Here is a 55,315-nt window from a genome sequence, read left to right as displayed (position 1 = left end):
CGGGCCCCGGCATGGTACGAACCGGGCGGCCTCGGAGCGGGCACACCGTGCGGCCGGCGGGCGCGATGCCGGCGGATACAGTGCCTGCATGGCCCCCTCCCCGCGTGACCCCGACCCCGCGCCGCCCTCCGCGCTGCCGGACCCGGACCCCCGCAGCCGCCCTCTGGCGGCGGCCGGCCTGGGCCTGGAGGCGCTGCTGCTGGCGGCCGTGGCGACCCTCTGCCTGGTCTGGACCGCCGGCGGGCAGCTCGACGCCCGCATCGGGGCGGGCCTGGGGATCTTCCTGCTGCTGTTCGCGGCCGGCGCGGGACTGGCGGCGCGCTCGGTGGTGGCCCGGGGCCGCTTCGGCCTCGGCTACGGCATCACCTGGCAGATGTTCCAGGCGCTGGTCGGGGCGAGTCTGCTGCGCGGGGGGCTGCTCTGGCAGGGCGGTCTCGCGATCCTCCTCGCCGTCGCCGTGTTCGTGCTGCTCACCCGCCTGGTGCGCTCCACCCCGCTCCCGGACGGGGAGCGGGATAGACGCTGATCAGCCGGGGGATCACTCCCCGCTCCTCACTCCCCGCCGGCCAGCGCCGCGGCGGGTGCGGTGCGAGCGGCGGCCCGGCCGGGGATCACCGAGGCCAGCGCCCCGGCGAGGATCGCGGTCCCGAGCACGATGCCGAGCCGTCCCCAGGGCAGGGAGATCGTCACCGGGAAGTCCGCGCCGAGGATCGCGGTGATCCCGAGCATCCCGTAGACGGCGCCGAGCACGATGCCGAGCACGGCGCCGACCAGCGCCAGCAGCACGCCCTCCCAGCCGAGCATGGCCCGCATCTGGCGCCGGGTGGTGCCGAGCGCCCGCAGCAGGGCGTTCTCCCGGGTGCGCTCGACGACGCTCAGGCTGAGGGTGTTGGCCACCCCGACCAGGGCGACGAGCACGGCCACGGCCAGCAGCCCGAGGGTGATGCCCAGCAGCACGTCGAGGATCTGCCCGTAGGCCTCCCGCTCCATGCCGCCGGCCTGGATGGTCGGCTCCTCCCAGCCCTCCTGGGCGGTGACGGCGGAGACGTCGAGGTACAGGGCGCCGGCGTCGATGCCCTCGCGGGCGGCGGTGCCGGGGTCGGCGTGGTCGGCGAGCACCACCGGTGCGGTGTCGTCGCCGGCCAGGTCCTCCAGGGTGGCGGGGGTGACCAGGAACATCTGCAGGTTCGCATCGATCACGACCTCGAGCTGCACGGGGGTGCCGTCGGCGCCGTCCACGGTGATGGTCTCGCCGCCGGTCAGGCCGAATATCCCGGCGCGCTCGGCGCCGATCAGCACCACGCCGTCCGCGAGCTGGTCGGCGGCCTCGGGCCGGTGGGAGATCTCGCGCATCGTCTCGGGGGTGACGGCGTAGGTGGTCATGGTGTCCCGCGCGCCCACCTCCACCTCGGCCCGCTCGGTGGGCAGGGCGGCGGCGACGCCGGGCACGGCGGCGACCTGCTCGGAGGCGTCGGCGGGCATGGCCTCGGCGGAGATGACCAGGTCGATGGGGCGGCGGGAGTCCAGCTCGGAGGTCAGGGAGACCTCGGCGGTGCGGGCCCCGACGGCCATCATCGTCATCAGCGTGGTGCCGATCAGCAGGGCCCCGATGGTGGCGGCGCTGCGGCGGGGGTTGCGGCCCACGTTGGTGCGGGCCACCCGGGCGGGCAGTCCACCGAGCCGGCCGAGCAGCGATCCGATGCCGCGGACCAGGGGAGCGGTGAGCAGGCGCAGGCCCAGCAGCAGGCCGCTGAAGCTCAGCACCCCGCCGGCCATGCCGGTGAGGATCCCCACGGCCCCCTGTCCGGCCAGGGACAGGGCCGTGCCGCCGACGAGCAGGGCCACGCCGAGCGCGAAGAGCACGATGCCGATCACGCCGCGGGCGCCGGGTCCGCGGCCCCGCACGGCGGCCTCGGCGGGGCGCAGCGTCTCCAGCGGCGCCACCCGGGTGGCGGCCCGCATCGGGGCGAGGCTCGCCAGCAGGGTGATGAGCACCCCGGCGAGGATCGGCAGCAGCACGGAGAGCAGGCTGATCGGGACCATTGCGAGCCCCTCGAGCCAGCCGATCCCCGCCGCGGCGGCCAGCACCGCCTGCACCAGCAGGTGCCCGGCGAGCACGCCGATCCCGGCGCCGAGCAGGCCCACCAGCATCGACTCCCGCAGCACGACGCGGCGCACCTGGGCACGGGTGGCGCCGAGGGTGCGCAGCAGGGCGAGGGAGCGGGTGCGCTGGGCGACGGTCACGGCGAAGGTGTTGGCGATGACGACGGCGCTGGTGAACAGGGCGATCACCACGAACACGCCGAGCACCATCAGCAGCACGATCGAGCTGCCGGTCAGCTCCTGCACCTCCTCGTCGATGACCTCCTCGCTGGTCCGCACGGTGAGGTCGTCCCGGGCGGCGGCCGCGGCGACGGCGGCGGGGTCCTCGCCCGCGGCGACGTCCGCGAACCAGGTGCCGGAGTCGGTGCCCTCGAAGGGCCCGAGCAGGGAGGCGGCGTTCTCGGGGGAGATCATCACGCGGGCGGTGGCGCCGAAGACGGAGCCCTCGGCGCCGGGGGCGATGCCCACCACCTCGTACTCGGTGCGCTCCCCGGCCATCGAGAGGTCGGCGCCGACGGTGACGGTGTCGCCCACGGCGGCGTCGAGCTGCTCGGCGGCGGTGGCGTCGAGCACCACCTCGTCGGCGGAGCTGGGCAGGGTCCCCTCGACGAGGGTGGGGTCCTCGGCCAGGGCGACGGCGTCCAGGAACAGCTCCCGGTCCCCGTCCGGACCGCTCATCGCCACGAAGCCCTGGATCTGCGGGCGGACGTCGGTGGCGCCGGCGACCTCGGGGGCGGGCAGCGGCTGACCGGCGGCGAGGTCCTCCTCGTCGATCCCGGTGGTGATCACGAGGTCCGTGCCCGCGTAGGTCTGGGTGGCCTGGGAGCTGAGGGCCTGGGTCAGCAGGGTCCCGGCCACCACCATCACGGCGACGAAGGCGCAGGACAGGGCGATGGTGATGACGGCGGCGAGGTGCCGCCGCAGCGGGGTGAGACGGATCGGCGTGGTGCGGGCCATCAGCGCTCGCCCCGCAGGGTCTCGTCGCGCGCGATGCGACCGTCGGCGAGGGTGATGATGCGGTCGGCGCGCTCGGCGGCGTCCCGCTCGTGGGTGACCATGACGACGGTCTGACCGAACTCGTCGACGCTCAGGCGGAGGAAGTCCAGCACCTCCTCGGTGGTGCGGGAGTCGAGGTTGCCGGTGGGCTCGTCGGCGAAGACCACGGCCGGGGAGGTGACCAGGGCGCGGGCGATGGCGACGCGCTGGATCTGGCCGCCGGAGAGCTGCGAGGGCAGGTGGTCCAGGCGCTCGGTGAGGCCGAAGGCGCCGGTGATGGTGTCCAGCCAGGCACGGTCCACGCGGGCCCCGGCGAGCTCGAGGGGAAGCAGGATGTTCTGCTCGGCGGTGAGCATCGAAAACAGGTTGAAGGACTGGAAGACGAAGCCGACCCGCTCACGGCGGAGCTTCGTCAGCGCGTCATCGCCGAGGGTGGTGATCTCGGTGTCCTCGATGCGGATGGAGCCGGAGGTGACGATGTCGAGCCCGGCCAGGGTGTGCAGCAGGGTGGACTTGCCGGAGCCGGAGGGGCCCATGATCGCGGTGAAGGCGCCGCGGGCCACGTCGAGGTCCACCCCGTCCAGGGCGGTGACGGTGCCGGCGCCGGTGCCGTAGGTGCGCACCAGCTCCCGGGCGACGATGGCGGGGGCGTGCCCGGCGGCCGGGGCGGGGTCGGGGGCGAGGTCGGTGGTGGACATGCGGCTCCTTGCACAGGGGTGTCAGCGCGGATCGGGATGTCCCGATCCTCCCGGCAGGGCGCTGGCCTGCGCGTCCGCCCCCGGGCCGATCCGGCCCCGCCCTGGGGAGGGGATCGGCGGCGCCGGGTCATACCCCGGTCGGAGTCGCCACCCGGTGCCGGCGGCGGGCGAGGTCCGCTCAGGTGCCCGCGGAGTCCTGCCCGGGGGTGACCAGCCCGGTCTCGAAGGCGATGATCACGGCCTGCACCCGGTCGCGGGCGCCGAGCTTGCTGAGCACCCGGCCGACGTGGGTCTTCACGGTGGCCTCGGCGACGAACAGCTCGGCGCCGATCTCCTGGTTGGAGCGGCCCAGGCCCATCAGGGTCAGCACCTCCCGCTCCCGCTCGGTGAGGTCCCGCAGCGGAGAGGTGTCCGGGGCGGCGGCCTCGGGGGCGGTGACCACGCGCTCCAGCAGGCGCCTGGTGGCGGAGGGAGCGATCACGGCGTCGCCGCGGTGCACGGTGCGGATCGCGGCCAGCAGCTCCTCGGGCTGGGCGTCCTTGAGCAGGAAGCCGCTGGCGCCGGCACGGATCGCGGCGAGCACGTACTCGTCCAGGTCGAAGGTGGTCAGCACGATCACCCGGGGCTCCCGGCCGGCGGGGGCCTGGGCGAGGACGCGGGTGGTGGCCTCGATGCCGTCCAGGCGGGGCATCCGCACGTCCATCAGCACGACGTCGGCGCGGTGGGCGCGCAGCAGCTCGACGGCCTCGAGGCCGTCGGCGGCCTGGCCCACCACCTGCAGGTCACTCTGGGAGTCGATGACCATCGAGAAGCCGGCGCGGACCAGGGGCTGGTCGTCCACCAGCACGATGCGCAGGGGCGCGGCGGGGACGGGGTCGGGGCTGGTCATCAGGCTGTCCTCGAGTCGGTGGCAGTGGCAGTGGCAGTGGCAGTGGCGGTGGCGTCGGCGGGCTCGGCGACCGGCAGGGTCGCGAGCACGCGGAAGCCGTGCCCGGCCAGGGGGCCGGCGCGGAGGGTGCCGCCGTGCACGGCCATCCGCTCGCGCATCCCGGTGAGCCCGTGCCCCTGACCGTCGGAGCCGGGGTCGCTGCCGCGACCGTCGTCGAGCACCTCGATCTCGAGCATCCGGGTGTGGCGGCGCAGGGTGACGGCGGCGCTCGCGTGGGGTCCTGCGTGCTTGAGCACGTTGGTCAGGGACTCCTGCACCAGGCGGAAGACGGCCATGCCCCGGGCGGGGGAGAGGTCGTCGACGTCGGCGTCCTGCTGCAGGGTGACGCGCAGTCCGGCGGCGCGGACGCGGGCGGCGAGGTCCTCGAGCTGGCCCGGGCCGGGCTGGGGGCCGTAGCTGGTCTCCTCGTCCTGGCGCAGCACGCCGAGCAGGGAGCGCATGTCCGCCAGCGCCGCGCGGCCGGTGTCGGAGATGGTGGTGAGCACCTGGGCGGCCTGCTCGGGCTGCTGGGCGGCCACGAAGCGTCCGCCGTCGGCCTGGGCGATGATCACCGACAGGGAGTGGGCGACGACGTCGTGCATCTCGCGGGCGATGCGGGCGCGCTCCTCGGCGACGGCCAGGGAGGTGCGCTGCTCGCGCTCGCGCAGGGCCTGCTCGGCCCGCTCGGCGATCAGGTGCAGTTGGCGCTGCCGGGCTTGCTGCAGGCTGGCCAGGGCCCACACCGCGACCAGGGCGATGGTTCCCGTGACCAGCAGACCCACGAAGGCGGCGAGCCCGGCCAGCGGGCCGCCGTACGGGTCCAGGTACGCCTGCAGGCCCCAGTACACGGACTGGATGAGCATGCCCAGCACCCCGGCGCCGATGCCCGACCACCGCACCCCGGGGGACCCGTAGGCGATCGCGCAGAACATCGCGTAGAAGGTGACGGTGTCCCCGCCGATCACGGGCATCCCCGCGATCATGTGCAGCACGGCGAGGGAGCCGATGAGGGCCACCCCGAGGCCCGGCCGGACGCGGCACACGGCCGCCGACAGCAGCATCGCCAGCGTGAACGGCAGCCACCAGCCGCCGCTGCCGGGGACCACGCCGAGCAGCAGCACCAGCACCGCGATCCCGCCGAAGACGATGAGGTCGACGGTGCCGGGATGGGTGATCACCCAGCCGAAGGGGTCGCGGCGCCGGCGGGGCGGGCGCGGGGTCTCGGCGTGGGTCATGGTCGCCAGGCTAGGCCGCGCACACCCGCGGCCGCGTCCCCCCGTGGGCGGACCCGGGGTGGCCGGCTCCCCGCGGCGTCCGCCGAGCTCACAGCAGCGTCTGGGCCGGCTCGATCAGCTCGGGCCCGTCGTTGCCGACCTTTCCCACCGTCGGGCCGACCTCGCGCACCTCGAGGCGGGCGTCGTCCAGCAGGTGTGCATCGTCCCGCACCCAGGCCCAGGCCTCGTCCTTGGTGTCCATGCCGGTGTCCAACCAGTCGTCCGCCTGCTCCCGGGGGAGCATCACCGGGGTGCGGTCGTGGATGTCGGCGAGGTCGCCGGTGGCCTCCCGGGTGATGATCGTGGCGCTGAGCAGGAAGGCGCCGTCCTCGCTCGCGGCCGGGCCCTCGTGGCCGCCGGGTCCCTTCCACCAGGAGACCAGGGCCGCCATGTACAGCGGGGAGCCGTCGGCCGGGGTGATGTAGTACGGCTGTGTGCGGGAGCGGCCGTCCCGCCCCCACTCGTAGTAGCCGTCCATCGGCACGATCGCCCGGTGCCGGGCGAGGGAGCCGCGGAAGCTGGGCTTCTCCCCGAGGGTCTCGCGGCGGGCGTTGAAGGTGCGCGAGGAGAAGGCCGCGTCCTTCGCGAAGGGCGGCAGCAGGCCCCAGCGGGCGACGCGCAGGGCACGGAGCACCTCGCCCGAGTCCCGGTCCGCGGACTCGGTGACGACGTGGATGGGCGCCGTCGGCGGGATGTTCCAGCGCTGCCGCAGCCGCGGGTCGGCGAGGTCCACCGCGGCGAGGTCGTCGACCAGCGGCTCGATCTCCTGGAAGAAGGCGAAGCGCCCGCACATCTCAGTGGTCCCGGTTCTGCGGGTTGTCCATGTCGCGGGCGGTCGTCCCGTCCTCGCCGTCGGGCTCCGTGGGGTCACCGCCGACCTGCTTCGGGGTCAGGCGGTACATCTCGGAGGTGTAGGTGTCCGAGTCCCGGTGCAGGTTCCGCAGCCGGATGTCGCGCCCCTCGTCGACCAGCGCCTCGCGCTTGGCCTCGGCCTTCTCGGCGGCCTTGGTCTCGCGCAGCGGCAGGTCCAGGTCGCCCTCGGCGGGCTTGCCGGCCTCGAGCTCCCGGGCGCGCTCGAACTCGGCGTCCACCTCGGCGCCGATGAGGATCACGATGTTCATGATCCACAGGGCGAACAGCACGGCCATGATGCCGCCGATGGCGCCGTAGCTGGAGTAGCTGGCGACGGTGGTCATGTAGATCGACACGGCGACGGCGGCCACGCCGATGCCGAGGATCGCGACGACGCCACCGGGGGAGATCAGCCGGAAGGGCTTCTTGATGTTCGGGGCGCCCCAGTACAGCAGCGAGATCAGGGCGAAGGCAGCCAGCAGGATCACGGGCCACTTCAGCCAGGTCCAGAACGGCAGGAACGACTCGGTGAGGAAGTCCAGCACGCCGGTGGCGCCGATGGTGGAGGCGATCGGGCCCAGCACGCTCTCCACGATGGACTCGCTGAGCAGCAGGGACACCAGGATCACCAGGGTGCCCACGATGATCAGGGCGGTCAGCCCCAGCATCGACAGGGTGAGCCGCAGGAAGCCGCGCCCCTCGGGCACGTCGTAGATCTGGTTGGCGACGCGGCCGTAGGCCTTCACGTACGCGGAGGCGGACCACAGGGCGGTGCCGATACCGATGATCAGACCGATGGTGCCGCCGGTGGCGGAGCCGAGCAGCGAGTTCAGCGTGGAATCCACGGCGTCGGAGACCCCGGTGCCGCTGCCGGACATGGTCCGCTGCACGGCGTTCGTGAGGAGCTCCGCGATCTCGTCCTGGAAGCCCTGCAGGAACAGGGTGGCCAGGGAGAACACGGCCAGCAGGGTCGGGGCGAGCGACAGCACGAGGAAATAGGTCAGCTTCGCGGCCTGGTCGGTGCCGCCGTCACGGGTGAACTCGGCCAGCACGCGCTTGACCATGTACATGAACGTGGGGCGGCTCAGACGCGCGGCGTCGTCATCGGGGGAGGCGGCCATGGGGAGCTCCTGGGGGATCGGACGGGGGGAAGGGTGCCGCACAGGGCGGTCACCTGCACGGCAATCCTGCCACGGGCGGGCACCGCGGCAGTTGTCCACATTCGCGGGGAGTGTCGAGCGGGGGCGGGCGGCCCGTTCCTACAGTGGCCAGCACACCGTGGACGGGGCTCGACCGAGGGGTCGGGGCAGGCTGCAGGCCGCCTCCCCGGAGCGTACTGCGAGGGGAGCGGGATGGATGTCGCGACGATCATCGAGGCCGAGGCGCGGGAGCTGATCCGCCGCCGCGGCCTGGACGCCCGCGCCGACCAGCTGGAGCCGCTGATCCAGGAGGTCGTGGCCGACTACGACCGCCGCGCGGCCACCGGCGCGGTGCCCGTGATCCGGGTGGCGGAGACCGTGGTCGCCGAGGTCGCCGCCCGCATCGGCGGCTTCGGGCCCCTGCAGGAGATGCTCGAGGACCCCTCCATCGAGGAGATCTGGCTGAACTCGCCCAGCCAGGTGTTCTGCGCCCGCAACGGCCGCAGCGAGCTCACCACCATCGTGCTCAGCGACGACGACGTGCGCGGCATCGTGGAGCGGATGCTGGTCAGCTCCGGCCGTCGCCTGGACATGTCCACCCCCTTCGTCGACGCCCTGCTGCCGGACGGCTCCCGCCTGCACGTGGTGATCCCCAGCGTCACCCGCCGCCACTGGGCCGTGAACATCCGCAAGTTCGTCGCCCCCGTGCACGACCTCTCGGGCATGGTCACCCTCGGCTCCCTCACCCCGCAGGCCGCCTCCTTCCTCGACGCCGCCGTCGCCGCCGGTCTGAACGTGATCTGCTCCGGGGCGACCGGCTCCGGGAAGACCACCTTCCTGCGCTGCCTCGCCCAGTCGGTCGGCTCCCGCGACCGGGTGGTCACCATCGAGGAGGTCTTCGAGCTGGACCTGCCGCTGCGGGACGTGGTCTCCATGCAGACCCGTCAGGCGAACCTCGAGGGCACCGGCGAGATCTCCATGCGGCGCCTGGTCAAGGAGGCCCTGCGGATGCGGCCCAGCCGGATCATCGTCGGGGAGGTCCGCGAGGCCGAAGCCCTGGACATGCTGATCGCCCTGAACAGCGGCCTGCCGGGCCTGGCCACCATCCACGCCAACTCCGCCCGCGACGCCGTGGTGAAGCTGTGCACCCTCCCGCTGCTGGCCGGGGAGAACGTCTCCAGCAAGTTCGTGGTGCCCACCGTCGCCAGCGCCGTGGACCTCGTGGTCCACCTCGACATCCTGGCCGACGGCCGCCGCCGGGTGCGGGAGATCGTCGGGCTCACCGGCCGGGTGGAGGACGAGGTCATCGAGGTCTCCGAACTGTTCTCCCTCGAGGGCGACCGGCTGGTCCGCGGGGACGGCCACCCGCCGCACCCGGAGCGCTTCGCCCGCGGGGGCCACGACCTCACCGCCCTGCTCGATGGGGCGGCGGCATGATCGACGGCGCCTTCCTCGGTCTGGTCCTCGGTCTCGGTCTGCTGGCCGTCTGGTGGTCCGCCTGGGAGACCGACGAGACCGTCGCGCGCCGCGGCCGCATCGGCGCGATGCTCGACAGCCTCCGCGACGACCTCGTCACCGTCGGCCTCGGCTCCGTGCCCGCGGCCGCCGTGCCCGCCCTCTGCGCCGGTCTCGGCCTGGTGGTCGCGACCGCCCTGTGGGCGATGTCCGGGGCCGTGGTCCCCGCCGTCACCATCGGCCTGGTCTCCGCGGTGCTGCCCGTGCTGCTGCTGCGCTCGGCCGCGCGGCGCCGCGCCACCGCCCTGCGCGAGGTGTGGCCCGAGGCCGTGGACCACATCAACTCCGCGATCCGCGCCGGGCTCTCCCTGCCCGAGGCGCTCGTGCAGCTCGGCCGGAAGGGCCCCGAGGTGCTGCGGCCCGCCTTCGTCGACTTCTCCCGCGACTATCAGGCCAGCGGGGACTTCGCCGCCAGCCTGGACCGGCTGAAGGTGCGCCTGGCCGACCCGGTGGGGGACCGCATCGTCGAGGCCCTGCGCATCACCCGCGACGTGGGCGGCACCGACCTGGGGGCGCTGCTGCGCACCCTCGCCGCCTTCCTGCGCGAGGACGCCCGCACCCGCGCCGAGCTCGAGGCCCGACAGTCCTGGACGGTCAACGCCGCCCGGATGGCGCTCGCGGCGCCCTGGCTGGTGCTGGCCCTGATGTCCACCCGCCCGCAGGCCGCGCAGGCCTACGACACCCCCGCCGGCTTCGTGATGATCCTGGTCGGGGCGGTGGTCTCCCTGATCGCCTACCGGGTGATGCTGCTGATCGCCCGGCTTCCGCAGGACGAGCGGGTGCTGCGATGACTGGCCCGGGCACCGTGATCGCGGGCGCACTGCTGGGCCTGATGCTCGGGGCGGGCCTGGTGCTCGCCCTCGGGGCCCTGCCCTGGCTGCGGCAGCGCGACCTGGCGGTGCGCATCGACCCCTACCTGCGGCGCGCCCGCGGCAGCGCCCTGTTCGACGCCCCGGCCGCCGCCAGCCGTGCCCGGGTGATGACCGAGACCCTGCTGGGTCCTGTCGCCGAGCGCGGCCTGGGCCTGCTGGAGCGCCTGACCGGCGGCGCCGAGCAGCTGGAGCGCCGTCTCCGGCTGGCCGGACGCCGCACCTCGGTGGACTCCTTCCGCATCGAGCAGGTGGTCTCCGGCGTGCTGGGCGCCCTGATCGGCGTGGCCTTCGCGCTCGGCGCGATCACCCTGCGCGGTGCCAGCCCGCTGATGGGCCTGTTCATCGTGCTGCTCGGCGCCGTGCTCGGGGTGCTGCTGCGCGACCACCTGCTGACCCGCGAGATCACCCGCCGCGCCTCCCGGATGGCCCGCGAGTTCCCCACCGTCGCCGACCTGCTCGCGCTCGCCGTGGCGGCGGGGGAGAGCCCCATCGCGGCGATGGAGCGGGTGGCCCGCACCTCCACCGGCGCCCTGCCCGAGGAGTTCGCCGCCACCGTCGCCGACATCCGCGCCGGCGCCGGCATCGCCCAGGCACTCACGGCGCTCGGCTCCCGCACCCCGCTGCACGCCCTGTCCCGCTTCGGCGACGGCGTCTCCATCGCCATCGAGCGCGGCACCCCGCTCGCGGAGGTGCTGCGCGCCCAGGCGCAGGACGCCCGCGAGGCCTCCAAGCGGGACCTCATGGAGACCGCCGGTCGCCGCGAGGTGATCATGCTCGTCCCCGTGGTGTTCCTGGTGCTGCCCCTGGTCATCGTCTTCGCGATCTTCCCCGGCCTCGCGGTGCTGGAGATCTCCCTCTAGACCCACGGCTAGAACCACGGCACAGCCCGGCAGCTCTCCCGCATCCCCCGTCCTATTTCCCACCGCCTTCCGTCCCGAACCCCCAGGAGGACCCCATGACCATCCACCGCACCCACCACCTGCACCGCCCCCGCAGTCTCCACGCCGGTCACCGGCGCCCCGCGGCCCCCGTCGCGGCCCTGATCCCCCGCGGCCGGGAGCGGCTGCGCCGGCTCGGATGGGCCCTGCACGCGCGGCTCGCGGCCGACCGGGGCGACGTGCCCGGCTGGGTGCTGATCACCCTGATGACCGCCGGGATCGTGGTCGCGCTGTGGGCCGTGGCCTCCGAGCAGATCGTGCAGATCTTCACCAACGCGATGGCGCCGTTCCTCAACGGCTCCCTCTGACCGAGGCGCCGGAGCACGCCATGCCGATCAGGCGCCGCGCCGGAGCCCGGCTGCGGGAGGAGCACGGCTCCGCCGTGGCCGAGTTCCCCCTGGTCGCGGTGCTGGTCATCATGATCGCCCTGGCCGTGATCCAGGCGGCGCTGATCCTGCACACCCGCAACACCCTCACCGACGCCGCCGTGCAGGGCGCCCACCACGCCGCCCTGGTCGGCTCGCTGCCCGAGGACGGCGCCGAGCGCGCCGAGCGGCTCATCGACCGGCAGCTCGGCGGCGCCATCGAGGCCTCGGCCACCGCCACCGAGGCTGCCGACGGCACCATCACCGTCGAGGTCACCGCCACCCTGCCGCTGGTCGGCCTGTTCGGACCCTCCCAGGGGCTCCGGGTCGACGGCCGGGCCGTGGACGAGGAGGTCTGGTGATCCGCCGGCTGCGGGCCCGCCTCGCCGCCCGGGACGGCAACGCGCTGATCGAGTTCGTGGTGCTGTCCGTCGCCCTGCTGATCCCCTCGCTCTACCTCGTGCTGACCCTCGGATCCGTGCAGTCCGCGGTGTTCGCCGCCGACGTCATCGCCCGCGACGCCGCCCGCATCCACGCCACCCAGGAGGACCCGGGCACCGCCGCGACCCAGGAGACCCGCCACACCGCCCTCGTGCTGGAGGACTTCGGCCTCGAGGCCGGGGACGTCGTCAAGGTCTCCTGCAGCGCGAGCCCCTGCTCCACGGCCGGAGGCACCGTCACCGCGACCGTGCGGATCCCGGTGCCGGTCCCGGGCCTCGGTCCGGTGCTCGGCCAGGACGGTCCGGTCGTCGTCAGCTCCACCCACGCCGTCGCGGTGGACCAGTACCGGGCGCCGAACGCATGAGGGCCTGGCTGCGAGCCCGCCTCGCCGCGGTCGAGGGCTCGATGACCATCCTCACCACCGGGGTGCTGGTGGTGATCCTGCTGGTCGCGGCCCTCGGCGCGGCGATCACCGGGGTGCACCTGGAGCGCAACGAACTGCAGCACGCCGCGGACGCCACCGCGCTCGCCGCCTCCCAGGGCCTCGACCCCGCCGAGCTGTACATCCCGGGGGACGAGACCCCGGTGACGCCGTCCTCGGCCCGCGAGGCCGCCGAGGCGCACCTGGCCGCCTACCCCTTCGACCCCTCCCGTACCACCGGCATCACCCTCGCATCGGTCGAGGTGGACCCCGACGGCTCGGTGCGGGTGGTCCTCACCGCGCGCACGGACCCGCCCCTGGCAGGATGGTTCACCCGGGGGACCGGCACCTCGATCCCCTTGGCCGTCGACGGAGAGGCCCGCGCCCGATGACCCCACCCCCCGGGCCGCACGTCCTGCTGGCCCCGGACAAGTTCAAGGGCACGCTCACCGCGGCCGAGGTGGCCGCGGCGCTGTCCCGCGGCATCGCCGCCACCGCCCCCGCAGCCGTGCTCACCGCCTGCCCCATCGCGGACGGCGGCGAGGGCACCGTGGACGCGGCCCTCGCCGCGGGCGGCACCCCGCGCAGCACCGGGATCACCGGCCCCACGGAGGAGGCCCGCACCGCCCACTGGGCCCTGGGCGAGGACGGCACGGCCGTCCTCGAGCTGGCCCAGGCCGTCGGCCTGCAGGCCCTGCCCCGGAACGAGCTCGCCCCGTGGACGGCCGGCACCCGCGGCCTCGGCGAACTGATCGCCGCCGCGGTCCCGGCCGGGGCCCGCACCGTCGTCGTCGGCCTCGGCGGCAGCGCCTCCACCGATGCCGGGGCCGGCCTGCTGCAGGGCCTCGGCGCCCACCTGCGCGACGCGGAGGGCGCGGAGATCGGCCCCGGCCCCGCGGGCCTCGCAGCTCTCGCCGCCGCGGACCTCTCCCCGGCCCGCGCCGCCCTGGACGGCGTCACCCTGATCTGCGCCAGCGACGTCACCAGCCCGCTGCTCGGCCCCGAGGGCGCCACCGCCGTCTTCGGCCCCCAGAAGGGCCTCGCCGACGCCGAGCTGCCGGAGGTCGAGGCCGTGCTCGCCCGCGCCGCCGCGATCCTCGACCCAGGGTCCCACCACGCGGAGACGCCCGGCGCGGGCGCCGCCGGGGGCACCGGCTTCGCCCTGATGCTGCTCGGTGCCGAGGCCGCCTCCGGCGCCGACGTGGTACTGGACCTGGCCGGCTTCGACACCCGACTCGCCGCGGCGGACGTCGTGATCACGGGGGAGGGGAAGCTGGACCGGCAGACCCTGCAGGGCAAGGGGCCCGCCGAGGTCGCCCGCCGCGCGGTCGCCGCGGGGCTGCCCGTGATCGCCGTCGCCGGGACGAACCAGCTCGACGACGCCGCACTGGCCGGCGCCGGGATCACCGCGGCCCATGAGCTGCTCGCCGTCGCCGCGGACCTCGAGGACGCCCTGGCCCGTCCCGCGGAGCTGCTGGAGGGGATCGGCCGTGAGATCGGACGCTCCCTGCCCACCGCGGGAGACGCCGCACCCGCCGAGCCCGCGCCCCTGCCGTAGAATCTCCGCTCGTGGCTTCCATCGACTTCTCCACCGAGATCCCCCAGCTGCGCTCGACGCTGTCCTCGATCGAGCAGGTGATGGACATCGAGGCGCTCGACCGCAAGATCGCGGACCTCGAGCAGCAGGCCTCCGCGCCCGACCTCTGGGACGACGTCGAGAACGCACAGAAGGTCTCCGCCGCCCTCTCCCACGCGCAGGCCGACCGCCGCCGCATCACCGAGCTGTCCCAGCGCATCGAGGACCTCGAGGTGATGGTGGAGCTCGCCGCCGAGGAGGACGACGCCGACACCCTCGCCGAGGCCGAGCGCGACTTCGCGGGCATCCGCAAGACCATCGACGAGCTGGAGGTTCGCACCCTGCTCTCCGGCGAGTACGACGAGCGCAGCGCCGTGGTCACCATCCGTGCCGGCGCCGGCGGCGTGGACGCCGCGGACTTCGCCGAGATGCTGCTGCGCATGTACACCCGCTGGGCCGAGCGCCACCAGTACACGGTGAAGGTCATGGACACCTCCTACGCCGAGGAGGCCGGACTGAAGTCGGTGACCTTCGAGGTCACGGCGCCCTTCGCCTACGGCACCCTCTCCGTCGAGGGTGGCACCCACCGCCTCGTGCGCATCAGCCCCTTCGACAACCAGGGCCGCCGCCAGACCTCCTTCGCTGCCGTCGAGGTGATCCCGCTGATCGAGTCGACCGACTCCATCGAGGTCCCCGAGAGCGAGCTCAAGGTCGACGTGTTCCGCTCTTCCGGCCCCGGCGGGCAGTCGGTCAACACCACCGACTCCGCGGTGCGCATGACCCACATCCCCACCGGCATCGTCGTCTCCATGCAGGACGAGAAGTCGCAGATCCAGAACCGCGCCGCCGCGCTGCGGGTCATGCAGTCCCGCCTGCTGCTGCTGAAGAAGGCCGAGGAGGCCGCCGAGCGCAAGGAGCTCGCGGGCGACGTCAAGGCCTCCTGGGGCGACCAGATGCGCTCCTACGTGTTGAACCCGTACCAGATGGTCAAGGACCTGCGCACCGAGTACCAGGAGGGCAACCCCTCCTCGGTGTTCGACGGTGAGATCGACGAGTTCATCGACGCCGGCATCCGCTGGCGCGCCGGGCAGGCCCGCGCCGAGGACTGATCGCCCCTCGCGTGACGTGACCGCCCGTTCCGTCCGCTGTGTCCGCTTCGCGCTGCCGTCCCCGGCAGGCTTGACCCAACCTTGACCTCGGTCGTGAGGGTGGCTACGGCGCGGCGTCGTGATGCGCCCCTAGCCTGGGACGGCACGCCCGACCCCGATGTGACAGGCCCCCGTTGATCCGCTTCGACAACGTCACCAAGACGTACCTGCGAGGACAGTCCCCCGCGGTGGAGAACCTCGACATCGAGTTCACCCGCGGCGAGTTCGTGTTCCTCGTGGGCGCCTCCGGCTCCGGCAAGTCCACCCTGATGCGGATGGTGCTCAAGGAGACCAGCCCCAGCCGCGGCACCGTCTACGTGGCCGGCAAGGACCTCTCCCGGATCCCCTCCTGGCGGGTGCCGACATTGCGCCGCGACATCGGCATGGTGTTCCAGGACTTCCGCCTGCTGCCCTCGAAGACGGCCTACCAGAACATCGAGTTCGCCCTCGCGGTGATCGGCACCCCCCGCAAGGTGGTGCGACGCCTGGTCCCCGAGATGCTGGAGATGGTGGGCCTGGCCGACAAGGGCAAGCGGATGCCCCATGAGCTCTCCGGCGGCGAGCAGCAGCGCGTGGCCATCGCCCGCGCCTACGTGAACCGTCCCTCGATCCTGCTGGCCGATGAGCCCACCGGCAACCTCGACCCCGCCACCGCCGAGGGCATCCTCGGGCTGCTCACCGAGATCAACGAGCACGGCACCACCGTCGTCATGGCCACCCATGACCGGGCCGCCGTGAACCGGATGCGCCGCCGCGTGGTCGAGATGGTCGGCGGCGAGGTGGTGCGCGACGACGCCGCGGGCCGCTACGAGACGATCGAGCCGGACAGCGTGATCTCCGGGAACACCCCCGACGGGGAGGAGGAGCCCGAGTCGGATCCGGTCGGGCCCGCCGACGTCACCGAGGAGGAGCTGCTCGACGAGCGCGAGCTGCGCCCCCGCGAGGAGGAGGACCTCTTCGCCCCCGACGACCGCGACGACGAGCAGGAGGAGGACCGATGAGGGCGCGCTACATCCTCGGGGAGATCCTCACCGGCCTGTGGCGCAACGTCGCCATGGTGATCTCCGTCGTCATCGTCACCGCCGTCTCCCTGACCTTCGTCGGCGCCGCCGCGCTGATGCAGAAGCAGATCCTGGACATGAAGTCGACCCTGGTCGAGGAGGCCCAGGTGACGATCTACATGTGCTCCCCGCACTCCACCGCCTCCTCCTGCGCGGGCGGCGCCGCCACCGATGCCCAGATCGAGTCGGTGCGCACGGCGCTGGAGGGCGAGGTGCTCTCCCAGTACGTCGGCTCCGTCGAGGAGCGCGACCAGGAGCAGGCGCTGGCGATCTACCAGGAGCAGTTCGCGGGAGAGGGCTTCGTCTCGAACTTCACCGCCGAGGACATGCCCGTCTCCTTCCACATCACCCTGACCGACGCCGAGGACTCCGCCGCCGTGGTCGAGTTCTTCCAGGGTCGCGACGGGGTGGACGAGGTCACCGACCTGCTGAGCGCCTTCGCGCCCTTCATCGACGTGCTGAACCAGTCGACCCTGTTCGCCCTGGGCCTGGCGGTCCTCATGCTCATCGCGGCCGCCCTGCTGGTGGCGACGACCATCCGGATGTCGGTGGCGAACCGTCGCCGCGAGATCGCGATCATGCGTCTGGTGGGCGCCTCCAACGTCTTCATCCGGGCGCCGTTCCTGCTGGAGGGCGCGGTCGCCGCGATCCTCGGCGGGCTGATCGCCTCGGGGATGCTGTGGATCGGCCTGCAGTACATCGTCGAGGACTGGTTGACCCCGACCCTCGGGGCGCAGCTGATCTCCGTCACCACCGCTGACCTCATCTGGGCCGCTCCCGCCCTGATCGTGGTGGGTGCGATCCTGGCCATCGTCTCCTCGGTGGTCTCCCTGAACCGCTACCTGAAGGTGTGAGCATGAGCCAGTTCCCGCTGCGCCGCCCGCTCGGCGCCCTCGCCGCCGCGGCCCTCGTGCTGAGCCCGGCCCTGCTGCTGCCCTCGGCCGCTCTCGCCGAGGGCGACAAGGACGAGAAGGTCGCCGAGCGCGAGCAGGTCGACCAGGAGCTCGAGGACCTGAAGATCCAGCTCAGCGACGTCAATGAGGACCTGGCCCAGACCTACCTCGACCTCGCCGAGACGGAGCTGCTGATCCCGCAGGCCCAGGAGGACCTGGAGGACGCCCAGGACGAGCTCGCCGCCGCCCGGGAGGAGGACCGCGAGACCGGGGAGCGCCTGGACGCCGCCGAGGACGAGGAGGCCGAGCTCACCGCCGAGGTCGAGTCCGGCCAGCAGGAGGTGGACCGCTCCGACGAGGAGCTGGCCGCCGTGGCCCTCGAGGCCTACAAGGGCGGGAACACCCCGAACCCGGCGACCGTGTACGTCGGCGGCACCTCCCCGCAGGACGCCGTCGACCGCTCCGTGAACTACCGGCTGACGATGGCCTCGCAGGACTCGCGGCTCGAGCAGCTGCGCACCGACCAGGCCGTCACCGAGAACTCCGCCGACCGGCTCACGGCGGTGCGCGAGGAGATCGACGACCTGAAGGCCGAGGCGGAGGCCGCCGTGGAGCGCAAGGAGGCGGCCGAGCAGGCCGCCGCCGACGCCAAGGCCGAGCTGGACGACCTGTATGCGCAGCAGTCCGCCCAGGCCGATGACCTGGAGGCCAAGAAGACCGAGTACGAGGACGAGCAGAGCGACCTGGAGGATCGCAGCAGCGCTCTGGACCAGGAGATCGCGGACCTCGTCGCTGAGGAGAAGAAGCGCGAGCAGCAGGAGCTGGCCGCGCAGTCCTCCGGCGACTCGGGGGGCTCCGGCAGCTCGACCGCGGACGGCTGGGTCCGCCCCGTCGACGCGCGGCTGAACTCGAACTTCGGCTGGCGGGTGCACCCCATCTACGGCACCCGGAAGCTGCACGCCGGGGTCGACTTCCCGGTGGCCTGCGGGGTGCCGGTGAAGGCCGCGCACTCCGGCCGGGTGATCCAGCTGACCAGCGGCACCGCCGCCGGCAACAAGGTGATCCTCAGCCACGGCACCGAGAACGGCGCCCTGGTCACCAGCTCCTACCACCACCTGCAGAGCTTCGCGGTCTCCTCGGGGCAGAGCGTCGAGGCCGGGGACGTGGTCGGCTACGTCGGCACCACCGGCTCCTCCACGGGCTGCCACCTGCACTTCGAGACCCACCGCGACGGCACCGCGGTGAACCCCGCCAACTACATCTGACCCGCTCGGGATCCCCACTGGCGGGCACTCGCCGGGCTGTCCGCCCTGGGCGGACCGCGCCATATTCGCTGGCCGGGTGAGGGAGCGGGCGCGTACCCTGGATCATCCGCTCCGCGCCACCCGGCGCCGGGAGCGCGCACCCGCCACGCAGCACGGACGAAGGAGGCAGTGATGGCAGCGAAGAAGACCGCGGCGACGAAGACCGCCAAGGGTGACGGGCCCGAGAAGAAGCTCATCGCCTCCAACAAGCGTGCCCGGCACGACTACTTCATCGACGACACCTGGGAGGCCGGCGTCGTCCTGACCGGCACCGAGGTGAAGTCCCTGCGCGATCGCGGCGCCTCCCTGGTGGACGGCTACTGCTACGTGGAGGGCGGCGAGGTGTGGATGGACGCCGTGCACATCGCCCCCTACGTGAAGGGCACCTGGACCAACCACGCCGCCCGGCGCAAGCGCAAGCTGCTGCTGCACAAGGGCGAGATCGAGAAGCTCGCGGCCAAGTCCCGCGAGAAGGGCTACACGATCGTGCCGCTGGAGATGTACTTCATGGGGTCGCACGCGAAGGTCGTCATCGGCCTCGGCCGCGGCAAGAAGGAATGGGACAAGCGCCAGACCCTGCGGGAGCAGCAGGACATGCGCGAGGCCCAGCGGGCGATGCGTCGCCGCGAACTCGTCTGACCCCCCCGCCCACCTGGAGATTTGACGATTTCTTGACCTGAATGGGGCGTGCGCTTTACCCTCCGCGCATCGGGGTTCCCCGATGTCGGACGGTCGCCTCGCCGCGGCCCGGGATCCCAGGGGGGCCGCCATGACCACCACCGCTCGCCGCTGCATCCGACGCCTCTGTGCGGGCCTCGCTGCTCTCTGTCTGGGGCTCGGCGCGGTCGCCTGCTCCTCCGACGGTGGCGGGACGGGCGGGACCACGTCCGCCGAGGGGTCATCGGCCGCCCCGTCTACCGCTGAGCCCGCCGCGACCTCGGACGGCGGCACGAGCGACGGCGGCACCGCGTCCGCCGGCTCCGTGATGGTGATGGTCCTGAATGACGGGGTGGCCGAGGTGGTCGACGAGGGCACGAGCCCCGCCTCGATCCTCCCGGAGGACCTCGAGGCACTCCTCGCAGAGCAGACCGGCATCGATCCGGACGTCGCCCCCGAGTGCGAGGGCACGCTCGAGTACATGCCGGAGGCCACCGTGACCTGTACGGCCGAGACCACCCTGGAGGGCCTGCCCGGCATCCAGGAGCTCACGGTGATGCCGGTGCGCCTGCCCGCCGGCTTCGAGTCCGAGGGACGGCCGGGCCTGCTGATCAGCCTGGGTGGGCCGCTCGCCCCCGAGGCCGCCGCGGTCGTCACCGACCAGGGGCATCAGCTCGTCGGCATCGGGCAGGGCTCGATGTTCGGCTCCGTGGAGCTGAGCGCCGAGGAGCTGGCGGAGGTCGCCGAGTCCACCATCAACGATGAGAACAGCTACGCCCCTCTCGACGCCCCCATGGTCGTCGAGTCCTGCGAGGGTTCGCTGCCCGCGGGGTCGCGGGAGCCGGTGACCTGCACGGTGGCCTTCGCCCACGACCCGGAGGAGACCTTCTCCGCGCAGACGATGGGCGTCTCCTACCTGGGGGAGGGCGGCCTGCTCATCGCCCTGGACATGGCCGAGGTCGCCGCGAACGGCTGAGTCCGCGGACCGGGCTCAGCCGCGGCGGATCCGCTCGACGGCCTGCCGGGAGGAGGCGACCTCCGCGGAGTCCTCGCCGTGCAGGTGGCGACGGATCGCGAGGGCACGTTCGGCGTCCTCGAGGGCCTGCTCACCCAGGCGGGCGGCCGCGCGCGGCCGCTCCTGGGCGGTCTCGGCGCCGGCGCGCTCGAAGCGGGCCTTCGCCCGGTGGTGGAAGACGGCGGCCAGCACGGTCAGCCCGGCCGGCGCCGTCGGGTCCTCGAGCCCGGTCTCCTCGGCCGCGAGGTCGTACTGCTCCTCCGCGGCGGCGTGCGCGCCCTGGAACTGCAGCACCTGCGCGTACCGGGTGCGGCGCACGGCCCGCACCAGGGGCGGCAGGTTCTCCGGGGCCAGGGTGGCGCGGGCCGCGGCGGCGGCCTCGTCGAGCCGGCCCAGCATCCGCAGGTAAGCGACCGTGCGGGGATCCTCCGGGTGGCTCTCGCACCAGGCCAGCAGGGTGGCGGGGTCGGAGACCTCCTCGCGCAGGGTGTCCTCGTCCAGCACCACGGGCACGCCGGCCGCCTCGAATCCGATCACCTCTCCATCCTCGCCCTGCGCGGCGTGGCCGTCCAGGGAACGGGGCTTCGCCGTGAGCTGAGGGATATTCGCTTCACCTGGCGGCGGGGGAGCGCTACGATGGATGCCTGGTGATCGCCCCGTGCGATCGCCGAGGGTGATTGACAACAGAACAGTGAGTGCACGCGCGGCCGTCAGGTCGCGACCATCTGTGCTGCCCACCCTGCTCGGGGACGATCGGTTTCGACGGTAGTTGTCCAGCAAGGGGAAGCGGGCCGAGAACCCGAAGTCATCTCGTTAATGTCCTTCGGAAACCAATAAGTGCCGAACCCAAGCGCACTGACTTCGCTCTCGCTGCCTGATCAGCGATAGCAGTCTGGAACCCCGGGCTTGCTCCTGACCCGGATCGTTCCATCAGCTAAGGAGCCACTGCTGCCGACCCTCGTCATCGGGGTCGGATGAACACCTCAGAGTGACTGAGTCCGTCGACGACGTGTCCGTGGGATCGTCGGGACTGAGAAAACGCTGTCACGGACTGCGCCCGGAGAAGCCCTGGCTCCGCACTATCGGACGCGGGTTCGATTCCCGCCGTCTCCACGCTGCATTCACGACCGGAAGGCCCCCTCACCTGCACTCACGTGCGGGGGAGGGGGCCTTCCGCATGTCCGGGTCCGGTCGCGCGCCGGGCAGGTCGGCGGATCACCTGCCGGCGGCACACCTCAGGCGGTCTCCTCGCAGGCGACGAAGTAGGGCGTGAAACGGAAGTCGTCGTTCTTCTGCCCCTCGCCCTGCAGGAACTGCCGGAAGAAGCGCATGCGGAGCGTGATGTTCTCGTCCTGCGTGGCGACGTCGCTGAAGGAGACGGTCCGGCTGGCACCGACGGTGCCGTCGGCGCCTCATTCGGCGGTGCGGGACCCGTTCGTCGTGCAGTCCTGGGGCGGGGTGAGGATGACGTCGGTCCCGCCGCCAGTGGTGGTCCCGAGCTGGCGCTGGAATCCATAGCCGTCGTTGAGGAACACGGTGAACTGGCTCGGGGTCGTCTCGCAGCTTCCCGAGACCTGGTAGCCCTTGCGCACTTGAACCACGAACCCGATCGTGTAGCGGACGCCCGCTTCGACCGGGATCCGGGTATCGAAGTCGATCCTTCGGGATTCATCCGGGTCCGTCGACGTCTTGTTCCGCTCGACCTGCACGGTGTCGCCGACCCATCCCGCGAACTCGTTGTCGAGACCGCTCCGCTGGGTCATGGTCCACCCCGCATCGCCCGTCGGCATCTCCGGATAGTTCGGCGGCGGGGAGGCCGCCACGGCCGGGGCCGCCACCGCGACCGTCGGCGCCGCCCACGCCGCCCCGCGGGCGAGCGGGCGACGCGAGAAGGCGCGCTGGTCGGGGGTGTCCACGATCCGAACCTACCAACCGCTGCGTGGCCGTCACCAGGGAGATCGCTGGTGGTTCCCGCCACCACGGGTCGTGGTCAGCCGGTGATGAGCCGCTCGTAGCCGAGCTCGACCAGGTGCCGGCGGCTGAGGGCGAGGGACTCGAAGATGTCGCGCCCGTAGGTCTCGTCCTGCTCGATCAGCAGGTGCCGGGCACCGGAGGCGATGCCCTGCTCGATCACGGGCTTCCATTCCAGGGTGCCCTGGCCGACCTCCGCGAACTGCACGGCCTCGCCCTTCCAGAAGGCGAAGAAAGGACCGGGGTCGCCGGCGGCGATGGCCTCGAGGGCCTCGGCGGACGGCAGCGCGATCCGGTAGTCCTTCAGGTGCACCAGGTCCAGCACCCCGTCGAAGGCGGCCAGGGTGCGCTCGGGGTCGGCGCCGCCGCGCTGCACCCAGTGGCAGTCGATCTCGAAGCGCAGGTGGGGAGCCTGCTCGCGCAGCCGCTCCAGCATGGTCGCGCCGCCGATGCGGGCGAACTCGATGTGATGGTTGTGGTAGCTCAGGGCGATGCCCTCGTCGGCCAGGCGCTGCGCGTTGCCGTCGGTCTCGGCGCAGAAGGCGTCGAAGGCCACGGGGGAGGCCATCGCGGAGAACGGCATCATGCCGATGCGGATCATGTCGGTGCCCAGCCGCCTGGCGTGCTCGACGTGCAGGTCGAAGTCATCGGCCAGGGTGATGTCGTCGGGACCCATCGGCCCGGAGGTCTTCGCGGAGATCGCGGCCACCTCGATGCCGAGGTCCCCGCGGGCGGCCTCCAGGTCGGCCACGTTCGTCTCCGTCATCGGGATCTGCGAGACCTCCACGACCGAGAAGCCGGAGCCGGCCACCTTCTCCAGCACGGGGGTCACGCCCTGCTCGGCGACGTGCTCGCGGAGCATCATGAGCTGGATACCGATTCGTGCCATCGAGTCCTCCTTGATCGGGAGAGGCCGCGTCGCCTCCGCGCGGGTCGTCGCCGACCCGTCTGCGTCCTCACTGTAGGAAGGGGGTCGGAGGGCCCCGGGCCGTTGCCGCAGGTTGCCCGGGGCAACGCGCTGCAACAGGTCACACCGATCGGCCACGGGGACTCAGGATCACTGCAACCCGGACGGCGACGATGCCCGCTCGCCTCCGCGCCGCAGGACCCCGCTCCCGGACACGACCCCAGGAAAGGCCCGGACCATGACGACGACGTCCCCTCCGACCACCAGAACCTCCGCCGACCCCACCCCCTCCGAGGGCGTGGTGCGGCTCGGCATCGTGGGCCTCGGCGCCCAGGGATCCGCCTACGCGCACTTCATCGCCGAGGGCATGGTGCCCCACATGCGGCTGGGCGCCTTCTGCGACACCGACCCGGCCGCCCTGGACCGGGCCCTCGCGCGCCACCCCGGCGTCCCCACCTATGCGACGCTCGACGCGCTGCTGACCTCGGGCGACGTCGACGCGGTGATCACCTGCATCCCGCACTACGACCATCCGGAGGCGGCGATCGCCTCCCTCGAGGCGGGCCTTCCCACGCTGGTCGAGAAGCCCGCCGCGGTGCACACCCGGCAGGTGCGCCGCATGAACGACGTCGCCGCCGCGCACCCTGAGGTGCCCTTCGCGATCATGTTCAACCAGCGCAACAACCCGCTCTACCAGCGGATCAAGGCCATCGTCGACGGCGGCGAGATCGGCGAGGTGCTGCGCAGCTCCTGGATCATCACCACCTGGTGGCGCCCGCAGGGCTACTACGAGCAGTCCGCATGGCGCGCCACCTGGGGCGGCGAGGGCGGCGGCGTGCTGGTCAATCAGGCGCCCCACCAGCTCGACCTCTGGCAGTGGATCTGCGGCGTCCCGCAGTCCGTGTTCGCCAAGGCCGGCTTCGGCTTCCGCCGCGACATCGCCGTCGAGGACGAGGTCACCGCCCTGGCCGATTACGGCGACGGCCGCACCGGCACCTTCGTCACCTGCACCCACGACCTGCAGGGCACCGACCGCCTCGAGATCCTCGGCACCGCCGGCAAGATCGTCGTCGAGGGCTCCAAGACCGCCACCGTGCACCGGTACAGCAAGCCCGAGAAGGAGATCTCGGACTCGGTGGACACCGCCGGCGCCCGCGCCCTGATGACGGGCGACACCTCCGTGCTCGACGGCGTCGTCAGCACCGAGGTCATCGAGGACACCTCTCCCTGGGGTGCCCAGCACGCCGGGGTGCTCGAGAACTTCGCCCTGCACGTCCTCACCGGATCGGAGCTGCTGGCCCCCGGCAGCGACGGCATCCACGGGGTGCGGCTGGCCAACGCCATCCACCTCTCCGCCTGGACCGGCCGCGAGGTGCCCCTGGACCTCGACGAGGAGGCCTACCTGGCCGAGCTGAATCGTCGCATCGCCGACGAGGGCCAGTACCCGCAGGAGAGCTGACCGGCGGTCCCGCTCCGGGTCCGCCTCCTGCGTCTCCCACAGCGCGCCGCGCCCGTCCGGGCGGCGCACCGGTCCCGTCACGGACGACGGGGCCCGCATCTCCCCACCCCTTCGATGCGGACGAGCCCGTCCGCATCCGCCTCGGTGGCCGTTCCCCACGGTCCGTCCGGAAGGAGACATCGGTGTCTCACATCAACGACAGCACGAAGCACGCCGGATATGCGTACTACGGCTCGAAACTGCCCACGATCGCGCCGCAGAGCACGGAGGGCGACCGTCCCCCGAAGCGTGGTCGGGCCGTCGCGGCCCTGGGCACGTCCCAGGCCGTCGACAACTCCGAGTCGGGCCTGACCAGCACCTTCTTCCCGCTGATCATGCAGGCCTTCGGCCTCACCTACGCCGCACTCGGCGTGCTCGCCGCGATCCCGATGTTCGCCCGCATGGCCTTCGGGCCGATCTGGGCGATGGCCGCCGACCGCTTCGGCCGCAAGCGGGTGCTGATCATCGTCACCGGCGTCTGGGGCCTGTGGACCGTGGCCAGCGGCTTCGCCCCGAACTACACCTGGCTGGTGATCCTGTTCGCGATCTCCGCCATCGGCACCGTCGCCTCCGAGCCGGTCCTGAACGGGATGCTCCCCGACCTGTTCAAGCAGTCCGAGCGCGGCAAGGCCTACGGTCTCGTGCGTGGCATCGGCGGCGGCGTCGGCATCGTGCGCCTTCCGTCTCCGCGACGTCGGCCAGCTGCTGCGCATCCCCACCATCTGGATGATCGTGCTGATGCTGCCGTTCATCACCTCGCTGATCCTGCTGCGCTTCTACACCACCTTCCTCGTGGACGTGCGCGGCCTGGGCGTGCCGGAGGCGGCGCTGGTGCTGGCCGTGTTCTCGGTCGGCTCGATGTTCTCGGCCTTCCTCGGCGGGCGCCTCGGCGACGTGTTCGCGAACCGCTTCGGGCCGAAGGGCCGCATCATCCTGATGCAGATCTACCTGGTCTGCTTCTCCGGGGCGATCTTCCTGGCCACCCAGATCGACTCCAACGACCGGGTGTACATCTACAGCTCGACGTTCCTGCTGGGCATCGTGTTCTCGGTCGGCTTCTCCGGCTGCGTGCTGCCCATCGTCTCGACCGTGGTGCCGCGCAAGCTCGGCGCCTCCGCCTTCGCCTTCCTGTTCTCCTTCTATCAGGGCGGCATCACGGCGATCCTCTCGCTGAACATCGGCATCATCGCCTCAGTGTTCGGGGACCTGCAGATCACCTTCCTGTGGTTCTGCGTGCTGCCGTACCTGATCAACGCCGTGATCTGGACGCTGTTCTACGTCACCTACCCCAAGGACTTCGCCCGGCAGGAGGAGCGCGAGCGCCGTTCGGCGGAGCTCGCGGCGACCCGAGCCGGAACGGGGGAGGGGGAGGGCACTCCCGCCTGAGCCCAGACCGTCTCGCCGGTGCGGCGCCTCGACCCCTCGGGGTCGGGGCGCCGTGCTCATGTCGGCCCGGCCTGCCCTGCGTCTGCACGTGCCGGGCCCCTGTCGGCCTCCTGCGAGCCCCCCACTCGCCGGACTGGCCCCCGCTTCCCCTCCGAGTTGTCCCCATTCGGGGTGAGGGGTGTTGTTTGTCGGGGCTGCGCCGTAGACTCGATCATATCGAACAAGTGTTCGAGCGGGGGGGTATCGATGCAGGCCACGACGGTGAGAGGGGGTGAGGGGCATGGGTGACGACGATCTGGAGACGCGCGGCACCGGGATGCTGTTCGCGATGCCTGAGACGCCCGCTCGGCATTCCTCGACCTCGATCGTCGCCGCACCCTCACCCGCACCTGGTTCTGCACCCGCCCCCGCACCTATACCTGTACCTGGTTCCGCGTCCTCGGCCGAACTCGGTGCTCCACCTGCGCACGCAGCTCCTCAGTCGCATTCCCTGCTTCCGCCTCAACCATCGTCCCCGACCGCGTCCCCATCCCCGTCCCACGGCCGCCACGCCTCTGTCCCACGTACTGCGGAGGGCTCCGGTCGCCCGGCGCTGTCGCGGCGGCCGCGGGGTCGTGGTGGGAGTCGTGCGCCGGTGGGGTCGGTGGCGGGTCCGCGGGTGCGGGAGTCGCTCCCGGCGCGGGTGGAGGTCGAGGAGGACTCCCGGGCAGCACGGCTGCTGGGGGAGGTGTGGGACCACGCCGCGATGGAGTCCCGCGCCCATGCCCGGCAGCTCCGCCGGGTGATCGCCCTGTCCGAGGACCTGTGTGAGGGTCCCGTCGGGGAGGGCCGGGAGTCGTTCGACCGCGAGGCGTGCGAGTACGCGCTCGCGCAGGCCCTGCGCTCCACCATCGGCCATGCCGGCTACCTCCTGGAAGAAGCCCTCCGCACCACCCAGTGCTTTCCCTGCCTGCCTGGGCCTGATGGAGACCGGGGAGCTTCCCCTGCGGTGGATGCGCCGCGTCCTCCGCGTCTCCGGCGCCCTGTCCGAGACGACCCAGCAGGCCCTCGACAAGACCGTGGGAGGGTGGGATCTGCGCATCGGGGAGGACTCCTTCCGCCGTCGCCTGTCCCTCACCGTCCGCCACCTCCGCGACCTCGACGACCAGGCAGAACCCCCTGCCGTCCCGGAGCGGTCGGTCACGGTCGGCACCCCGGACCAGGACGACGGCACCGCCTGCCTGTTCGTCCAAGGACCAGCCCCGGAGATCCTCGCCCTCGGCCACCGCCTGGACGCCGCGGCCCGCGCGATCCGCACCCGCCAACGCGAGCACCTCGCCCACCCCGATCAGGGCCCGGTGCCCTTCGACGACGGCACCATCGAGACCAGCGGGGAGGTGATGACGCTGGGCCGGTTGCGCTACGAGGTCCTCACCCGCAGCATGCTCGACACCGGAGGCATCGAGGTGCCCGCGGAGCGGTTCCGGCTGAACGTCACCGTCCCCGCCCTCACGTTGCTCGGGGTCTCGGAGGCGCCGGGGATGCTGGATGGCATCATCCCGATCCCCGCGGCGATGGCTCGTGATCTCGCGGCCGGGGAACCGACTTGGTACCGGGTCCTGACCGACCCGGCGGAGGGGACGTTCCTGCCGTTGCCCGCGCAGCGATACCAGCCCACAGCGCGGATGCTGGAGCACCTCCGCCTGCGCAACCCGGTGTGCGCGGTGCCCGGCTGCACCAGGGGTGTGCGGCATGGTGCGGAGGCCGACCACATCACGGAGTACGACCACGAGCATCCCGAGCTGGGTGGACTCACCGAGGTGGAGAACCTCCACCTGCTGTGCACCCGCCACCACCAGATGAAGACCGCCGGGACACTCCGCCCCCACCGCGACACCCCCACCAGCCCCCGCGAGACCGGCACCACGACCTGGTGGATCCCCCGCCCCACCGGGACATGCAGCCCGAGCAGCCCCGTCACCCCGGCCACGGTCCGCGACGACACCGACCTCATGACCCCGGACACCATCCGCGACCTCGAGACCCCATGGGGCACCTACCTCCACCGCACCACCCGGCCAGACGCCGACCCGGAGAACGCCCCGGACACCCAAGCGACGGCCGCTCCATCAGGAACCACCTGTACCGGCCCCGCCGGCAACGGAGAGCCCGCGCCCATCAATCACCGAGCAGCCATCACCGGGAAACACTCATCCGACGCTCGCCACGGAACGGGGAGCGGTCCCGGCGACCCGCCCCGCCCCCGAGCTGGCACCGGCCCTCCCCTGGGGACGGACCCACCACCCTTCTGACCGTCCGGGTCACACCCGCCGCACTCCCCGCCCTGACGAGAAGCCGGCACGCAGGTGACGGCCCCTCGGCACGCGCACAAGCGGTTGGGGAGAGGCGAGCAGCGCTCCCCTGAGTCAGCGACGCCCAGGAGGCGGCCTTCTCGGCGCGCGCGAGCCTTCAGGGGCGCGAGGTGGTACGGATCGGTGATCCCGTTCAGCCCTTAGCGGCGATCGGTAACTTCTCGGTCCAGCGGGTCCGCAGCCAGTGCGCCACGGCCTTCGGCTCGCGGTCGCGGGTGAACACGCCCTTCTTGTTGTCGCCCACGCGCATGATCCCCGAGGTGGTCATGAAGTCCGCGAAGTTCCACACCTGCTCGCCGACCACCGCGTCGATCCCGTCGAACACCCGCGAGCACATCTCCATGTAGGCGATCTGGTACTCCTCGCTCCACGGCTGCGGCACCAGCTGGTGCAGGCCGGGCACCGTGTCGGCGCCGTACTCGGTGATGATGATCGGCTTCCCGTCGCCCGCCCAGGCCTCCAGCTCGGCGCGGAAGCCCTTCTCCGCCGCGACCAGGTCGCCCGTGTTGATGTACCAGCCGTAGTAGCGATTCAGCATGATCACGTCCGCCATCGCCGACACCCGGCAGCGGCCGTGAGGCGCCATCATCACGTTCACGAAGCCCACCGTCCGGGTCGGATCGGCCTCCCGCGCCACCTCGAACAACGGCCGGAAGTACTCCTCGGCGGCCGCGGTCTCCGACTCCGGCTCGTTCGCGATCGACCACAACACCACGCTCGGCCGGTTCTTGTCCCGCGCCACCAGGTCCCGGATCACCTGCGCATGGTTCGCCTGTGTCTCGTCGTTGCAGGTCTCGGGGCTGAACGTGGTGTACCCCTGGCTGCCGAAGATCCCGCCGCCGAGCCCCATGTTCAGGCCCACCGCCGGGGTCTCGTCGATCACCACCAGACCGGTCCGGTCGGCGTGGTCCATGAACTCCTCGGAGTACGGGTAGTGGCTGGTCCGCACCGAGGTCGCGCCGATCCAGTCGATCATCGCCCGGTCCCGCAGCATCAGCGCGTCGTTGTGCTGCTTGCCGTCGATCGCGTGGTCCTCGTGCATGCCGAAGCCGGTGAACGCGAAGGGCTCGCCGTTGATGAGGAACTCGGTGCCGCGCACCTCCACCGTGCGGATGCCGACGTCCTGCCGGTACTCGTCGACCACCGCGGCGCGGTCATCGGCCGCATCGCTGCCGGGGGCCAGCAGCTGCAGCGTCAGCTCGTACAGGTAGCCGTCGCCCGGCGCCCACAGGTGCGCCGCCGGCACCCGCAGCTCCAGCTCCCGGCCGTTCTCGCGGGCCACCTCGGCCCCCTCGACGTCGCGGAGCACTGCCCGCAGCGGCCCCTCCCCGGCGGCCTCGACGCTCGCCCGCACGAGTCCGTCCGGCCCGTCGATGTCGGTGACGACGGTGATGTCCTCGATCCGCTCGCGCGGGGTGGCGGTGAGTAGCACGCTGCGGTCCAGCCCCGCATAGTTGAAGAAATCGTGGAAGTAGCGCTGCACACCGTCCTCGGTGACGCCCGGCGGGATCGACTGGAAGGTCAGCGTGTTGTTCACGCAGATGGTCACCAGCACCTCGGCACCCGGCCGCGCGGTCTCCCCGAGGTCGAGCTCGAAGGGCAGATAGCCGCCCTCGTGGGAGCCCAGGTAGGTCCCGTCCACCCACACCCGTGCGCGATGCGTCGCCGAGGAGACGTACAAGGAGATCCGCTCCGCGTCCCAGCGGCGGGGGATCCGCACGCTCCGCTGGTACCAGATGTCCCCGTGGAACTCGCGGTCGGCCGCGTCGGTCATCAGGTCGTTGAACGAGGCCGGCACCGCCATCTTCCCGGCCTCCGGCAGCGGACCGCGGAACCACCCCTGGCCGTCACCCACCCCGTCGCGGTCCAGGCGGAAGGCCCACAGTCCGTCCAGGATCTTCGTCTCGCGGGTGGGGGTGTCCTGGGGGCGCAGCATGATGGTCCTCTCTGACGCGGGATGCGGGCGCGTTCATCGTCGCCACCGGCGACGACGCCCGACGGACCTTGCCAGGGATTGCCGCCGCGTTCCGTACCCTCGGACGATGGACGAGAACCGGGTCGAGGCGCTGCTGACGGCGATGCGGTGGCGGCCCGGCGTCGACCCCGGAGACATCGCGCGTCGACCGCCGCGGCTGCGGGGCAGCGGCTGGGACAACGAGATGTGGGAGATCGGCGCCCTGCCCGACGGCACCGCGGTCGTGCTGCGGCTGCCGCACCGCGACCTGGCTCGGCCCCTGCTCGCGCGGGAGGCCCTCGCCCTCACCGCGCTGGAGACGACACCGGTGACCACCCCGCGGCTGCTGGCCGAGCTCGACGCCGAGCATCCGCACGGCCCGGCACTGCTGGTCACCTGGCTCGACGGGGAGCTGCTGCTGGACCGCGTCGCCGGGACCGCCCCCGCGGACCCGGCGGTTCAGAGGCACGCCCGATCGCTCGCGCGGGTGCTCTCCGCCCTGCACCGGCCGGTCGGGCCGGAGCATCCCCGCAGCGCCGTCCGCGGGGTGCCGCTGGCTGAGGTCGAGGCCCGTATGGAGGCGGACCTTCGCGCGCTCCCGTCGACGCTGCGCATCGCCGACGGAGCACGGGCGCGGGAGGTCCTGGGTGAGGTCTTCGCCGCGGGCCTTGCCGCCCCGGCCTGGGACGGCCCGGCGCTTTTCCTGCACGGGGACCCGCATCCTGGGAACCTGCTGGTGGTGCCCGCCCCGGGTACGCCGAGCGGCGAGGACCTGGCCCTGCTGGACTGGGGCGACGTGAGCGCCGGTGACCCCGCCGGGGACCTCGGCGACGTGCTGCTGCTGGACCCCAGCGGCGGCGCCCTGGACGCCTATCGCGCCCCGCGCGACGGAGAGGCGCTGCACGCCCGCGCCCGCGCCTGGGCCGCCCGCTACGCCGCCTCCATGCTGGCCAATGCTCACCGCGGGCAGGCGGCGTTGGGGGAGGAGCGTCTGGTCCGGCAGCTGGGAGCCTGCGCCCTGCGGACCGCCGAAGGTCTGGCGACCGACCGCTGAGCGGCCGGTCGTCCGCAGCTGAGGCCTGGGGGAGCCTCAGCCCTGCACGGCCTCCCGGGCCCCGACGAAGGCCTGCACGCAGGCCTCGACGTCCTCCGCGGAGTGCGCCGCCGAGAGCTGCACCCGGATCCGCGCCTGCTCCTTCGGCACCACGGGGTAGGAGAACGCCGTCACGTACACGCCACGCTCCAGCATCGCCTCCGCCAGCCGTCCGGCGAGCGCCGCGTCCCCCAGCATCACCGGGATGATCGCGTGCTCCCCCTCCAGCAGCGCGAAGCCCTCATCGGACATGCGCCGCCGGAACAGCGCGGCGTTCTCGAACAGCCGCGCCCGCAGCTCCGCGCTGCCCGCCACCAGCTCCAGCGCCGTCAGCGTCGCCGCGACGATCGAGGGGGCCAGGGAGTTGGAGAACAGGTAGGGACGACCCTTCTGCCGCAGCAGCGCCACGATCTCGGCGCGCCCGGAGACGTAGCCGCCGCTGGCCCCGCCGAGCGCCTTGCCGAAGGTGCCGGTGTACAGGTCCACCCGGTCCGAGACCCCGAAGTGCTCCGGGGTGCCCGCGCCGGTGTCGCCCATGAAGCCGACGGCGTGGGAGTCGTCCACCAGCACCAGCGCCCCGAACTCCTCGGCCAGGTCGCAGATGCCCGGCAGCGGCGCCAGGTAGCCGTCCATCGAGAACACGCCGTCGGTGACGATCACGGTGCGCCGGGCCCCACGCCCCTCGTGCAGCGCCGCGGCCGCCTCCAGCTGGGTGCGCAGGTCCGCGAGGTCCGCATTGCGGTAGCGGAAGCGGGCGGCCTTGGACAGGCGGATCCCGTCGATCAGCGAGGCGTGGTTCAGCGCGTCGGAGATGATCGCGTCCTCGGGCCCGAACAGCGGCTCGAACACGGCGCCGTTGGCGTCGAAGCAGGAGGAGAACAGGATCGTGTCCTCGGTGCCGAGGAACCGCGACAGCTCCGCCTCCAGCTCCAGGTGCAGGTCCTGGGTGCCGCAGATGAAACGCACCGAGGCCATGCCGAAGCCGCGGTCGTCCAGCGCGCGGTGGGCGGCGGCGACGATCTTCGGGTGGTCCGCGAGACCCAGGTAGTTGTTGGCGCAGAAATTCAGCACCTCACCGCCGGCGGCGCCGACCGGCCCGGCGGTGACGTGGGAGCCCTGCGGGGTGGTGATCACCCGCTCCCGCTTGGTGGTGCCGGCCTGCTCGATGGCGTCGAGCTCGGCGGTGAGCTGGTCCTTCAGATCCGTGTACACAAGGGGGCCTTCCGACGAGGGGATGGGGGAGGCGAGCTTGGGGCAGTGGGGGAGAGTCAGTCGTGGGCTTCCCAGTCCAGCAGCACCTTGCCGCCGCTGCCGGAGCGGGCGATGGCGAAGCCCTCCGCCCAGTCGGCGGCGGGCAGCACGTGGGAGACGGTGGCGAGCACCCGCTCGCGCAGCACCGGCGAGGTGGAGACCGTCGCGGCCATCGCGTTCCAGGTCTCGAACATCTCCCGCCCGTAGACGCCGCGCAGCGTGAGCATGTGGGTGATGACCATGGTCCAGTCCAGCTCGACGGGCCGCGCCGGCAGGCCCAGCAGCGCGATGCCGCCGCCGTGGTTCATGTTCGCCATCATCTCCACCAGCGCCGAGGGCTGCCCGGAGATCTCCAGGCCCACGTCGAAGCCCTCCTTCATGCCGAGGTCGCGCTGCGCCTGCGCCATCGTCGTCTCCGCGACGTTCACGGCCAGGTCCACCCCGGCCTCCCGTGCCATCCGTAGGCGGTGCTCGTGCACGTCGGTGATGGCCACGTAGCGGGCTCCGGCATGGCGGGCGACGGCCGCGGCCATCAGCCCGATCGGCCCCGCCCCGGTGATCAACACGTCCTCGCCGACCAGGGGGAACTGCAGCGCGGTGTGCACGGCGTTGCCGAGCGGGTCGAACAGGGCGCCCAGCTCGGGACCGACCAGATCGGACGCCCCGCCGTGCACGTGCACCCAGATGTTCGCCGAGGGCACGGCGACGTACTCGGCGAAGGCCCCGTCGCGCTGCACGCCGACGGAGCGGGTGCGGATGCACAGCTGGCGCCGCCCCGCCCGGCAGTTGCGGCAGGTGCCGCAGACGATGTGGCCCTCCCCGGAGACGCGGTCGCCGCGACGCACGTCCCGCACCCGGTCGCCGACGGCCACGACCTCGCCGTAGAACTCGTGGCCCGGGGTGAAGGGCACCGTGTCGCACATGGCCCGGGCCGACTCGTCCCAGGACTCGATGTGCAGGTCGGTGCCGCAGAGCCCGGTGCGCAGCACCCGCACCAGCACCTCGTCGCCGCCGTGGGCGGGCACGGGCAGCTCGGTCATCTCCAGGCCCGCGTGGAGGCCGGTCTTGCGGAGGGCGCGCATTGTCGTGGGCAGCGCAGCGCGGTCGTCAACCGGAACAGCAGGGGGCGCAGACATGGATCCGTCTCCGTCTTCGGTGGAGGTGCCGGGGTCTCCGGACGCCGCCGAGTCTATGCCCCGCCTTCGCCCCGTGTCCGCCCGACGGGCACGGGAAAGGGGAGGTCAGGCGGGGTGCGGCAGGCCGAGCAGGCCGCGGGCCGCGCGGTGGCGGCCACGGGTGGGCCGGGTGGCGACGGCGAGGCGCCGCGGACCGGCGGCGGCGTGCGGGGCCGGAGCCGGCGGGGCGATCTCGGCAGCGGCGCGGCGCTCGGCGCGCAGCGCCCGCAGGGCGGCGAGGTCCGCGGCGGATCCCAGGGCTGGATCCAGGGGACGGTAGACGATGGCGGCGGCGTGGTCGGCAGGTGCGGTGCTCATGCCCCGTACTCTCCGACCCCGGCTTGTGCCCCGCCCCGATCCGAGCTGTGCCCCCGCTGTGACCTGCACCCGGCCGCGGCCCCGCGACCTGCGCCGGGAGCGGAAACCGCTGGTCGCCCGCCACGACGCGCTCTAGGCTGGTCCACCATGACCGACCGCCCGAGCCCTGAGTCCGCCGTGTCCGTGCGCGCGCTGAACTATCCTGCCGAGCTGCCGGTCACCCAGCGCCGCGAGGACATCCTCCAGGCCCTGCGGGAGCACCAGGTGGTCGTCATCGCCGGCGAGACCGGCTCCGGCAAGACGACCCAGATCCCCAAGATGCTGCTCGAGCTCGGCTACGGCGAGCACGGGAAGCTGATCGGGCACACCCAGCCGCGACGCATCGCCGCCCGCTCCGTCGCCCAGCGCATCGCCGCCGAGCTGGGCGAGACGCTGGGGGAGGGCACCGTCGGCTACCAGGTGCGCTTCACCAAGGAGACCTCCCGCGGCACCCGGCTGAAGCTGATGACCGACGGCATCCTGCTCGCCGAGATCGCCCGCGACCGCCTGCTGCGCCGTTACGACGCGATCATCATCGACGAGGCCCACGAGCGGTCCCTCACGATCGACGTGATCCTCGGCTACCTGCGCCAGATCCTCCCCGAACGCCCCGACCTGAAGATCGTCATCACCTCGGCGACCATCGACCCGGAGTGCTTCGCCGCCCACTTCGCGACCCGCCTGCCCTCGGGCGAGGAGCGGCCGGCGCCGATCATCGAGGTCTCCGGCCGCACCTACCCCGTCGAGGTGCGCTACCGCCCGCTGGTGCTGGACGCCGAGCTCGCCGAGGCGATGGGGGAGGAGATCGACGAGCTCGAGGACATCCACTCCATCGAGCGGGACCTCACCCAGGCCATCACCGACGCCGTCGACGAGCTGACCGGCGAGGGACCCGGCGACATCCTCGTCTTCCTGCCCGGCGAGCGGGAGATCCGGGAGATCTCCGAGGCGCTCACCGCGCACCTGGCCCGGGGCACCCGCGGCCGCGGCGCCCTGCCCGTGGAGGTGCTGCCGCTGTTCGGCCGGCTCTCCGCCCAGGACCAGCAGAAGATCTTCTCCCCGCCGCCCGCCGGCACCTACCGCCGGATCATCCTGGCCACCAACGTCGCCGAGACCTCGCTGACGGTGCCGGGCATCCGCTACGTCATCGACTCCGGCCTCGCCCGCATCTCCCGCTACTCCCAGCGCACCAAGGTGCAGCGCCTGCCCATCGAAGCGATCTCCCAGGCCAGCGCGAACCAGCGCGCCGGCCGCTCGGGCCGCACCGCCCCCGGCATCGCCATCCGCCTGTACTCCGAGGAGGACTTCGCCGGCCGCCCCGAGTTCACCGAGCCGGAGATCCTGCGCACCTCCCTGGCCTCCGTGGTGCTGCTGATGACGGACCTCGGCCTGGGCGACGTCGAGTCCTTCCCCTTCGTCGAGCCCCCCGCCAGCCGCGCCATCACCGACGGCGTGCGCCTGCTGGAGGAGCTCGGCGCGATCGAGGCCGACCCGCAGGCCCCCGGCGGCCGCCGCCTCACCGAGGTCGGCCGGCGCCTGGCCCGCTTCCCCCTGGACCCACGGATGGCGCGGATGCTGATCGAGGCCGACCGCCTCGGCGCCCTGCGCGAGGTGCTGGTCATCGTCGCCTTCCTCTCCATCCAGGACCCCCGTGAGCGGCCGCTCGGGCAGGAGCAGCAGGCCCGCCAGCAGCACGCCCGTTTCGACGACGAGACCAGCGACTTCCTCACCGCCCTGAACCTCTGGAACCACCTGCAGGAGCGCCGCGACGAGCTCTCCTCCTCGGCCTTCCGCCGCGAGGTGCGCGGCCAGCACCTGCACTACCTGCGGATCCGCGAGTGGTGGGACCTGCATGCCCAGCTGCGCGACATGGCGAAGGACGTGGGGCTGCGCCGCAACGACGACGCCGCCTCCCCCGAGCGGATCCACCAGTCCCTGCTGTCCGGTCTGCTCTCCCACGTCGGCCTCTACGAGGAGCGCAGCCGCGAGTACTCCGGCGCCCGCGGGGCCCGCTTCGCGCTGTGGCCCGGCTCGGTGCTCGCCAAGCGCCGCCCCGACTACGTGATGACCGCCGAGCTGGTGGAGACCTCCCGGCTGTGGGGCCGCATCGCCGCCCGCATCGACCCGGCCTGGGCCGAGGAGATCGGCGGCCACGTGGTGCGCCGCTCCCACTCCGAGCCGCACTGGTCCTCCAAGCGCGCCAGCGCCATGGCCCACGAGAAGGTCACCCTGTTCGGGGTGCCGCTGGTCGCCGACCGCGTCGTCGGCTACGGCCGCATCGACCCCGAGGCCGCCCGCGAGATCTTTCTCCAGCACGCCCTCGTCGAGGGGGACTGGCGCACCCGCCACCACTTCTTCCGCGACAACCAGGCGCTGATCGCCCGGCTCGAGGAGATGGAGGCCAAGACCCGCCGCCGCGACCTGCTGGTCTCCGACGAGCAGCTGTTCCGCTTCTATGACGCCCGCATCCCCGCCTCCGTCGTCTCCGGCCGTCACTTCGACACCTGGTGGAAGAAGCAGCGCCACGAGACCCCGGACCTGCTCACCCTCACCGAGCAGGACCTGCTGGCCCCCGACGCCGAGGTCGAGCACCTCGCCCAGGACTTCCCCGACTCCTGGCGGCAGGGCGACATCACCCTGCCGCTCAGCTACGCCTTCGGCCAGGTCGGTGCGAAGGGCGCCGACGGAGTCACCGCCACCGTGCCGCTGGCGGTGCTGAACCGCCTCACCCCGCGCGGCTTCGACTGGCTGGTGCCGGGCATGCGCGAGCAGCTGGTCACCGAGCTGATCCGCTCCCTGCCCAAGCCGATCCGGCGCCACCTGGTGCCAGCCCCCGAGCGCGCCAAGCAGGTCGCCGGCACCCTCCACGAGGACGACCCCGACGGCGGCGAGCCCTTCCTCGAGGCCGTCGCCGACGAGCTGGTGGGCCTGCCCGGCGTGCCCGACGACCTCCCGCTGTACGGCCCCGAGTTCGACGTGAGCCGGCTGCCCGCGCATCTGCGCATGCACTTCCGGGTGGTCGACGAGAAGAACCGCCAGATCGGCGCCGGCGACGACCTCGAGGCGCTGAAGGCCCAGCTCAAACGCCGCATGGACACGGCCGTCTCCACCCAGGGCGACGAGCTGGCCCGCACCGACCTGACCGCCTTCCCGGATGGCGGCGTGCCCGCGACCCACACCTCCGAGGTGGGCGGCCTGAAGGTCACCGGCTACCCGGCCCTGGTGGCCCGCCGCGGGCCGGACGGCCGCGTCACCCGGGTGGACCTCGCCGTACTCGCGACCGCGGAGGAGCAGACCCTCGCCCACCGCGAGGGCGTCATCGCGCTGCTGGACCGGGCGCTCGGTACCGACCTCGGCGCCGTGCTGAACGCCCTGCCCAACCCCACCAAGCTGGCCGTAGCCGGCTCCGACTACGCCTCCACCGCCGCCCTGCTGGCCGATGCCTCCCGCGCCGCCACCGACCACCTGCTGGGCCAGGAGGAGGTGCGCACCGCCGAGCAGTTCGCCGCGGTGCTGGCACGGCTGCGGGCCTCCCACGACGAGGTCGCCGCGGGCGCCGTGAAGGACGCCGCCGCCGCGCTCGCCGTGAACGGGAAGCTGCAGAAGGAGATCTCCCGGGTGCCGGCACTGTCCGTGCTCGGCCAGCTCACCCGCATCCGCGAGCACGCCGCGTCGCTGCTGGGCGACGGCTTCGTCTCCCGCACCGGCATCGCGCACCTGCCGGACCTGCGCCGCTACCTCGAGGCCGACCGGCTGCGGCTGGAGAAGCTGCCCGAGAACCCGCGCCGCGACGAGCAGCTGAGCTGGCAGGTCCAGAGCCTGCAGGAGTATTGGGACCAGGTCCGCGCGGGGCTGAGCACCGCCCGCCGCCGCGAGGCCGCGGTGCAGGAGATCGACTGGATGCTCGAGGAGCTGCGCCTCAGTCTGTTCGCGCAGTCCCTCGGCACCCGGTACACGGTCTCCGACAAGCGGATCCGCAGCGCCATCGCGGCCCTCTGAGTGACCGGGGCCACAGTCCGGGCGGTCTGACGAAGGTTTTGCCCGGGACGTGCGGGGGCCACCTGCGGCGACGACCCGTCCCCGGTCCGGCGGCCCGGCTCGCCGCGCTGACCGGTCACGATCAGGTCACGGGAGGCTGGGAGCGGCTCGGTCAAGGAGTTCATGGGCGGGCAAAGGGCGGCCCGATTCCCGCTCGGGAACGACAACGGTGCAGTTCACTGCGGGGTTCCGCGTCCGTAGCGTCGAGGGTGCCCATTCGGACCCGGGCGGCCACCGCCGCCCTCACCGTTCCCCCAGGCCCCCGAAGGTGCCCCCTATGTCGCTCTGCCCCGCCGTGCTCTCCCGTCGCCACCTCGTCCTCGCCGCCGCCGGCACGCTCGGCCTGGCCGTCGTCGGCCAGACCGCCGCCCCCGCCCTGGCCGCCCCCGCCGAGGGCGAGGACGGGCAGTGGTCCGAGGAGTTCCTGACCCGCGCCGAGACCCGCGAGTTCTTCGCCCTCGACGCCATGGACGAGTGGCAGGAGCAGAACGCGAAGTTCATCATCGCGGTGATCAAGGGGCACGAGCTCGACGCCGAGGCCGCCCAGATCACCCTCGCCACCGCCATCGTCGAGGCCTGGCTGTACAACTACGAGCCCGCCGTCGACCTCGACTCCGGCGGCATGTTCCAGCAGCGCCCCTCGATGGGCTGGGGCAGCGAGGCCGAGGTGCGCCACAAGAAGCGCGCCGTCGACGCCTTCCTGGGCCTCGGGGAGCACTCCTCCTGCCCGGGCCTGCTGCAGGCCGTGCCGCACTACGCCTCCGGCGACCTCGGCGCCGCCGCGCAGACCGTGCAGGCCTCCGCCCACCCCGAGCGCTACGCCGAGCAGATCCCCGCCGCGAAGGCCCTCTGGGACCGTTACGCCGACGAGGTCGAGCCCTACACCGACTGATCGCGGCGGCGCGCCTCGGAGCGCACCCACGGAGCCGTCGCGGTCGATACGCTGTGCCTCATGTCACCGTCTCCCTCCGTCAGCTACTCCATCACGATCCGCCTCGAGTTCGAGGCCCGCTCCGCCGCCGTCAGCGACATCACCGGTCGCATCGAGCAGCACGGGGCCACCGTGACCGCCCTGGACGTCTCCGCCTCCGGCCCCGAGCGGATGCGCGCCGACATCACCGTGCTCACCGCCGGTCACGACCACGCGATGGAGGTCGTCGACGACCTGCGCGAGCTGGACGGCGTGGAGCTGGGCAAGGTCTCGGACCGCACCTTCCTCGCCCACATCGGCGGCAAGCTCACCGTCGAGTCGAAGGTGCCGATCCGCCACCGCGACGACCTCTCGATGGTCTACACCCCGGGCGTGGCCCGCGTCGTCAAGGCCATCGCCGACAACCCCGAGGACGCCCGCCGCCTCACCATCAAGCGCAACACCGTCGCCGTCGTCTCCGACGGCTCCGCGATCCTGGGCCTCGGCGACCTCGGCCCGCTCGCGGCGATGCCCGTGATGGAGGGCAAGGCCGCCCTGTTCAAGCGCTTCGCCGACATCGACGCCTTCCCGATCTGCCTGGACGCCCACACCGTCGAGGAGATCGTGGCGCACGTGAAGGCCATCGCTCCCGTCTTCGCCGGCATCAACCTCGAGGACATCTCCGCGCCGCGCTGCTTCGAGATCGAGGACCGCCTGCGCGCCGAGCTCGACATCCCCGTCTTCCACGACGACCAGCACGGCACCGCCATCGTCGTCGTCGCCGCCCTGCGCAACGCCCTGCGCGTGGTCGAGAAGGACATCCGCACCGCCCGCATCGTGCTCTCCGGGGCCGGCGCCGCGGGCACCGCGATCCTGCGTCTGCTGCGTGCCGCCGGGGCCCGGGACATCGTCGTCACCGACGTCGACGGCATCGTCCACGAGAACCGCCCCCAGCTCGAGGGGCGCCTGCCCTGGATCGCCGACGTCACCAACCCCCGCGAGCTCACCGGCACCCTGCAGGACGCCATCGCCGGGGCCGACGTGTTCATCGGCGTCAGCGCCGGCAACATCCTGAGTGCCGAGGACGTCGCCACCATGGCGGAGCGCTCCGTGGTGTTCGCGATGGCCAACCCCACCCCGGAGATCGACCCGGCCGAGGCCGCCAAGCGCGCCGAGGTGGTCGCCACCGGCCGCAGCGACTTCGCCAACCAGATCAACAACGTGCTGGCCTTCCCCGGCGTGTTCCGTGGCCTGCTGGACGCCCACGCCACCAAGGTGGACGACCGGATGCTGCTGGCCGCCGCCAACGCCCTGGCCGACGTCGTCACCGCGGAGGAGCTGAACCCCACCTACATCGTGCCCAGCGTCTTCCACGACGGCGTGACCAAGGCCGTCGCCGGCGCCGTGGAGCGGGCCGCCCGCGAGGAGGCCGGCACCGTGGACACCATCACCGGGGCGATCTCCGCGGTCTACGCGGACGAGATCAGCATCAACGGCTGAGCGCGAGCGCCGCGAGCCGGCGCCGGGCGCCCTCGACCGTGAACCATCGACGGTCGGGGTGTACCCGATTGCTCAGCAGCGCCCACACGACCCCCGAGCCCGGCTCGGCCCCCACGGTGGCGCCGGAGAAGCCGCTGTGCCCGAGCACCGGTGCGGCCGGGTCCGGTGCTTCGACGTCCTGGTCGAGGCGCACCCCGAGCCCCTGTCGCCACGCCTGGCCCGTGGTGACCCCGGCCGGGAGCTGATCGGTGCGCAGGAGCGCGTGGGAGGCGGGGGAGAGCGCGAGTCCGGGGGAGCGGTCCGCGAGCCCCCGGCCGATCGCCAGCAGCGCCGCCATGTCCGCATGGATCCCCGCGTTGCCGACGCCGCCCAGCGCCCAGGCCGCCTCGTCGTGCGTGGCGCCGCGGGGCGTGCCGCGGCCGGGCACGTCCCCGGCCTCCGTCGCCGCCGCGGTCAGCGGCTCCGGCACGGTGCCGCGGGGCGTGCCGATCCAGTGCGCGCCCGCGGCACCGGTGGGCTCCAGCACCAGCGTGCGGGCGAGCTCCGGCAGCGGGCGGGCGGTGAGGGCCTCCAGCAGCAGCCCGAGTCGCATGAAGCCGATGCAGGAGTACTCGTGGACGGTGCCGGGCTCCGTGACCGGGGCCGCGGTGCGCACCCTCGCGAGGCCGGCCTCGCGGTCGGGCGCCTCCCACAGCGGCAGGGTCGGCGGAAGGCCCGCGGTGTGGGTGAGCAGGTGGCGGGCGGTGATCCGCGGATCGGAGCCGTCCAGGGTCTCGGCGACCGGGGCGTCGAGATCCAGCACGCCGTCCTCGACCAGCCGCAGCGCCGTGAGCGCGGTGACGACCTTGGTGACCGAGGCGAGATCCATCCGGGTGGCGGGAGAGACCGGGGCCGGGGGCTCGGGGCGGGTGCCCGGGAGATGGGTCCGCCCGGCCGCGAGCACCACGGGGCCCTCCGCCCAGGCAGGGTGGTCCACCGCGGCGACCGCACCGACCGCGCCCTCCATCGGTGCGGCACCGCTCGGCGCGGCACCGGCGACCGGCTCCCGCCGGGCCGCGGCGGTGAGCTCGGCGAGCAGCGATTCCAGGGCGGCACGCACCGCCTCCCGGTCAGGGGTCATCGCGCGTCCTCGAACTCCTCGACCTCGTCGAAGGACGCGGCTTCGTGCGCTCCCGCCAGACACGTTCTGCCCCCCGGATGCCCAGGCCCAGAGCCACGCCCGCGAGGTCGGCGAGCAGGTCCGCCCCGTCGGCCGAGCGCTCCGGCAGCAGCGCCGCCTGGATCACCTCGATGAGCAGGGCGTGGGCGATCGCGGCGAGCACCACCCAGCCCATCGGGAAGCGCTGCGCCGGGGCCAGCAGCCGCCCGGCCGCCCACACCGTCAGCGCGAACACCCCCACGTGCACGATCTTGTCGACCCCCGGCACCCCGGCGCCGGGCGCCGCGGCGGGGATCGAGGGCAGGTAGAAGCCCACGTTCGCGACCAGGGCGAGGACCAGCACCGCCGCCCGGGCCGGCAGCGACCCGCCCGCCCGGCGGACCTCGGCGGGCAGGCGGCTGAAGAACTCGGAGAGCGCATCCATGCGCAGGATTGTCCCACCCGACCCCGACAGGGCAGCGGGCGGGGCTCGGCTACCCTCGGAGCAGACCTCCGACCGCCCCGGCACCAGGGAGCACCCATGTCCGCGCACCGCTCGTCCCTCGCCCGCCCCGCCGCCTCCACCTCCGATCCCTCGCGCACGGATCCGTACCAGGACCAGCCCGGCGCCGCGCCCGGCTCCACCGCCGTCCTGGACCGGCACCTGCAGGAGCGGGAGGAGCGCACCGACGACGGCGACCACGACCGCTTCGCCCACTACGTGCGCAAGGACAAGATCACCCAGGCGGCCCTCGACGGCTCGCCCGTGATCGCGCTGTGCGGCAAGGTGTGGGTGCCCGGGCGCGACCCCGAGAAGTACCCCGTCTGCCCGCAGTGCAAGGAGATCTACGACGGTATCCGCCAGCCGAACGACGGCGGCGACGGCCAGGGCGGCTCCGGCGGCTCGGGGCGCGGCGGCGGCTTCCGCGGGCTGTTCGGCGGGCGCCGCTGACTTGACGGGACGGGGCCGTCGGGGGCGGCGGCGGGGTCGTCCTCGCCGTCCTCGATTTCCTCACACCCGCGGTGACGAAGGTTCGTCGGGGCCCGGCGGTACGGTGGTCCACGCCGTGAATCCCACTCCCTCGCACCCCAGCACCCACGACCCGCGCCAGCCCTCCCAGGCCGCCGCCCGGTCGCTCCCGCCGGCCTACCCGGAGCGTGCCGCCTGGGGCACCGTGCCCAAGCTCCGCGCCTGGCAGGCCGAGGCGCTGGAGATGTACCGCAGCCGCGCGCCCAAGGACTTCATGGCGGTGGCGACGCCGGGCGCCGGCAAGACCACCTTCGCCCTGCAGATCGCCGCCGGGCTGCTCGCCGAGGGCACGGTGCGCCGGGTGACCGTCGTCGCCCCCACCGAGCACCTGAAGACCCAGTGGGCCGATGCCGCCGCCCGCGTCGGCATCTCCCTGGACCCGAACTTCTCCAACGCGCAGGGCGCCCACGGCAGCCACTACCAGGGCGTGGCCCTGACCTACGCGCAGGTCGGCATGCACCCGGCCCTGCACCGCGCCCGCACCGAGGCCGACCGCACCCTGGTCATCCTCGACGAGATCCACCACGCCGGCGACTCGCTGACCTGGGGCGACGGCGTGCGGGAGGCCTTCGACCCGGCCGTGCGCCGGCTCTCCCTGACCGGCACCCCCTTCCGCTCGGACTCCTCGCAGATCCCCTTCGTGGAGTACGAGGAGGACGGCGAGGGCTTCCTGCGCTCCAAGGCCGACTACGTCTACGGCTACGGGGAGGCGCTGCGCGACCACGTGGTGCGCCCCGTGCTGTTCATGACCTACTCGGGTCGCATGCACTGGCGCACCAAGACCGGCGACGAGGTCTCCGCCCAGCTCGGGGCGCTCGAGACCAAGGACATCACCCAGCAGGCATGGCGCACCGCCCTGGACCCGAACGGCGAGTGGATCCAGGCGGTGCTCGCCGCAGCCGACCGCCGCCTCACCGAGGTGCGCCGTCACGTGCCCGACGCCGGCGGCCTGGTGATCGCCACCGACCAGAAGGCCGCCCGCGCCTACGCCGCGACCCTGCGGGAGATCTGCGGCGAGGAGCCCACCGTGGTGCTCTCCGACGACGTCGGGGCCGGGAAGCGCATCGAGGACTTCTCCGCCTCCACCGACCGCTGGATGGTCGCGGTGCGCATGGTCTCCGAGGGCGTGGACGTGCCGCGGCTGTCGGTCGGCGTCTACGCCACCTCGACCGCCACCCCCATGTTCTTCGCCCAGGCCGTCGGCCGCTTCGTGCGCTCCCGCACCCGCGGCGAGACCGCCAGCGTGTTCGTGCCCTCGGTGCCGATCCTGATGGCCCACGCCTCCGCGATGGAGGACGAGCGCGACCATGTGCTCGACGCCCGCCCCGAGGCCGGCGACGCCGAGACCGGGCTGGACGAGTCCCTCATCGAGCAGGCCAACCGGCCCGAGCAGGCCTCCGACCAGCTCGAGATGTCCTTCGAGGCCCTCGAGTCGCAGGCCAGCTTCGACCGGGTGCTGTTCGACGGCGGCGAGTACGGCTCCGGCGGCGTCGAGGGCAGCGAGGACGAGCAGGACTTCCTGGGGATCCCCGGCCTGCTGGACGCCGATCAGATGCGCACCGTGCTGCAGCAGCACCAGGCCGAGCAGCAGGAGCGTCTCAAGCGCTCCGGCGGCGCCTCCCGCCCCGAGCAGCCCCGCGCGGTGGACCACCGGCAGCTGATGGAGCTGCGCAAGGAGCTCAGCTCCCTGGTCTCGGCCTGGTCGCGCAAGTCCGGCACCCCGCACGGCTCGGTGCACTCGGCGCTGCGCTCCCGCAGCGGCGGCCCCGCCGTGGCGCAGGCCAGCGCCGAGCAGATCCAGGAGCGGATCGACGTCGTGCGCGGCTGGTTCGTCGGACGCCGCTGACGGTCGACGCGGGGGAGGGGTGCGGGAGGGACTCAGCCCAGCACGCGAGCGGCCTCGGCGCCGTCGGTGACGGTGCCGATCGCGGCGGGCCCGTCCGGGCCGTCCTCGGGCCGCAGCCCCAGCTCCGCCAGCGACGTGCGGTGACGCTCCCGCGCGGCCGCCAGCGCCTGTGCGGGGGAGGCCTCCTCGACCCGTCGGCCGTCCCGGATCAGCGGCACCTGCAGCGGACGCAGGGTGGCGCGGCGCCAGGCGGGGGCGGCGTTGCGGTCCAGCAGCGCCGTGGTCAGCTCCCGCTCGAACTCGGCGACCTCCGCCTCGCCCGGCAGCACCAGTTCCGCGCGGGCCCTCTCGCCGACCAGCATCCGGTAGGCGCTCTTGCCGGCGCCGAGGGTGGCCTTGTCCTCCGAGCGCTTGCCGACCGGCTGCATCGTGCCGTCGGCACCCTCGCGCTCCACCAGCTTGTAGACGAAGCCGGGGGCGGGGTGGCCGCCGCCGGTGACCAGGCGGGTGCCGATGCCGTAGCCGTCCACGGGCACCCCGGCCAGCTCCTCCAGGCGGAACTCGTCCAGGTCGCTGGTGGCGGTGATGCGGGTGTCGTGGGCGCCGAGCTCGTCCAGCAGGGCCCGGACGATCCCGGCCTGGGCGCGCAGGTCCCCGGAGTCCAGACGCACCGCGCCGAGCGCGGGCCCGGCGATCTCCACGGCCGCGCGCACCGCGGAGGGCACGTCGTAGGTGTCCACCAGCACCGTGGTGCCGGCGCCCTGCGCGGAGATCTGCGCGCGGAAGGCCTCGGCCTCGTGGTCGAACAGCAGGGTGAAGGCGTGGGCGGCGGTGCCGGCCACGGGCACCCCGTAGCGGGCGCCCGCGGCCAGGTTCGAGGTGGAGGCGAAGCCCACCAGGTGCGCGGCGCGAGCCGCGGCGACGGCGGCCTGCTCGTGCACCCGGCGCCCGCCCATCTCGATGCAGGGGCGCCCGCGGGCGGCGGTCACCATCCGCGAGCCCACCGAGGCGACGCCGCTGTCGTGGTTGAGGATCGAGAGCACCACCGTCTCCAGCATCACCGCGTCGGCGAAGCTGCCCTCCACGCGCAGCACGGGAGAGGTGGGGAAGAACAGCTCGCCCTCCGCATAGCCGGTGACGTCGCCGGTGAAGCGGTAGTCGGCGAGGAAGGCCAGGGTGTCCTCGTCCAGGGTGCCGGTCGAGTGCAGGAAGTCCAGGTCCTCGGGGGAGAAGCGGAAGTCCTCGATCGCCCGCAGCACCCGGTCGGTGCCCGCGAGCACCCCGTAGCGGCGGCCCTCGGGCAGGGAGCGGGTGAAGACCTCGAAGACGCAGCGGCGCTGCGCGGTGCCGGCCTCGCGGGCGGCGCGCAGCATCGTCAGCTCGTACAGGTCGGTGAGCAGAGCGGTGGTCACCGCACCACCGTAGTGGGTCCGGGCCCGGTCCCGCGCTGTGCACGGATGCCCCGTCCAGGTCGCGGACCGTAGAATCGACGCGATCCCGCGGGCCGCACCCGCCGCGGGGCGAGCCGTAGCGGAGGGAGATGACGATGAGCCCCTGGCTGACGACCCCCGCGATGTCGCGCTCCGCCTCCGCCTCCGCGTCCTCCGCCTCTCCGGGCGCCGTGGACCTCGCCGCCGCGCAGGACGAGGCCCGCGCCGTCGACGGCCCCTGGTGCACCGTGGTCTGGAACGACCCGGTGAACCTCATGACCTACGTCGTCTTCGTCTTCCGCCGCCACTTCGGCTACTCCCGCCCCCGCGCCGAGCAGCTCATGCGGCAGGTGCACGAGGAGGGTCGGGCGATCGTCTCCCGCGGCTCCCGCGAGCGGGTCGAGCGGGACGTCCAGGCGATGCACACCTACGGCCTGCGGGCCACCTTCGAGAAGACCGGGCAGGACTGATGGCACACGCGTTCCGCCGCCGCGGCGACGGCCTGCTGGCCTGCCGTCTGGACGGCGAGGAGAAGGCGATCATCGCGCAGGTCGCGCAGGAGACCGCCGACCTGATCCGCACCGACCTCGGGGTCGAGGCCGGGACCGGGGCGATCCGTCGCGCCGCCGACAGCGAGGACCCGCTGCAGCGCCTCGAGGCCGAGTTCGCCGGGCGCAGTGCCCGCGAGCCCTCCGACTCCGCCGTGAGCCGGCTGTTCCCCGCCGCCGCCGAGGACGCCGCCAGTGCGGATGAGTACCGGCGGCTCGGCCAGCAGGACCTCGCCGAGGCGAAGCTCGCCGACCTGCACCGGGTGGTGGAGGTGCTCGACGGTGCCGGTCCCGGCCACGGCGAGGTGCAGGTCGACGAGGACGACGCCGTGACCATGCTGCGCGCCCTGAACGACGTGCGGATCGTGCTCGCCGACCGGCTCGGCGTGCAGCGCGACGGCGACTTCGACACCGTGCGGATGATGCAGCAGATCGGCGAGCAGGTGGAGGGCGCCGACGGCGGCGAGGACGAGGAGCACGTCGGCTCCGACGTGGTGATCGCCGTCTACGAGCTGCTGAGCTGGCTGCAGGAGAGCCTGCTGCGCTCGATGGACTGAGGCGCCCCGGGACCTCCGGCCCGGGCTGTGAGCCTCGCCCCACTGAGCGTGCCGTCACTGACCGGCGGCAAGGATCCCCTTAGCGTGGGGAGAATGAACAGTGAGGTGGGGACGAGCGACGCGCCGATCGGGATCTTCGACTCCGGGGTCGGAGGTCTGACCGTCGCCCGCGCCATCCTCGACCAGCTCCCGCAGGAGGAGCTGGTGTACATCGGGGACACCGCCCACACCCCCTACGGCCCCCGGCCCATCGCCGAGGTCCGCTCCTTGGCCCTGGACATCATGGACAGCCTGGTCGAGCGCGGGGTGAAGATGCTCGTCATCGCCTGCAACACCGCCAGCTCCGCGGTGCTGCGCGACGCCCGCGAGCGATACGACGTGCCCGTCGTCGAGGTGATCCAGCCGGCCGTGCGCCGCGCGGTGGCCGCCACCCGCAACGGCCGCATCGGCGTGATCGGCACCCGCGCCACCGTCTCCTCCCGCGCCTACGAGGACGCCTTCGCCGCGGCCCCCGCGCTCGAGGTCACCTCCGCCGCCTGCCCCCGCTTCGTCGAGTTCGTCGAGCGCGGCGAGACCCACGGCGGGGAGATCATCGAGGTCGCCGAGGAGTACCTGGCGCCCGTGAAGGAGGCCGGGGTGGACACCCTGGTGCTCGGCTGCACCCACTACCCGATGCTCGCCGGCCCCCTCAGCGTGGTGATGGGTCCTGAGGTCACCCTCGTATCCTCCGCCGAGGAGACCGCGCTGGACGTGTACCGCCAGCTCCGCGCCGGCGGCATCGAGCGCACCGACCCGCGTCCCCCCGGGCACGTCTTCGCGGAGACGGCCCCGGCGGACGGCACCCCCTCGATGTTCGCCCGCCTCTCGCGGCGCTTCCTCGGCCCGGCCGTCACCATGACGGCGACCCTGCCGGTGGTGGTCCCGTGAGGGTCCACGTCGTCGGCTGCTGCGGCAGCTTCGCCGGCCCCACCGGCGCCGCCTCCAGCTACCTGATCGAGCAGACGGACGCCGCGGGGCGCACCTGGCGGGTGCTGATGGACCTCGGCTCCGGCGCCTTCGGGCCGCTGCAGGGCCTCATCGACCCCACCGAGCTGGACGCGGTGGTGATCTCGCACCTGCACCCCGACCACTTCCTGGACATGACGGGGCTCGAGGTCTTCTGGGCCTATCACGAGCGCGACGACCTGCCGCAGCTGCCCGTGTACGGCCCGGCCGAGCTGCCGCAGCGCCTGGCCGCCGTGCTCTGCCGCGAGGGCGCCGTGCCCGACGGCGTGGACACGGTTCCCTTCGCCTACGACGCCCTCACCGAGGGCACCATCTTCACCGTCGGCCCGCTGAGCTTCGAGGCCCGCGCCGTCGTCCACCCCGTCGAGGCCTACGCCTTCCGCATCACCAGCGGCGAGGAGGTGCTGGTCTACTCGGGCGACACCGACGCCTGCGAGGCCCTGGACGAGCTCGCCGTCGGCGCCGACCTGTTCCTCTGCGAGGCCGGTTACATCGAGGGCCGTGACGACCATTTCGCCGGCGTGCACCTCACCGGCCGGCGGGCGGGGCAGAGCGCCGCCCGTGCCGGGGCCAAGCAGCTCGCCCTCACCCACATCCCCGCCTGGACCGATCCGGCCATCCCGCTGGCCGAGGCCCGCGCGGTGCACGAGGGGCCGATCCGGCTGGTCGCGCCGATGGATATCCTCGAGGTGTCCCAGCACCGAGATTGAGGAGGATCCGCTCGATGAGCGCGACCCCGACCACCCCCGCCGGCGACCGCGTGGACGGCCGCACCCCCGATCAGCTGCGCGAGGTGCGCATCCAGCGCGGCTGGCTCGACCACGCGGAGGGCAGCGCCCTGATCGAGTTCGGCCGCACCCGCGTGCTGTGCGCCGCCTCCTTCACCGAGGGCGTGCCGCGGTGGAAGAAGGGCTCCGGCTCCGGCTGGGTCACCGCCGAGTACGCGATGCTGCCGCGCGCCACCGACTCCCGCTCCCAGCGCGAGAGCGTGAAGGGCAAGATCGGCGGCCGCACCCATGAGATCTCCCGCCTGATCGGCCGCTCCCTGCGCGCGATCATCGACCTCGAGGCGCTGGGGGAGAACACCATCCAGCTGGACTGCGACGTGCTGCAGGCCGATGGCGGCACTCGCACCGCCGCCATCACCGGCGCCTACGTGGCCCTCGCCGACGCGATCTCCTGGGGCAAGCGCCACGCCTCGATCCCCGTCACCCGCGAGGTGCTCACCGACTCCGTGAGCGCCATCAGCGTCGGCATCGTCGACGGCCGCCCGCTGCTGGACCTCGAGTACCGCGAGGACGTGACGGCCGAGACCGACATGAACGTCGTGGTCACCGGCTCCGGCAGCTTCGTGGAGGTGCAGGGCACCGCCGAGGGCGCCCCCTTCGACCGCACCGAGCTGGGCGCCCTGCTGGACCTCGCCGAGGGCGGCTGCGCCTCCCTCGCGCAGATCCAGCGCGACGTGCTCGCCTGATGGCGCCGAGCGATCTCCCCGCGGGAGCCCGGGTGGTCCTGGCCTCCCACAACGCCGGCAAACTGCGGGAGCTGCAGCGCATCCTCGCCGCCGCCGTGCCGGGACTGGCCGAGGAGGCCGTCGTCTCCTCCGCGGGGATCGACCTGCCCGACGTGGTGGAGGACCAGGTCACCTTCGAGGGCAACGCCCTGCTGAAGGCCCGCGCGGCCGCCGCGGCCACCGGCCTGCCCGCCGTCGCGGACGACTCCGGCCTGGCCGTGGACGTGCTCGGCGGGGCCCCCGGCATCCTCTCGGCCCGCTGGAGCGGCCGCCACGGGGACGACGCCGCGAACAACGCGCTGCTGCTGGCCCAGCTCGCCGACATCCCGGAGCGGCACCGCGGGGCGCGCTTCGTCTGCGCCGCCGCCTGGGCCACCCCGGACGGCCAGGAGATCGTGGAGCGCGGGGAGATGCCGGGCCGGCTGCTCACCGCCCCGCGAGGCGAGGGCGGCTTCGGCTACGACCCGCTGTTCCTGCCGGACGGCGAGTCCCGCACCTCCGCGGAGCTCGACCCGGCCGAGAAGGACGCCATCTCCCACCGGGGGAGGGCCTTCCGGGCGCTCGCGACGCGGGTCGCCCCGCTGCTGGCCTGAGTCGACCGTCGGGCCGGCGCGCCCCTCGCCCCGTCGGTCAGACCAGACCGGCGTGGGCGAGGGCGCGGCGCACAATGATGTCGTGCCCGCCCTCCATCTCCTCCAGGATCGAGGAGTCCAGCACCTCCGCCACCGGCAGCCAGGCCAGCTCCAGGGCGTCCTCCTGCGGCTCGGCCTGCCCGTCCACCGGCACCAGGTAGGCCAGGGAGATGGCGTGCTGACGGGGGTCGGTGAACAGCGACTGGCCCGGGGTGGGGAAGTACTCGGCCACCGTGAACGGCACCGGCGAGGCGGGGATCCTCGGCATCGACATCGGGCCGAGGTCCTTCTCGATGTTCCGGGTGATGGCCTCGCGCAGGGTCTCGTGCACCATCACCCGGCCGGAGATGATCGTGCGCACGATGCGGCCGGTGCCGGAAGCGCGCAGCAGCAGCCCCACCTCGCTCACGGTCCCGTCGACGTCGGTGCGCACCGGCACCACGTCCACGTAGGGGATCGGAAGCCGGCGGCGCAGCTCGGCGATCCTTTCCGGGTCGAACCAGGCTCCCTCGGCGTCGACGGCGGTGTGGTTCACGGATGCTCCTTCGGGTCGGCGGGGACGGCGCGGGCGGCGGCGGTCGTGGTCAGTCGCGGCCGGCGGTGAGGTCGTGCGGGGCCAGGTGGTGGGACTCCAGGTCGAAGCGCGGGGTGCGCACCCGGGGGACCTCCCGCGAGGGCAGGTCGACCTCCTCGCCGGCGACCATGGCCACGGTCCAGGTGTCGTCCTCGGCCTCGATCTGCGACAGGGTGCCTTTGGGGATCGAGGGCAGGTGCTGTCCGGTCACGCCCGAGAGCAGCAGCCGGATCAGGGTGCCGTGGGCGACGACCAGCACGTCCTGCCCGGGGCGGTTGTCGGCCAGGTCGTCGATGGCGGCCGCGGCGCGGTCGGCGACGTCCTGCAGCTCTTCGCGGCCGGGGAAGCTGCGCCCGGGGTAGCGCTCCTCCATCTCGGCGACCGGCTGGCCCTCGGCGACGCCCCAGTCGATCTCGACCAGTCGCGGGTCGGTGCCCGCGAAGTCCAGGCCATGATCGGCGGCGATGATCCGGCCGGTCTCCTCGGCGCGTCGCAGCGGGGAGGTGACCACCGCGTCCCAGGCGATCGCGGGCACGTGGTCCAGCGCGTGGTGCGCCTGCTCCCGGCCGGTGTCGTTCAGCGGCATGTCGCTCGACCCCTGGAACAGGCCGCGCAGGTTGTAGTCGGTCTGGCCGTGCCGGACGAGGCCGATGCGGGTCATGCGGAGTGTGCTCCTGATCGCGCGGGGAGGACCGTCGGGACACGGCCCCGATCAGCGTACATCGGGGCGTTCCGCGCCGCCGAGACGGTGCTGCGGGGCGAGCTGCGTGGGTCAGGACCGGACGAGGGCGAGGAGCAGTCGATCAGCGGCCCACATCGCCACCCCGCAGGCCGCGACCGTCACGGCGCCCGTGAGTGCCAGCCCGAGGCCGACCCCGAGGAACAGCACGGCCTCGAGGCAGAGCGTGACCGGCGGCGGCAGGTGCACGGCGGCCTACGGGGAGAGGAACAGCCCCCTCGCCGTCCTGCCGGTCTCCGGCATGCTGCCGTCTCCTCGTCCGGGGCGGTCCTCGTCCTCGGGAGTGCGCGAGAGGGGACTTGAACCCCTACGCCCGAAGGCACTGGAACCTAAATCCAGCGCGTCTGCCGATTCCGCCACTCGCGCGTCGCCCCAGCCTAGCCCGAGTGGAGGGGGTGGACCGGTAGGCTCCTGACGTCACGAAACGCGCATCCCGCCGCGCGTCCCCGAGCCATCCAGGAGCATCCCCATGAGCGCCCTCGCAGGCAAGACCGCCGTCGTCACCGGCTCCTCCCGAGGCGTCGGCGCCTCCACCGCGAAGCTGCTGGCCGAGCAGGGCGCGAACGTCGTCGTGAACTACCGCCAGAAGGCCCCCCGCGCGAACAAGGTCGTCGCCGAGATCGAGGCCGCCGGCGGGAAGGCCGTCGCCGTCGGCGCCGACCTCACTGATGCCGAGGGCGTGCGCACCCTGATGCGGACCGCCGTGGACACCTTCGGCTCCCTGGACCTGCTGGTGCTGAACGCCTCCGGCGGCATGGAGACCTCGATGGGGGAGGACTACGCGCTGCGCCTGAACCGCGACGCCCAGTCCGATGCGCTCTCCGCGGGCCTCGAGCACCTCTCCGAGGGCGGCCGCGTGGTCTTCGTGACCAGCCACCAGGCCCACTTCATCCACGAGGTGGAGACCATGCCCGAGTACGAGGCCGTCGCCCGCTCCAAGCGCGCCGGCGAGGACGCGCTGACCGCGCGGATCCCCGAGCTGAGCGAGAAGGGCGTCTCCTTCGTCGTCGTCTCCGGCGACATGATCGAGGGCACCGTCACCGCCACCCTGCTCAACCGCGCCCAGCCCGGGGCGCTCGAGGCCCGCCGCGAGGCGGCCGGTCGGCTCTACTCCGTCGACGAGTTCGCCGCCGAGGTCGCCCGCATGGCCTCGGCCGATGTCCCCACCGGGCACGTCGAACTGGTCGGCGGCGCCGAGGACTTCCTGGCCTCGGCCCAGGGCTGAGCCCCGCTCACGCTACGATCGACCCTGATCTACACGACGACCCCTGGAGGCAGTGGTGGCCAAGAAGGAGAGCCTCGACGACATGCGCGACGAGGCGTACCGCCGGCAGGACAACCTGGCCGCGGACATCGACGAGCTGGTGGACCGCGTCAACCCGAAGAACGCGGTGCTGCGCTGGAAGAACGAGCTGGTCGAGTCCGTGAAGGGTTTTACCGACGCCGCTGACGAGAAGTCCCCCGTGTCGCTGCCCGTGGCGATCGCGGGCGGCGTCATCGGCCTCGCCGTGATCGGCGGCGGCATCGCCGGGGTGGTCGCCCTGTCCCGGCACCGGGCCGCGCAGCGCACCCCCTCGGCCCGCCTCGAGCGCGCCATCAAGGAGGCCGGGAAGAACACAGACAAGGCGATCGCCGACGTCCGCAAGAGCGTCGAGCAGAACCGCGAGCAGGCCGGGAAGAAGGCCGCCAAGACCCGCAAGCAGGCCGGCAAGAAGGTCGACAATGCGCGCGACGAGGCCGGCAAGAGCCTTCAGGAGGCCCGCAAGCAGGCCAACAAGAAGGTTGCCGAGACCATCGAGGCCGTCCGCGGCTGACCCCCGCTCAGCGAGGCCCCGTGCCCGGTCGTCCCTCGCGGCGGCCGGGCACGTCCGTGAGCTCCCCGGCCACGTACTGCCAGGCGCCGTCCACCTTGGTGAAGGTGGAGCGCTCGCGCAGCTCCCGCCGCCCCTCGGGGGTGCGGCAGATCGCCGTGAACTCCACGACGCCCTCGACGTCGAAGGGGCCCCCACCTTCGGTGGCGCGGATCTCCAGCCGCAGCCAGCGCATCTCCTCGGCCAGCGAGGCCGTCAGCTCGTCGTAGGAGGGGCTGGTGCGGGGTAGCCAGGAGCGCAGCAGGTGATCCGCGTCCTGCGTCGCGTAGGCGGTGTATCGCGAGCGCATCAGCGCCTCGGCGGTGGAGGCGCGGCGCTCGCCGCGCAGCAGCGGCCCGCAGCAGGAGCCGAAGGTGTCGCCGCTGCCGCAGGGGCAGCGGTCCGTGTCCGCGGGGTGCCGGGGCTCGATGCGCATCCCCCGAGTATCGGCCATCGGTCCGGGATGGCACGATCGGGGCATGCCGGAGATGGAGCACACCGCCCCCGAGTCTCGCCCACTGCCCGCGGGCTACCGCCTCGTCGCGGAGCCGCCGGGCGTCGAGGAGTACGTGGCGCTGCGCCGCGATGCCGGCCTCAGCCCCCGCACCCCGGTCCAGGCCGTCGGTGCGATCGAGCGCAGCTGGGCCTGGACCATCGTGCGCGGGCCGGAGGGGCAGCTGGCCGCAATGGGCCGCGTGATCGGCGACGGCAGCTGGTACTTCCACCTCGCCGACGTCGCCACCGACCCCGCCCACCAGCGCCGCGGCCTCGGCCGCGCCGTGATGGAGGACCTGCTGGCCCGCATCGAGGACGCCGCCGAGCCGGACCCGTACATCACCCTGCTCGCCGACCCGCCCGGGCAGCGGCTCTACCGCTCCCTCGGCTTCGTGGACACCGCCCCGACCCTGGGCATGCGTCTGGATCGTTGAGAGCCGCCCCGGCGCCGCGCTCTACCCTGAAGCCATGAAGCCCTTCGAGATCGACGAGCACGACCCCCGCCCCGCGATGGAGCGCATGCAGGCGGGGGACTGGTACATCGCCGACGACCCCGCCATCCAGCAGGCCTTCCGGCACGGCCTGGAGACCGTCGCCCGCTTCAACGCGGCCTACCCCACCGACCCGGACGGCTCCCAGGAGATCCTGCGCGGCCTGTTCGCCGAGCTGGGGGAGGGGGCGCACGTGCGCGGGCCCTTGCAGGTGGACTACGGCACCCAGATCTCCATCGGCCCGGGAACCTTCGTGAACTACCACCTCACCGCGCTGGACGTGGTGGAGGTGCGCATCGGCGCCGGCTGCCAGTTCGGCCCGAACATCCAGCTGCTCACCCCGATCCACCCGCTCGAGGCGGAGCCCCGCCGCGCCGGCTGGGAGGCCGCCGAGCCCATCGTGGTCGGCGACAACGTGTGGGTGGGCGGCGGCGCCATCATCGCCGGCGGCGTCACCATCGGGGACGACTCCGTGATCGGCGCCGGGGCCGTGGTCACGCGGGACATCCCGGCGAACTCGCTGGCCGTCGGCAGCCCCGCGAAGGTCATCCGACAGCTCTGAGCCCGGACGTCCGGGCGGGCGTCAGCGGCGGGACCAGCCCGGGGTGGAGGGGCCCGTCTGCGGCCACCACCCGGTCTCGTTCATGAACCGCACCGAGGAGACCCGCAGCGAGCGACGCTGCACGTCCAGGCGGGTGCCCACGAGGGACTGCGCGATCTCCGGATAGAACTTCGCCGGGCTCTTCGCGCCCGCCTCGGTGGCGAGGTCCTTCGCCCAGCGCTTGCGGGGGATCGGCTCCCCGCCCACGTTGTAGAACCCGCTGTCCGCCCGCAGGGCCGCCACGAAGGCGCGGCCCGCGTCCTTGTGGTGCAGCAGGGT

At 73.0% G+C, this 55,315-nt stretch carries 54 protein-coding genes, 1 tRNA gene, 1 other RNA gene and 1 pseudogene (1 of these 57 only partly in view); 36 read left to right on the top strand and 21 right to left on the bottom strand.

Going from position 1 to position 55,315, the window contains the following annotated elements:
• Window positions 1-88: 88 nt before the first annotated feature.
• Complete coding sequence (locus OM98_RS13010) at window positions 89-526, top strand: hypothetical protein (protein WP_010535069.1); 438 nt, start codon at window positions 89-91, stop codon at window positions 524-526.
• A gap of 26 nt (window positions 527-552) precedes the next feature.
• Here OM98_RS13010 and OM98_RS13005 read toward each other — a convergent pair whose 3' ends face one another.
• From OM98_RS13005 to OM98_RS12980, 6 genes are all read right to left on the bottom strand, one after another.
• Window positions 553-3,060 (bottom strand): ABC transporter permease, encoded by a 2,508-nt coding sequence (locus OM98_RS13005; RefSeq protein WP_010535068.1) that lies wholly within the window; start codon window positions 3,058-3,060, stop codon window positions 553-555.
• Window positions 3,060-3,797, bottom strand: coding sequence for an ABC transporter ATP-binding protein (locus OM98_RS13000; RefSeq protein WP_010535067.1), 738 nt, complete (start codon window positions 3,795-3,797; stop codon window positions 3,060-3,062). The genes OM98_RS13005 and OM98_RS13000 overlap by 1 nt, the downstream gene beginning before the upstream one ends.
• A 178-nt stretch (window positions 3,798-3,975) precedes the next feature.
• Window positions 3,976-4,686 (bottom strand): response regulator, encoded by a 711-nt coding sequence (locus OM98_RS12995; protein WP_010535065.1) that lies wholly within the window; start codon window positions 4,684-4,686, stop codon window positions 3,976-3,978.
• Complete coding sequence (locus OM98_RS12990; protein WP_010535064.1) at window positions 4,686-5,960, bottom strand: sensor histidine kinase; 1,275 nt, start codon at window positions 5,958-5,960, stop codon at window positions 4,686-4,688. Before OM98_RS12990 ends, OM98_RS12995 begins: the two co-directional genes overlap by 1 nt.
• Window positions 5,961-6,048: 88 nt before the next feature.
• Window positions 6,049-6,792 (bottom strand): SOS response-associated peptidase, encoded by a 744-nt coding sequence (locus OM98_RS12985; protein WP_010535063.1) that lies wholly within the window; start codon window positions 6,790-6,792, stop codon window positions 6,049-6,051.
• Between the two features lies 1 nt (window position 6,793).
• Entirely contained in the window at window positions 6,794-7,972 is a 1,179-nt protein-coding gene (locus tag OM98_RS12980; protein WP_010535062.1) for a YihY/virulence factor BrkB family protein, read from the bottom strand.
• Between the two features lie 231 nt (window positions 7,973-8,203).
• On the opposite strand from OM98_RS12980, the gene OM98_RS12975 reads away from it, so the two are divergent.
• The 14 genes from OM98_RS12975 to OM98_RS12910 all read left to right on the top strand — a co-directional run bounded on the left by OM98_RS12975 (window position 8,204) and on the right by OM98_RS12910 (window position 20,157).
• Window positions 8,204-9,427 carry a TadA family conjugal transfer-associated ATPase gene (locus OM98_RS12975; protein WP_010535061.1) on the top strand — a complete coding sequence of 408 codons (1,224 nt, stop codon included), beginning with the start codon at window positions 8,204-8,206 and terminating at the stop codon, window positions 9,425-9,427.
• A complete protein-coding gene (locus OM98_RS12970; RefSeq protein ID WP_010535060.1) occupies window positions 9,424-10,296 on the top strand; it encodes a type II secretion system F family protein in 873 nt (290 codons plus the stop codon). Before OM98_RS12975 ends, OM98_RS12970 begins: the two co-directional genes overlap by 4 nt.
• Window positions 10,293-11,237, top strand: a complete 945-nt coding sequence (locus OM98_RS12965; protein ID WP_010535059.1) for a type II secretion system F family protein — start codon at window positions 10,293-10,295, stop codon at window positions 11,235-11,237. The genes OM98_RS12970 and OM98_RS12965 overlap by 4 nt, the downstream gene beginning before the upstream one ends.
• Window positions 11,238-11,332: 95 nt before the next feature.
• Window positions 11,333-11,623 (top strand): hypothetical protein, encoded by a 291-nt coding sequence (locus OM98_RS16005; RefSeq protein WP_010535058.1) that lies wholly within the window; start codon window positions 11,333-11,335, stop codon window positions 11,621-11,623.
• A gap of 20 nt (window positions 11,624-11,643) precedes the next feature.
• Window positions 11,644-12,042 carry a TadE/TadG family type IV pilus assembly protein gene (locus OM98_RS12955; protein ID WP_010535057.1) on the top strand — a complete coding sequence of 133 codons (399 nt, stop codon included), beginning with the start codon at window positions 11,644-11,646 and terminating at the stop codon, window positions 12,040-12,042.
• Window positions 12,039-12,485 carry a hypothetical protein gene (locus OM98_RS12950; RefSeq protein WP_010535056.1) on the top strand — a complete coding sequence of 149 codons (447 nt, stop codon included), beginning with the start codon at window positions 12,039-12,041 and terminating at the stop codon, window positions 12,483-12,485. The genes OM98_RS12955 and OM98_RS12950 overlap by 4 nt, the downstream gene beginning before the upstream one ends.
• Window positions 12,482-12,934 carry a pilus assembly protein TadG-related protein gene (locus tag OM98_RS12945; RefSeq protein WP_010535055.1) on the top strand — a complete coding sequence of 151 codons (453 nt, stop codon included), beginning with the start codon at window positions 12,482-12,484 and terminating at the stop codon, window positions 12,932-12,934. The genes OM98_RS12950 and OM98_RS12945 overlap by 4 nt, the downstream gene beginning before the upstream one ends.
• Window positions 12,931-14,100, top strand: coding sequence for a glycerate kinase (locus OM98_RS12940; protein ID WP_010535054.1), 1,170 nt, complete (start codon window positions 12,931-12,933; stop codon window positions 14,098-14,100). Before OM98_RS12945 ends, OM98_RS12940 begins: the two co-directional genes overlap by 4 nt.
• 11 nt (window positions 14,101-14,111) lie before the next feature.
• Complete coding sequence (gene prfB, locus OM98_RS12935) at window positions 14,112-15,227, top strand: peptide chain release factor 2 (protein ID WP_010535053.1); 1,116 nt, start codon at window positions 14,112-14,114, stop codon at window positions 15,225-15,227.
• A 173-nt stretch (window positions 15,228-15,400) separates the two neighbouring features.
• Window positions 15,401-16,267: a cell division ATP-binding protein FtsE gene (gene ftsE / locus OM98_RS12930; protein ID WP_029362863.1), complete on the top strand. Its 867-nt coding sequence runs from the start codon at window positions 15,401-15,403 to the stop codon at window positions 16,265-16,267.
• Window positions 16,264-17,181, top strand: coding sequence for a permease-like cell division protein FtsX (gene ftsX / locus OM98_RS12925; protein ID WP_010535051.1), 918 nt, complete (start codon window positions 16,264-16,266; stop codon window positions 17,179-17,181). The genes ftsE and ftsX overlap by 4 nt, the downstream gene beginning before the upstream one ends.
• 2 nt (window positions 17,182-17,183) lie before the next feature.
• Window positions 17,184-18,485, top strand: coding sequence for a peptidoglycan DD-metalloendopeptidase family protein (locus OM98_RS12920; RefSeq protein WP_010535050.1), 1,302 nt, complete (start codon window positions 17,184-17,186; stop codon window positions 18,483-18,485).
• Window positions 18,486-18,656: 171 nt separating this feature from the next.
• Window positions 18,657-19,163, top strand: coding sequence for an SsrA-binding protein SmpB (smpB, locus tag OM98_RS12915; protein ID WP_010535049.1), 507 nt, complete (start codon window positions 18,657-18,659; stop codon window positions 19,161-19,163).
• A 352-nt stretch (window positions 19,164-19,515) separates the two neighbouring features.
• Window positions 19,516-20,157, top strand: coding sequence for a hypothetical protein (locus OM98_RS12910; RefSeq protein WP_139017717.1), 642 nt, complete (start codon window positions 19,516-19,518; stop codon window positions 20,155-20,157).
• Window positions 20,158-20,172: 15 nt separating this feature from the next.
• Here the strand turns inward: OM98_RS12910 and OM98_RS12905 are convergent, their stop codons facing one another.
• Window positions 20,173-20,733, bottom strand: coding sequence for a hypothetical protein (locus tag OM98_RS12905; protein ID WP_010535047.1), 561 nt, complete (start codon window positions 20,731-20,733; stop codon window positions 20,173-20,175).
• A gap of 208 nt (window positions 20,734-20,941) precedes the next feature.
• On the opposite strand from OM98_RS12905, the gene ssrA reads away from it, so the two are divergent.
• Window positions 20,942-21,312: a transfer-messenger RNA gene (gene ssrA / locus OM98_RS15355) on the top strand.
• Window positions 21,313-21,608: 296 nt separating this feature from the next.
• Here ssrA and OM98_RS12900 read toward each other — a convergent pair.
• Together OM98_RS12900 and OM98_RS12895 are read right to left on the bottom strand one after the other, a co-directional pair.
• Complete coding sequence (locus OM98_RS12900) at window positions 21,609-22,112, bottom strand: hypothetical protein (protein ID WP_010535046.1); 504 nt, start codon at window positions 22,110-22,112, stop codon at window positions 21,609-21,611.
• A 74-nt stretch (window positions 22,113-22,186) separates the two neighbouring features.
• Entirely contained in the window at window positions 22,187-23,056 is an 870-nt protein-coding gene (locus OM98_RS12895) for a sugar phosphate isomerase/epimerase family protein (RefSeq protein WP_010535045.1), read from the bottom strand.
• Window positions 23,057-23,312: 256 nt separating this feature from the next.
• Here OM98_RS12895 and OM98_RS12890 point away from each other — a divergent pair, with 256 nt between their 5' ends.
• From OM98_RS12890 to OM98_RS14580, 4 genes and pseudogenes are all read left to right on the top strand, one after another.
• Window positions 23,313-24,533, top strand: a complete 1,221-nt coding sequence (locus OM98_RS12890) for a Gfo/Idh/MocA family protein (RefSeq protein WP_010535044.1) — start codon at window positions 23,313-23,315, stop codon at window positions 24,531-24,533.
• 182 nt (window positions 24,534-24,715) lie between these two features.
• Window positions 24,716-25,180, top strand: a pseudogene (locus tag OM98_RS16530) (MFS transporter); the annotation flags it as partial.
• A gap of 37 nt (window positions 25,181-25,217) precedes the next feature.
• A complete protein-coding gene (locus OM98_RS15655) occupies window positions 25,218-25,958 on the top strand; it encodes an MFS transporter (RefSeq protein WP_029362860.1) in 741 nt (246 codons plus the stop codon).
• An 896-nt stretch (window positions 25,959-26,854) separates the two neighbouring features.
• Window positions 26,855-28,249, top strand: a complete 1,395-nt coding sequence (locus OM98_RS14580; protein WP_139017714.1) for an HNH endonuclease signature motif containing protein — start codon at window positions 26,855-26,857, stop codon at window positions 28,247-28,249.
• A gap of 193 nt (window positions 28,250-28,442) precedes the next feature.
• Here OM98_RS14580 and uidA read toward each other — a convergent pair whose 3' ends face one another.
• Window positions 28,443-30,245, bottom strand: a complete 1,803-nt coding sequence (uidA, locus tag OM98_RS12875) for a beta-glucuronidase (protein ID WP_010535041.1) — start codon at window positions 30,243-30,245, stop codon at window positions 28,443-28,445.
• A gap of 106 nt (window positions 30,246-30,351) precedes the next feature.
• Here uidA and OM98_RS12870 point away from each other — a divergent pair, with 106 nt between their 5' ends.
• Window positions 30,352-31,317, top strand: coding sequence for a phosphotransferase (locus OM98_RS12870; RefSeq protein WP_010535040.1), 966 nt, complete (start codon window positions 30,352-30,354; stop codon window positions 31,315-31,317).
• A gap of 36 nt (window positions 31,318-31,353) precedes the next feature.
• Here OM98_RS12870 and OM98_RS12865 read toward each other — a convergent pair whose 3' ends face one another.
• From OM98_RS12865 to OM98_RS12855, 3 genes are all read right to left on the bottom strand, one after another.
• Window positions 31,354-32,568, bottom strand: a complete 1,215-nt coding sequence (locus OM98_RS12865; RefSeq protein ID WP_010535039.1) for a glycine C-acetyltransferase — start codon at window positions 32,566-32,568, stop codon at window positions 31,354-31,356.
• 56 nt (window positions 32,569-32,624) lie between these two features.
• Complete coding sequence (tdh, locus tag OM98_RS12860; protein ID WP_010535038.1) at window positions 32,625-33,689, bottom strand: L-threonine 3-dehydrogenase; 1,065 nt, start codon at window positions 33,687-33,689, stop codon at window positions 32,625-32,627.
• Between the two features lie 159 nt (window positions 33,690-33,848).
• On the bottom strand, window positions 33,849-34,100 hold the full coding sequence (locus OM98_RS12855) for a hypothetical protein (RefSeq protein WP_010535037.1): 252 nt from the start codon (window positions 34,098-34,100) through the stop codon (window positions 33,849-33,851).
• A gap of 147 nt (window positions 34,101-34,247) precedes the next feature.
• Here OM98_RS12855 and hrpA point away from each other — a divergent pair, with 147 nt between their 5' ends.
• From hrpA to OM98_RS12840, 3 genes are all read left to right on the top strand, one after another.
• The gene (gene hrpA / locus OM98_RS12850; RefSeq protein ID WP_010535036.1) at window positions 34,248-38,138 is read left to right on the top strand and encodes an ATP-dependent RNA helicase HrpA; all 3,891 of its coding nucleotides are present in this window, start codon (window positions 34,248-34,250) and stop codon (window positions 38,136-38,138) included.
• Between the two features lie 316 nt (window positions 38,139-38,454).
• Entirely contained in the window at window positions 38,455-39,069 is a 615-nt protein-coding gene (locus OM98_RS12845) for a hypothetical protein (protein WP_010535035.1), read from the top strand.
• Between the two features lie 60 nt (window positions 39,070-39,129).
• On the top strand, window positions 39,130-40,587 hold the full coding sequence (locus OM98_RS12840; protein ID WP_010535034.1) for an NAD-dependent malic enzyme: 1,458 nt from the start codon (window positions 39,130-39,132) through the stop codon (window positions 40,585-40,587).
• Here the strand turns inward: OM98_RS12840 and OM98_RS14895 are convergent.
• Window positions 40,577-41,707 (bottom strand): serine hydrolase domain-containing protein, encoded by a 1,131-nt coding sequence (locus tag OM98_RS14895; protein WP_010535033.1) that lies wholly within the window; start codon window positions 41,705-41,707, stop codon window positions 40,577-40,579. The two genes, OM98_RS12840 and OM98_RS14895, sit on opposite strands and share 11 nt — an antisense overlap.
• Window positions 41,697-42,170 (bottom strand): VanZ family protein, encoded by a 474-nt coding sequence (locus tag OM98_RS14890; protein WP_010535032.1) that lies wholly within the window; start codon window positions 42,168-42,170, stop codon window positions 41,697-41,699. The genes OM98_RS14895 and OM98_RS14890 overlap by 11 nt, the downstream gene beginning before the upstream one ends.
• Window positions 42,171-42,266: 96 nt before the next feature.
• Between OM98_RS14890 and OM98_RS12825 the strand changes: the two genes are divergently transcribed.
• A complete protein-coding gene (locus OM98_RS12825) occupies window positions 42,267-42,677 on the top strand; it encodes a DUF3039 domain-containing protein (RefSeq protein ID WP_010535031.1) in 411 nt (136 codons plus the stop codon).
• 115 nt (window positions 42,678-42,792) lie between these two features.
• The gene (locus tag OM98_RS12820; protein WP_083837785.1) at window positions 42,793-44,601 is read left to right on the top strand and encodes a DEAD/DEAH box helicase; all 1,809 of its coding nucleotides are present in this window, start codon (window positions 42,793-42,795) and stop codon (window positions 44,599-44,601) included.
• A 32-nt stretch (window positions 44,602-44,633) separates the two neighbouring features.
• On the opposite strand, the gene OM98_RS12815 is transcribed toward OM98_RS12820, so the two are convergent.
• Entirely contained in the window at window positions 44,634-46,013 is a 1,380-nt protein-coding gene (locus tag OM98_RS12815; protein ID WP_010535029.1) for a nicotinate phosphoribosyltransferase, read from the bottom strand.
• A 134-nt stretch (window positions 46,014-46,147) separates the two neighbouring features.
• On the opposite strand from OM98_RS12815, the gene clpS reads away from it, so the two are divergent.
• From clpS to rdgB, 6 genes are all read left to right on the top strand, one after another.
• On the top strand, window positions 46,148-46,501 hold the full coding sequence (gene clpS, locus OM98_RS12810; protein ID WP_010535028.1) for an ATP-dependent Clp protease adapter ClpS: 354 nt from the start codon (window positions 46,148-46,150) through the stop codon (window positions 46,499-46,501).
• On the top strand, window positions 46,501-47,136 hold the full coding sequence (locus tag OM98_RS12805; RefSeq protein WP_010535027.1) for a DUF2017 family protein: 636 nt from the start codon (window positions 46,501-46,503) through the stop codon (window positions 47,134-47,136). The genes clpS and OM98_RS12805 overlap by 1 nt, the downstream gene beginning before the upstream one ends.
• A gap of 93 nt (window positions 47,137-47,229) precedes the next feature.
• Complete coding sequence (gene murI / locus OM98_RS12800; protein ID WP_010535026.1) at window positions 47,230-48,063, top strand: glutamate racemase; 834 nt, start codon at window positions 47,230-47,232, stop codon at window positions 48,061-48,063.
• Window positions 48,060-48,851, top strand: a complete 792-nt coding sequence (locus tag OM98_RS12795) for an MBL fold metallo-hydrolase (protein WP_010535025.1) — start codon at window positions 48,060-48,062, stop codon at window positions 48,849-48,851. The genes murI and OM98_RS12795 overlap by 4 nt, the downstream gene beginning before the upstream one ends.
• Window positions 48,852-48,865: 14 nt before the next feature.
• Window positions 48,866-49,615 carry a ribonuclease PH gene (gene rph / locus OM98_RS12790; RefSeq protein WP_010535024.1) on the top strand — a complete coding sequence of 250 codons (750 nt, stop codon included), beginning with the start codon at window positions 48,866-48,868 and terminating at the stop codon, window positions 49,613-49,615.
• Window positions 49,615-50,247 (top strand): RdgB/HAM1 family non-canonical purine NTP pyrophosphatase, encoded by a 633-nt coding sequence (gene rdgB, locus OM98_RS12785; RefSeq protein WP_033195172.1) that lies wholly within the window; start codon window positions 49,615-49,617, stop codon window positions 50,245-50,247. The genes rph and rdgB overlap by 1 nt, the downstream gene beginning before the upstream one ends.
• A 37-nt stretch (window positions 50,248-50,284) precedes the next feature.
• Here rdgB and OM98_RS12780 read toward each other — a convergent pair whose 3' ends face one another.
• The 3 genes from OM98_RS12780 to OM98_RS12770 all read right to left on the bottom strand — a co-directional run bounded on the left by OM98_RS12780 (window position 50,285) and on the right by OM98_RS12770 (window position 51,965).
• Window positions 50,285-50,821 carry an NUDIX hydrolase family protein gene (locus OM98_RS12780; RefSeq protein WP_010535022.1) on the bottom strand — a complete coding sequence of 179 codons (537 nt, stop codon included), beginning with the start codon at window positions 50,819-50,821 and terminating at the stop codon, window positions 50,285-50,287.
• Between the two features lie 49 nt (window positions 50,822-50,870).
• Entirely contained in the window at window positions 50,871-51,521 is a 651-nt protein-coding gene (locus OM98_RS12775; RefSeq protein ID WP_010535021.1) for a histidine phosphatase family protein, read from the bottom strand.
• A gap of 362 nt (window positions 51,522-51,883) precedes the next feature.
• Window positions 51,884-51,965, bottom strand: a tRNA-Leu gene (locus OM98_RS12770).
• A 103-nt stretch (window positions 51,966-52,068) separates the two neighbouring features.
• On the opposite strand from OM98_RS12770, the gene OM98_RS12765 reads away from it, so the two are divergent.
• Window positions 52,069-52,824, top strand: coding sequence for an SDR family oxidoreductase (locus tag OM98_RS12765; RefSeq protein WP_010535020.1), 756 nt, complete (start codon window positions 52,069-52,071; stop codon window positions 52,822-52,824).
• A gap of 55 nt (window positions 52,825-52,879) precedes the next feature.
• Complete coding sequence (locus OM98_RS12760) at window positions 52,880-53,413, top strand: hypothetical protein (protein WP_010535019.1); 534 nt, start codon at window positions 52,880-52,882, stop codon at window positions 53,411-53,413.
• Window positions 53,414-53,420: 7 nt separating this feature from the next.
• Here the strand turns inward: OM98_RS12760 and OM98_RS12755 are convergent, their stop codons facing one another.
• Window positions 53,421-53,885, bottom strand: a complete 465-nt coding sequence (locus OM98_RS12755) for a YchJ family protein (RefSeq protein WP_010535018.1) — start codon at window positions 53,883-53,885, stop codon at window positions 53,421-53,423.
• 43 nt (window positions 53,886-53,928) lie between these two features.
• Here OM98_RS12755 and OM98_RS12750 point away from each other — a divergent pair, with 43 nt between their 5' ends.
• On the top strand, window positions 53,929-54,378 hold the full coding sequence (locus tag OM98_RS12750) for a GNAT family N-acetyltransferase (protein WP_010535017.1): 450 nt from the start codon (window positions 53,929-53,931) through the stop codon (window positions 54,376-54,378).
• Window positions 54,379-54,412: 34 nt separating this feature from the next.
• The gene (locus OM98_RS12745; protein WP_010535016.1) at window positions 54,413-54,997 is read left to right on the top strand and encodes a sugar O-acetyltransferase; all 585 of its coding nucleotides are present in this window, start codon (window positions 54,413-54,415) and stop codon (window positions 54,995-54,997) included.
• A gap of 21 nt (window positions 54,998-55,018) precedes the next feature.
• Here the strand turns inward: OM98_RS12745 and OM98_RS12740 are convergent, their stop codons facing one another.
• Window positions 55,019-55,315, bottom strand: the 3' end of a protein-coding gene (locus tag OM98_RS12740) for an NAD-dependent epimerase/dehydratase family protein (protein WP_010535015.1). The gene runs 600 nt beyond the window's last position; 297 of the gene's 897 nt are visible here — the last part of the coding sequence; its start codon lies beyond the right edge, outside the window; it ends in the stop codon at window positions 55,019-55,021.

It is taken from the genome of Brachybacterium squillarum M-6-3 (assembly GCF_000225825.1).
In the GTDB taxonomy this organism is placed as follows: Bacteria; Actinomycetota; Actinomycetes; order Actinomycetales; family Dermabacteraceae; genus Brachybacterium; species Brachybacterium squillarum.
Note: the sequence above shows the minus strand (reverse complement) of the source record. Positions and strands in the feature narration are given on the sequence as shown.

Coding starts and splice junctions, on each gene's coding strand:
- OM98_RS13010 (WP_010535069.1), top strand. CDS start 89: ATGGCCCCCTCCCCGCGTGACCCCGACCCCGCGCCGCCCTCCGCGCTG.
- OM98_RS13005 (WP_010535068.1), bottom strand. CDS start 3,060: ATGGCCCGCACCACGCCGATCCGTCTCACCCCGCTGCGGCGGCACCTC.
- OM98_RS13000 (WP_010535067.1), bottom strand. CDS start 3,797: ATGTCCACCACCGACCTCGCCCCCGACCCCGCCCCGGCCGCCGGGCAC.
- OM98_RS12995 (WP_010535065.1), bottom strand. CDS start 4,686: ATGACCAGCCCCGACCCCGTCCCCGCCGCGCCCCTGCGCATCGTGCTG.
- OM98_RS12990 (WP_010535064.1), bottom strand. CDS start 5,960: ATGACCCACGCCGAGACCCCGCGCCCGCCCCGCCGGCGCCGCGACCCC.
- OM98_RS12985 (WP_010535063.1), bottom strand. CDS start 6,792: ATGTGCGGGCGCTTCGCCTTCTTCCAGGAGATCGAGCCGCTGGTCGAC.
- OM98_RS12980 (WP_010535062.1), bottom strand. CDS start 7,972: ATGGCCGCCTCCCCCGATGACGACGCCGCGCGTCTGAGCCGCCCCACG.
- OM98_RS12975 (WP_010535061.1), top strand. CDS start 8,204: ATGGATGTCGCGACGATCATCGAGGCCGAGGCGCGGGAGCTGATCCGC.
- OM98_RS12970 (WP_010535060.1), top strand. CDS start 9,424: ATGATCGACGGCGCCTTCCTCGGTCTGGTCCTCGGTCTCGGTCTGCTG.
- OM98_RS12965 (WP_010535059.1), top strand. CDS start 10,293: ATGACTGGCCCGGGCACCGTGATCGCGGGCGCACTGCTGGGCCTGATG.
- OM98_RS16005 (WP_010535058.1), top strand. CDS start 11,333: ATGACCATCCACCGCACCCACCACCTGCACCGCCCCCGCAGTCTCCAC.
- OM98_RS12955 (WP_010535057.1), top strand. CDS start 11,644: ATGCCGATCAGGCGCCGCGCCGGAGCCCGGCTGCGGGAGGAGCACGGC.
- OM98_RS12945 (WP_010535055.1), top strand. CDS start 12,482: ATGAGGGCCTGGCTGCGAGCCCGCCTCGCCGCGGTCGAGGGCTCGATG.
- OM98_RS12940 (WP_010535054.1), top strand. CDS start 12,931: ATGACCCCACCCCCCGGGCCGCACGTCCTGCTGGCCCCGGACAAGTTC.
- ftsX (WP_010535051.1), top strand. CDS start 16,264: ATGAGGGCGCGCTACATCCTCGGGGAGATCCTCACCGGCCTGTGGCGC.
- OM98_RS12920 (WP_010535050.1), top strand. CDS start 17,184: ATGAGCCAGTTCCCGCTGCGCCGCCCGCTCGGCGCCCTCGCCGCCGCG.
- smpB (WP_010535049.1), top strand. CDS start 18,657: ATGGCAGCGAAGAAGACCGCGGCGACGAAGACCGCCAAGGGTGACGGG.
- OM98_RS12910 (WP_139017717.1), top strand. CDS start 19,516: ATGGTCCTGAATGACGGGGTGGCCGAGGTGGTCGACGAGGGCACGAGC.
- OM98_RS12895 (WP_010535045.1), bottom strand. CDS start 23,056: ATGGCACGAATCGGTATCCAGCTCATGATGCTCCGCGAGCACGTCGCC.
- OM98_RS12890 (WP_010535044.1), top strand. CDS start 23,313: ATGACGACGACGTCCCCTCCGACCACCAGAACCTCCGCCGACCCCACC.
- OM98_RS14580 (WP_139017714.1), top strand. CDS start 26,855: ATGCCGGCTACCTCCTGGAAGAAGCCCTCCGCACCACCCAGTGCTTTC.
- uidA (WP_010535041.1), bottom strand. CDS start 30,245: ATGCTGCGCCCCCAGGACACCCCCACCCGCGAGACGAAGATCCTGGAC.
- OM98_RS12870 (WP_010535040.1), top strand. CDS start 30,352: ATGGACGAGAACCGGGTCGAGGCGCTGCTGACGGCGATGCGGTGGCGG.
- tdh (WP_010535038.1), bottom strand. CDS start 33,689: ATGCGCGCCCTCCGCAAGACCGGCCTCCACGCGGGCCTGGAGATGACC.
- OM98_RS12855 (WP_010535037.1), bottom strand. CDS start 34,100: ATGAGCACCGCACCTGCCGACCACGCCGCCGCCATCGTCTACCGTCCC.
- hrpA (WP_010535036.1), top strand. CDS start 34,248: ATGACCGACCGCCCGAGCCCTGAGTCCGCCGTGTCCGTGCGCGCGCTG.
- OM98_RS12845 (WP_010535035.1), top strand. CDS start 38,455: ATGTCGCTCTGCCCCGCCGTGCTCTCCCGTCGCCACCTCGTCCTCGCC.
- OM98_RS12840 (WP_010535034.1), top strand. CDS start 39,130: ATGTCACCGTCTCCCTCCGTCAGCTACTCCATCACGATCCGCCTCGAG.
- OM98_RS14895 (WP_010535033.1), bottom strand. CDS start 41,707: ATGACCCCTGACCGGGAGGCGGTGCGTGCCGCCCTGGAATCGCTGCTC.
- OM98_RS14890 (WP_010535032.1), bottom strand. CDS start 42,170: ATGGATGCGCTCTCCGAGTTCTTCAGCCGCCTGCCCGCCGAGGTCCGC.
- OM98_RS12825 (WP_010535031.1), top strand. CDS start 42,267: ATGTCCGCGCACCGCTCGTCCCTCGCCCGCCCCGCCGCCTCCACCTCC.
- clpS (WP_010535028.1), top strand. CDS start 46,148: ATGAGCCCCTGGCTGACGACCCCCGCGATGTCGCGCTCCGCCTCCGCC.
- OM98_RS12805 (WP_010535027.1), top strand. CDS start 46,501: ATGGCACACGCGTTCCGCCGCCGCGGCGACGGCCTGCTGGCCTGCCGT.
- murI (WP_010535026.1), top strand. CDS start 47,230: ATGAACAGTGAGGTGGGGACGAGCGACGCGCCGATCGGGATCTTCGAC.
- rph (WP_010535024.1), top strand. CDS start 48,866: ATGAGCGCGACCCCGACCACCCCCGCCGGCGACCGCGTGGACGGCCGC.
- rdgB (WP_033195172.1), top strand. CDS start 49,615: ATGGCGCCGAGCGATCTCCCCGCGGGAGCCCGGGTGGTCCTGGCCTCC.
- OM98_RS12775 (WP_010535021.1), bottom strand. CDS start 51,521: ATGACCCGCATCGGCCTCGTCCGGCACGGCCAGACCGACTACAACCTG.
- OM98_RS12765 (WP_010535020.1), top strand. CDS start 52,069: ATGAGCGCCCTCGCAGGCAAGACCGCCGTCGTCACCGGCTCCTCCCGA.
- OM98_RS12755 (WP_010535018.1), bottom strand. CDS start 53,885: ATGCGCATCGAGCCCCGGCACCCCGCGGACACGGACCGCTGCCCCTGC.
- OM98_RS12750 (WP_010535017.1), top strand. CDS start 53,929: ATGCCGGAGATGGAGCACACCGCCCCCGAGTCTCGCCCACTGCCCGCG.
- OM98_RS12745 (WP_010535016.1), top strand. CDS start 54,413: ATGAAGCCCTTCGAGATCGACGAGCACGACCCCCGCCCCGCGATGGAG.